This window comes from Methylomonas rosea (assembly GCF_024505055.1).
GTDB lineage: Bacteria > Pseudomonadota > Gammaproteobacteria > Methylococcales > Methylomonadaceae > Methylomonas > Methylomonas rosea.
The window spans coordinates 1-45,600 of sequence record NZ_JANIBL010000039.1; the positions used below are offsets into that span (position 1 = coordinate 1).

42 protein-coding genes are annotated in these 45,600 nt (G+C 50.8%); 17 read left to right on the top strand and 25 right to left on the bottom strand.

Annotation, left to right across the window (positions count from 1 at the left end; all coding sequences use genetic code 11):
• From NP589_RS13035 to NP589_RS21680, 5 genes are all read right to left on the bottom strand, one after another.
• On the bottom strand, positions 1 to 2,032 hold a 2,032-nt coding region (locus tag NP589_RS13035), incomplete at its 3' end, for a PAS domain S-box protein (protein WP_256607387.1).
• 43 nt (positions 2,033 to 2,075) lie between these two features.
• A complete protein-coding gene (locus NP589_RS13040; RefSeq protein WP_256607388.1) occupies positions 2,076 to 4,250 on the bottom strand; it encodes a chemotaxis protein CheA in 2,175 nt (724 codons plus the stop codon).
• Between the two features lie 12 nt (positions 4,251 to 4,262).
• Positions 4,263 to 4,550: an STAS domain-containing protein gene (locus tag NP589_RS13045; RefSeq protein WP_256607389.1), complete on the bottom strand. Its 288-nt coding sequence runs from the start codon at positions 4,548 to 4,550 to the stop codon at positions 4,263 to 4,265.
• A gap of 80 nt (positions 4,551 to 4,630) precedes the next feature.
• A complete protein-coding gene (locus tag NP589_RS13050; RefSeq protein ID WP_036277478.1) occupies positions 4,631 to 4,999 on the bottom strand; it encodes a response regulator in 369 nt (122 codons plus the stop codon).
• Positions 5,000 to 5,010: 11 nt separating this feature from the next.
• Complete coding sequence (locus NP589_RS21680; protein ID WP_305891008.1) at positions 5,011 to 6,093, bottom strand: methyl-accepting chemotaxis protein; 1,083 nt, start codon at positions 6,091 to 6,093, stop codon at positions 5,011 to 5,013.
• 264 nt (positions 6,094 to 6,357) lie between these two features.
• On the opposite strand from NP589_RS21680, the gene NP589_RS13060 reads away from it, so the two are divergent.
• Positions 6,358 to 6,693 (top strand): ASCH domain-containing protein, encoded by a 336-nt coding sequence (locus NP589_RS13060; protein ID WP_256607390.1) that lies wholly within the window; start codon positions 6,358 to 6,360, stop codon positions 6,691 to 6,693.
• Here the strand turns inward: NP589_RS13060 and NP589_RS13065 are convergent.
• The 5 genes from NP589_RS13065 to nth form a co-directional block, all read right to left on the bottom strand.
• Positions 6,671 to 7,429 carry an HvfC family RiPP maturation protein gene (locus tag NP589_RS13065; RefSeq protein WP_256607391.1) on the bottom strand — a complete coding sequence of 253 codons (759 nt, stop codon included), beginning with the start codon at positions 7,427 to 7,429 and terminating at the stop codon, positions 6,671 to 6,673. The genes NP589_RS13060 and NP589_RS13065 overlap by 23 nt on opposite strands.
• Positions 7,429 to 8,280, bottom strand: a complete 852-nt coding sequence (locus tag NP589_RS13070; RefSeq protein WP_256607392.1) for an HvfB family MNIO-type RiPP peptide maturase — start codon at positions 8,278 to 8,280, stop codon at positions 7,429 to 7,431. Before NP589_RS13070 ends, NP589_RS13065 begins: the two co-directional genes overlap by 1 nt.
• Positions 8,281 to 8,283: 3 nt before the next feature.
• Positions 8,284 to 8,865 carry a DedA family protein gene (locus NP589_RS13075; protein WP_064009155.1) on the bottom strand — a complete coding sequence of 194 codons (582 nt, stop codon included), beginning with the start codon at positions 8,863 to 8,865 and terminating at the stop codon, positions 8,284 to 8,286.
• Positions 8,866 to 8,894: 29 nt separating this feature from the next.
• Positions 8,895 to 9,467: a hypothetical protein gene (locus tag NP589_RS13080; RefSeq protein ID WP_256607393.1), complete on the bottom strand. Its 573-nt coding sequence runs from the start codon at positions 9,465 to 9,467 to the stop codon at positions 8,895 to 8,897.
• Positions 9,468 to 9,574: 107 nt separating this feature from the next.
• A complete protein-coding gene (gene nth / locus NP589_RS13085; RefSeq protein ID WP_256607423.1) occupies positions 9,575 to 10,210 on the bottom strand; it encodes an endonuclease III in 636 nt (211 codons plus the stop codon).
• A gap of 203 nt (positions 10,211 to 10,413) precedes the next feature.
• Between nth and smbP the strand changes: the two genes are divergently transcribed.
• A complete protein-coding gene (smbP, locus tag NP589_RS13090; RefSeq protein ID WP_256607394.1) occupies positions 10,414 to 10,749 on the top strand; it encodes a small metal-binding protein SmbP in 336 nt (111 codons plus the stop codon).
• A gap of 54 nt (positions 10,750 to 10,803) precedes the next feature.
• Here the strand turns inward: smbP and NP589_RS13095 are convergent, their stop codons facing one another.
• Positions 10,804 to 11,637, bottom strand: a complete 834-nt coding sequence (locus NP589_RS13095; protein ID WP_256607395.1) for a thymidylate synthase — start codon at positions 11,635 to 11,637, stop codon at positions 10,804 to 10,806.
• 303 nt (positions 11,638 to 11,940) lie between these two features.
• Here NP589_RS13095 and NP589_RS13100 point away from each other — a divergent pair, with 303 nt between their 5' ends.
• From NP589_RS13100 to NP589_RS13110, 3 genes are read left to right on the top strand one after another with little or no spacing between them, the layout of a single operon-like run.
• Positions 11,941 to 12,531 carry a DUF4124 domain-containing protein gene (locus NP589_RS13100; protein WP_256607396.1) on the top strand — a complete coding sequence of 197 codons (591 nt, stop codon included), beginning with the start codon at positions 11,941 to 11,943 and terminating at the stop codon, positions 12,529 to 12,531.
• On the top strand, positions 12,528 to 13,361 hold the full coding sequence (locus NP589_RS13105) for an SDR family oxidoreductase (RefSeq protein ID WP_256607397.1): 834 nt from the start codon (positions 12,528 to 12,530) through the stop codon (positions 13,359 to 13,361). The genes NP589_RS13100 and NP589_RS13105 overlap by 4 nt, the downstream gene beginning before the upstream one ends.
• Positions 13,328 to 13,912 (top strand): hypothetical protein, encoded by a 585-nt coding sequence (locus tag NP589_RS13110; RefSeq protein ID WP_256607398.1) that lies wholly within the window; start codon positions 13,328 to 13,330, stop codon positions 13,910 to 13,912. The genes NP589_RS13105 and NP589_RS13110 overlap by 34 nt, the downstream gene beginning before the upstream one ends.
• 75 nt (positions 13,913 to 13,987) lie before the next feature.
• Here NP589_RS13110 and NP589_RS13115 read toward each other — a convergent pair whose 3' ends face one another.
• Complete coding sequence (locus NP589_RS13115) at positions 13,988 to 14,809, bottom strand: nucleoside phosphorylase-I family protein (protein ID WP_256607399.1); 822 nt, start codon at positions 14,807 to 14,809, stop codon at positions 13,988 to 13,990.
• A gap of 109 nt (positions 14,810 to 14,918) precedes the next feature.
• Here NP589_RS13115 and NP589_RS13120 point away from each other — a divergent pair, with 109 nt between their 5' ends.
• On the top strand, positions 14,919 to 15,356 hold the full coding sequence (locus NP589_RS13120; RefSeq protein WP_256607424.1) for an Rsd/AlgQ family anti-sigma factor: 438 nt from the start codon (positions 14,919 to 14,921) through the stop codon (positions 15,354 to 15,356).
• Positions 15,357 to 15,390: 34 nt separating this feature from the next.
• Here the strand turns inward: NP589_RS13120 and NP589_RS13125 are convergent, their stop codons facing one another.
• Positions 15,391 to 18,027: a UPF0182 family protein gene (locus tag NP589_RS13125; RefSeq protein ID WP_256607400.1), complete on the bottom strand. Its 2,637-nt coding sequence runs from the start codon at positions 18,025 to 18,027 to the stop codon at positions 15,391 to 15,393.
• A 465-nt stretch (positions 18,028 to 18,492) separates the two neighbouring features.
• Entirely contained in the window at positions 18,493 to 20,229 is a 1,737-nt protein-coding gene (locus tag NP589_RS13130) for a multicopper oxidase domain-containing protein (protein ID WP_256607401.1), read from the bottom strand.
• Positions 20,230 to 20,485: 256 nt separating this feature from the next.
• Between NP589_RS13130 and NP589_RS13135 the strand changes: the two genes are divergently transcribed.
• A complete protein-coding gene (locus NP589_RS13135; RefSeq protein WP_256607402.1) occupies positions 20,486 to 22,186 on the top strand; it encodes a glycoside hydrolase family 17 protein in 1,701 nt (566 codons plus the stop codon).
• 238 nt (positions 22,187 to 22,424) lie between these two features.
• Positions 22,425 to 23,111: a hypothetical protein gene (locus NP589_RS13140; RefSeq protein WP_256607403.1), complete on the top strand. Its 687-nt coding sequence runs from the start codon at positions 22,425 to 22,427 to the stop codon at positions 23,109 to 23,111.
• Positions 23,112 to 23,237: 126 nt separating this feature from the next.
• Here NP589_RS13140 and NP589_RS13145 read toward each other — a convergent pair whose 3' ends face one another.
• The 4 genes from NP589_RS13145 to NP589_RS13160 form a co-directional block, all read right to left on the bottom strand.
• Entirely contained in the window at positions 23,238 to 24,548 is a 1,311-nt protein-coding gene (locus NP589_RS13145; protein WP_256607404.1) for a GGDEF domain-containing protein, read from the bottom strand.
• A gap of 15 nt (positions 24,549 to 24,563) precedes the next feature.
• Positions 24,564 to 26,090 (bottom strand): GGDEF domain-containing protein, encoded by a 1,527-nt coding sequence (locus NP589_RS13150; RefSeq protein ID WP_256607405.1) that lies wholly within the window; start codon positions 26,088 to 26,090, stop codon positions 24,564 to 24,566.
• 125 nt (positions 26,091 to 26,215) lie between these two features.
• Positions 26,216 to 26,821, bottom strand: coding sequence for a thiol:disulfide interchange protein DsbA/DsbL (locus tag NP589_RS13155; protein ID WP_256607406.1), 606 nt, complete (start codon positions 26,819 to 26,821; stop codon positions 26,216 to 26,218).
• Between the two features lie 358 nt (positions 26,822 to 27,179).
• Complete coding sequence (locus NP589_RS13160; RefSeq protein ID WP_064009139.1) at positions 27,180 to 27,857, bottom strand: c-type cytochrome; 678 nt, start codon at positions 27,855 to 27,857, stop codon at positions 27,180 to 27,182.
• Positions 27,858 to 27,967: 110 nt separating this feature from the next.
• Here NP589_RS13160 and yihA point away from each other — a divergent pair, with 110 nt between their 5' ends.
• Positions 27,968 to 28,588 (top strand): ribosome biogenesis GTP-binding protein YihA/YsxC, encoded by a 621-nt coding sequence (yihA, locus tag NP589_RS13165; protein ID WP_256607407.1) that lies wholly within the window; start codon positions 27,968 to 27,970, stop codon positions 28,586 to 28,588.
• Between the two features lie 519 nt (positions 28,589 to 29,107).
• Here yihA and NP589_RS13170 read toward each other — a convergent pair.
• The 6 genes from NP589_RS13170 to NP589_RS13195 form a co-directional block, all read right to left on the bottom strand.
• The gene (locus tag NP589_RS13170; protein WP_256607408.1) at positions 29,108 to 30,616 is read right to left on the bottom strand and encodes a YifB family Mg chelatase-like AAA ATPase; all 1,509 of its coding nucleotides are present in this window, start codon (positions 30,614 to 30,616) and stop codon (positions 29,108 to 29,110) included.
• A gap of 6 nt (positions 30,617 to 30,622) precedes the next feature.
• Complete coding sequence (gene ubiK / locus NP589_RS13175; RefSeq protein WP_256607409.1) at positions 30,623 to 30,874, bottom strand: ubiquinone biosynthesis accessory factor UbiK; 252 nt, start codon at positions 30,872 to 30,874, stop codon at positions 30,623 to 30,625.
• A gap of 5 nt (positions 30,875 to 30,879) precedes the next feature.
• Entirely contained in the window at positions 30,880 to 31,464 is a 585-nt protein-coding gene (locus tag NP589_RS13180; protein ID WP_256607410.1) for a MarR family winged helix-turn-helix transcriptional regulator, read from the bottom strand.
• A 65-nt stretch (positions 31,465 to 31,529) separates the two neighbouring features.
• Positions 31,530 to 33,128 (bottom strand): hypothetical protein, encoded by a 1,599-nt coding sequence (locus NP589_RS13185; RefSeq protein ID WP_256607411.1) that lies wholly within the window; start codon positions 33,126 to 33,128, stop codon positions 31,530 to 31,532.
• 11 nt (positions 33,129 to 33,139) lie between these two features.
• A complete protein-coding gene (locus NP589_RS13190; RefSeq protein WP_256607412.1) occupies positions 33,140 to 34,879 on the bottom strand; it encodes an alpha/beta hydrolase family protein in 1,740 nt (579 codons plus the stop codon).
• Positions 34,880 to 34,902: 23 nt separating this feature from the next.
• Positions 34,903 to 36,660: a GMC oxidoreductase gene (locus NP589_RS13195; RefSeq protein WP_256607413.1), complete on the bottom strand. Its 1,758-nt coding sequence runs from the start codon at positions 36,658 to 36,660 to the stop codon at positions 34,903 to 34,905.
• Positions 36,661 to 36,951: 291 nt separating this feature from the next.
• On the opposite strand from NP589_RS13195, the gene NP589_RS13200 reads away from it, so the two are divergent.
• From NP589_RS13200 to NP589_RS13235, 8 genes are all read left to right on the top strand, one after another.
• Positions 36,952 to 38,181 carry an NADP-dependent isocitrate dehydrogenase gene (locus tag NP589_RS13200; protein ID WP_256607414.1) on the top strand — a complete coding sequence of 410 codons (1,230 nt, stop codon included), beginning with the start codon at positions 36,952 to 36,954 and terminating at the stop codon, positions 38,179 to 38,181.
• Positions 38,182 to 38,316: 135 nt separating this feature from the next.
• Positions 38,317 to 38,976, top strand: coding sequence for a response regulator (locus NP589_RS13205; protein WP_064037203.1), 660 nt, complete (start codon positions 38,317 to 38,319; stop codon positions 38,974 to 38,976).
• Positions 38,976 to 40,388: an ATP-binding protein gene (locus NP589_RS13210; RefSeq protein ID WP_256607415.1), complete on the top strand. Its 1,413-nt coding sequence runs from the start codon at positions 38,976 to 38,978 to the stop codon at positions 40,386 to 40,388. Before NP589_RS13205 ends, NP589_RS13210 begins: the two co-directional genes overlap by 1 nt.
• A gap of 272 nt (positions 40,389 to 40,660) precedes the next feature.
• The gene (locus NP589_RS13215; RefSeq protein ID WP_256607416.1) at positions 40,661 to 41,197 is read left to right on the top strand and encodes an HXXEE domain-containing protein; all 537 of its coding nucleotides are present in this window, start codon (positions 40,661 to 40,663) and stop codon (positions 41,195 to 41,197) included.
• A gap of 163 nt (positions 41,198 to 41,360) precedes the next feature.
• Complete coding sequence (locus NP589_RS13220; protein ID WP_256607417.1) at positions 41,361 to 42,584, top strand: sialidase family protein; 1,224 nt, start codon at positions 41,361 to 41,363, stop codon at positions 42,582 to 42,584.
• A gap of 127 nt (positions 42,585 to 42,711) precedes the next feature.
• Positions 42,712 to 43,089: a copper resistance CopC family protein gene (locus NP589_RS13225; protein WP_256607418.1), complete on the top strand. Its 378-nt coding sequence runs from the start codon at positions 42,712 to 42,714 to the stop codon at positions 43,087 to 43,089.
• 27 nt (positions 43,090 to 43,116) lie between these two features.
• Complete coding sequence (locus NP589_RS13230; RefSeq protein WP_256607419.1) at positions 43,117 to 43,785, top strand: hypothetical protein; 669 nt, start codon at positions 43,117 to 43,119, stop codon at positions 43,783 to 43,785.
• Positions 43,785 to 44,909, top strand: a complete 1,125-nt coding sequence (locus tag NP589_RS13235; RefSeq protein WP_256607420.1) for a HupE/UreJ family protein — start codon at positions 43,785 to 43,787, stop codon at positions 44,907 to 44,909. Before NP589_RS13230 ends, NP589_RS13235 begins: the two co-directional genes overlap by 1 nt.
• A gap of 479 nt (positions 44,910 to 45,388) precedes the next feature.
• Here the strand turns inward: NP589_RS13235 and NP589_RS13240 are convergent.
• Positions 45,389 to 45,600: hypothetical protein (locus NP589_RS13240; protein WP_256607421.1), on the bottom strand; the 212-nt coding region annotated here is incomplete at its 5' end.

Sequence of the window (45,600 nt, forward strand, 5' to 3'; positions counted from 1 at the left end):
CGATGTTATCCACGTATTCGGCCGCGACATTCAAAGGTCCGATCACCGCATCCAGGGTGCTGTTGACGCCTTCGACAATTTTACGGAAATCGCCTTGGTGTTTGCTGGCGTCGGCGCGGGTGGCAAGACGCCCTTCAACGGCCGCTGTTGATAAGCTGTTGGCGTCGGCCGCCAGGGCGTTAACCGCATCAATACAGGTGTTCAGGTTGTTTTTTATGACATTGAAATCGCCGTTGTAGTGGTCGGTGATTTTCTCGGGGATGGCACCTTTAGCGATATTGTCCACATACTCGGCGGCCACGTTCAAAGGACCGATGACTGCCTCCAGCGTATCGTTGACACCTACGACGATTTTCCGATAATCACCTTGGTGTTTAGTAGCATCCGCACGGGTAGACAGCTGGCCTTCTACAGCAGCGTGCGACAGCATAACGGCATCGGCAATCAAAGATTGCACGGAGAACACGGCCGCTTTGACACCTTCATTCAGTTGATTGAATTCCAAGCCATAGTTATGACTATCGTTTTGCGGCATTTGACCACGGCCGAACAGGGTCATGGCATGAGTCATCGCATTCACGGGACGGAGTACGCCCATGACGATGTACCAACTCATTGCCAGGAAACCGAATAGCAAAATCGACAACACCAGCAATGTGGTGTTTAGAATCTCATCTAATCGCGTCACACGTGCATCCAAACCGGTGTACAACAGCTTGCTGAATCCGGATGACAGCGCGAAGTTTTGTTGGATGGCTCGAGTAAAGGTACTGAAATATTCATTTACCGAAAACTCGAGCTTCGCGGCTTGCAAAATTTCGGTTTCGACCAATGTCAGAGCTTGTTTGGCATCGGCGCTAGCTTTGAGTAATGCCGAGCGGAATCCGGCATCCATATTGCCGATTTTGGCAGCACTCTCGTCGATAATAGTCAGCGTTTCTTCGGTATTTGCAATAACCTCCCGCAGATAAGCTGCTTCAGCCGGCGTAACCGTTTTTCTGAGCAAAATAGGCGAGCCTATCCCTCTTAGCATACCCAATTGTTCCGATAGGTCGGGAAATAAGCTAATCGCCAACACTTGTGCATAATACGTATCGATTTCAGGGTCCAACGCTAATCCTGAAGCGTCTGTCACCTTGCGGTTGAATGCATGCAATTGCTTGATAAATTCGCCATGCTTGGCAAGGTTAGTCTGAGCATCAAATGTGTTAGCCGAAGCCGCCAACTCCTGCCACTTTTCCCGTAAGGCTTGCCAGGGTAAAGTCAACTTTAATGCCGACAAACGGCCGTCCAATGCGGAGATATTGACAATCTGCTGATTGACTTCGCTGCGTTTAGCCTCCCGGCGACTAGCCTCCTGTGAGTTGCCGGCGATAACCATCGCATTCAAGCCACGGTGCTCCACTACCAACTGCATCAATTTAATGGTTTCGGCGGTGTAATCGACGCCCTGTTTTTCCTTTAACGCAAAGTCTTTATCTACAATTCTGTCTACTACCAAAAAGTAGGTTGGCACCGCGAACATAGCGATTGCCAGAACTATCAGGGCAACAAATTTTTGCCAAAGTTTTATCTTGTTTAGCAGGCTAGAAAATTTTCCTTCTTTGAAAGGCGCTTTAATACGACCTGCTTTGATATCGGCGTATAAAGCGGCTGCCTTTTTAACCTCGTTCCCGTTGGGTTTGAATCGGATAGAACGATAGCCGATAGCTTGTCCTTCGCTATAAATTGGCGAGACGTTGGCTTCCACCCAATAAAAATCGCCATTTTTGGAGCGGTTTTTTACCAAACCGCGCCAAGTACAACCGGACTCGATGGTCCGCCACATCCATTCATAAGCCTCTTCGGGCATATCCGGGTGGCGAACCAGATTATGTGGTTCGCCAATTAACTCCTGTTCGCTAAAACCGCTTAGCTTTACGAAGGCTGGGCTAACACTGGTGATATATCCACGCAAATCTGTGGTGGAAGTAAGAATGTCTTCTTCGGAAAAAGTCAGTTCGACGTCGGTAACAGGTTGATTATTTCTCATGGCTATTGTCCTTAGTTTGCAATTGGCGTTTTACCAATTTGGCTCAAGCCTGAGCCAAGTGCATATTGCCCTGAAGCTTATGTTCAAAGGCACTCACCAGTACTGGTACATCCAAAATTAAAGCGACTTCGCCACTGCCCAGAATAGTCGATCCACCCAGCCCCTCCACGTGACCGAATAACTTGCCGAGCGGTTTGATCACGGTCTGAAACTCGCCGATTAAGCGATCTACAACTAAACCGGTTTTGACACCAGCAGCATGCACCACTACCACGTTCGGTCTGCGCGGCTGATCACCGCGAATATTGAACAGATTGCGCAGGCGGATAAAAGGTAATACCTCGCCGCGCAAATCCATGTAATCTCTATCATTTAAATCGCCGGACAACTCCAGACACTCGACAACTCGGTCAAGAGGAATCACATACGATGACTTACCCACCCCCACCAGGAAGCCATCGATGATGGCTAATGTCAGTGGTAAGCGAATACGGATGGTGGAACCTTGGCCCGGCCTGCTTTCAACTTCGATATCACCGCGTAAGTCGGTAACATTCCGCTTGACCACATCCATACCCACACCGCGCCCGGACAGATTGGAAATCTGGCTGGCGGTGGAAAAGCCGGGTTCGAAAATCAAGCTATAAATTTCTTGATCGCTTAGCTTCGCATCGGGTTGAACCAGACCTTTTTCGATGGCTTTTGCCAAAATACGATCTCGATCAAGGCCACCACCGTCATCGCTGACTTCTATCGCGATACTGCCCGACTCGTGGTAGGCGTTTAATCGCAGTTCGCCGCGGCTGGATTTACCGCGGGCGGCGCGAACTTCGGCAGACTCGATACCATGATCCATAGCGTTGCGGACCAAGTGCATGAGTGGATCGCCGATTTTTTCGACAACCGATTTGTCAACTTCGGTATCGCCGCCGGTAATTACCAAGCTGATATCTTTGCCCAGTTCTTTTCCGACATCGCGCACCACTCTCTGGAACCGGCTGAATGTGGCGCCTATGGCCACCATGCGTAGTTGTAACGCACCGTCGCGTACTTCTTCGACCAAGCGCATCATTTCGCTGGTTGCTTCCAGTAGCGCGGAATCGCTGGTCTGTAAGGCGCGCAGATTGACACCCGCACCGGAAATAACCAGCTCGCCTATCACATCAATTAGCTTGTCCAGACGCTCGGCATCGACGCGTATGGTTTGGTTCTCTCGGGCTTTGTTGTCTTTAATCTGTTGTTGTTTTTCCAGCGCCGCGTTAACCAGCGGCTGTTGCACCACTTGTTGATCAACCAGAATTTCACCGAGACGCGTGTTCGGCTGCGGCACTTGCGCTTGTTGAACATTGAGTCCTTCTTGCAGTTCGCGCTGGGTAATCACACCGCTTTTCAGCAACAGCTCGCCGAGTTGGGAATTGTCTTCACCCAGCGAATTGATCAGTTCCACGTAGTAGGGGATTTTGTCTTCCAGCGGCAAAATATGGATGTAACTGCCATCGCGCACAAAATCGAACACGGCTTCGATAGTGGCTTTGTCGGCATCGCTTTTTAAGACAATTTCAAACCCCAGGTAGCTGCTTTCGGGATCCATGCTCTCGGCATCCGGCATCGCGTGACTGAAAGTAGTCAGCGACATAATTTCACCCAGCGTTGCCAAATAACGGATGAAAGACAACGGATCCATACCGTCGCGTAGACAGTTTTCGCCGAATTGAATAAACAAATGCCAGTTGCCACTGTCGATTACACCGCCACCGCTGGCTTCGAACTGCTCGCCAGCTTGCTGCACGGTAGTCACCACCTGCTTCGGCTCCGGCTTCAAAAAAGACTCTAATCCATCGAGCAACTGTCGTTCAGCGTTCGTCATTGATGGGTTGGTGCTTACATTACCGTCGGCCACAGCTTGAATCAGCTCGATCATATGGTCGCAGCAAGGTAGTAGAATGGCGACCAGTTCCGGTGAAACGCTCAACTTTCCGTCGCGCAAGGTATCGAGCACGCTTTCCACCACATGGGTGAAGGCAACGATGTGATCCAGACCGAACAAGCCCGACGAACCCTTGATAGTATGTGCGGCTCTGAAGATGGCGTTAATTCGTTCGGATGGCTCCGGATCGTCTTCCAGGCCGAGTAAGCCGTCTTCCATGTCTTGCAACAACTCCAGACTTTCAATCACAAAAGTCTTCAGAGCATCCCGCATTTGGTCATCAAAACTCATTTCGCATACTCCTTAATTTTGGGTCAGTACAACCTGATCGCCAAAAGCACCCGTCAGATTCGCTAGTTCCAATACATCCAACACGGCTTTGCTGTGCATCACGAAGCGCAGGCTTTTGCCCAAATGCGCGGATTCCCGTTTGATTAGAATCAACAACTGTAGGCCGGCAGTATCGATTTCGGTGACGTTGGCAAGATTGATTTCCAAATCGTCCCCAGCCGTTAGAAACATCAGCAGATTGGATTTCTGATCTGCCGCGGTATAGATGGTTAACTCGTCTTTAATGGTTAGGCTGGGCATGGACGATCTCGATAGTAATAGACTGAGGTGTTTATATGAATCGGCGGAAACCGTGTGAACGACCGCCCTTCATACTCCGATCAAGGCAAAATTAACTTCGAAACCGCCGCTAACATTTGCGCAGGCTGAAACGGCTTGACGACCCAGGCTTTGGCGCCCGCTGCCTGGCCTTCCTGTTTTTTGCCTTCCTGGGATTCGGTGGTCAGCATAATCACCGGGGTAAACTTATAGGCCGGCAGCTGTTTAAGCTCCTTCACGAAGGTAATGCCATCCATGTTCGGCATATTGACGTCGGATATGATTAGATGAATTTTCTGGCCGTTGAGCTTACTTAGCCCATCCTTGCCGTCACACGCTTCTATCACGTCGTAACCGGCACCTTTCAGCGCAATACCTACTACCTGACGGACCGACGCCGCGTCGTCCACTACCAATATTGTTTTTGCCATATGCTTAAATCCTAGAAAAAAGTAATTTCTTGCGTTTGAGGTTCAACTGCTCGACCGCCATGACCATGGGCTTGATGTTCGGATTCCATGGTGTAGGTACTGGTCAAGCCGTTTAAAATGTGATCCGCATCTATCGGCTGCAAGGCAAATACACCACCGGCATGACTGCGGTTGAGCTGTTTGGGGAAATCGGCAATGCTGTCTTTGACGTGTTCCAGAATTTGGCCGATCCGATCTTGAAATTGAAAATGCACCAAGGATTCGTCTATCTCGCCTTTTATGGCAAGTGCCGAATGGCTTAGGTTGCTTGAATAGCCCTGCAATTTGGCAAACACGTCATGCAGGTTATCCATTACTGTTTGAATATTGCCGTTACAGGTAGATACAGCTTCGGCCTCGTTTTGCGCGCTTTTTTCCACTGCGGACAGCGCAGTCTGAATCGCGGAGCTGACTTGCTCTACTTTGGAACCAATCTGCTTGCCGGTTTCGCCGGACAAGTTGGATAGCTTTCTAACCTCATCCGCTACCACGGCAAAACCGCGGCCGGCTTCGCCCGCTCGAGCGGCTTCGATGGCGGCGTTCAAGGCAATCAGATTGGTTTGTTCAGCAATCCGCGCCACCTCCTTGGCCATCTGTTTAAGTTCATCTATAAATCCGGCCAAGGAGCGGATTTTTTGCAAGACTGCCAAATTTTCTTGCAATGCCGCATCCATGGACTGCACTACTTTTTGTAAATTTGCATTACTGCTTACGAATACCTCTTCGCCATTGCCACTGAGGGTGGAATGGGAAGATCTCAAAGCCGAATCCAAGTTTGAGGTAATCCCGGCGAAGCGTTGAGTCAGTAAACTAATCGCCTGCTCAATTTGTTGCCGAGTCGAATCGATTTGCGCTGCCCATACCGGCGTGACTTGCTCAGCAAACCGATCCAGACCGGAAATATATTTTTCTACTTCGGATACCGATAAGGCAGGGGCCTTGTCAGCCAAGGTGCTTTTGGCGGCGGCAATGCAGCGTCCTTTAGTAATCCAAGCGGCTAGTCCTGCCGAGATCAATGCAACGCAAATCATTGCCGCGAATTGGAATATAGACATGTTGGCGTAATCTCCCTTGTTCTTTATGATTTCGCAGCACACTTACCGCCGGTCATTTCGGTTCAGTGGCCTTGAATTCAACTTGGAAAAAAAGTATAGGCAGGAAAAGTAAGTTTATCTATGAAGCTACCTATAAACTGTAGGAACAATCGCACAACATTTGTGTAATTTGCGAACTTGCTAACGGATGTCGCTTGCAATACGTGTTCAAGGCTTTTAAAGTGCCGAGCTGTTTTATCCAGTATTACAAGGACATCCGCTTTCATGACTCAATACCCCGAAAAATCTTGCAGCATTGATCGATTGGTTCGTCACCCGAAATTGGTGGCGGCAACGTTGGCCGGCGAAAAAAGCCAGCAACGCCGCGACGGTTTATATGCGTACCCCGGCGAAACCTTTGTGTTGGAAGACGTAGTATTTGAAGTAACTAGCGTGGAGCGGCAGAGAATAGGGGATATGAGCGATGCGGATGCCAGGGCGGAAGGTTATCCGAACTTGGCAATATATAAGGATTTAATACTGAAAATGCACAGCGGCATGGAGTGGAACGAGGACGGACTGGTCTGGGTACACAGCTTTAGGCGTCAACAGCTGGAATAAGAATACCTTTCTCGGCCAGTTCCTGCAGCATCGGCGGGCCGTTTACCATTAAGGCTTGGCTATCAAGGTGCGGGAATTCCGTGGCAACCGTTTGTAAACAGTGCTCACCGGTCATCGGCCCTCTATCCTGCAAAATTTGCAGCAAGCGTATGGTCAAACCGGTGGTTTTGAGGAAATGTACACTGTCCAGATTGTCACGGTAAACGATCAAACAAGTGGGTTGCTCCGGCGGCTCTAGCGGTAAAAAGCCAGGGCCTATTGCCTGCACCGGATAGCGGTACAGCAGCGGCCAGGCCAAGGGCGATAACGCCATGCTGCGCGGCAACAAGTTCTCCAGAAAATTGCTGTCGCCCAGTATCGGTGTGTCCTTGGCAATCGACAAGGCCATTTCCACCCATTCGTAATGCGCCAATTCCAGCAGAAACGGATAATCGTTTGGATTGCGACGTTCGTTTTGCAGATACGCTAAAAACTCTTCAGCAATTTCCGAGAAATAGGGCGTTTCGCAGCTATGCCGGGTAAAAAAATCCTGAGTGATTTCCAGCCATTGCTCATCATTCAGAATCGCTCGCAATACCGGAAAATTACTGGCAATAAAACTGTCGATATTATTGAAAAACAACTCCCGATACATCTCCATGCGCCGTGGCTCGACATCTCCCGGCGGAGGATTATTTTCCGGATCGCGAATATAAGCGGCAAATTGGCCTTGGGTAGCCTGAAAATCGGTAGCCATCAGGCCACCTGTTTTTGCCGCTCAGCCGCATAATGCTGCTGAATGGTTTGGATGGTGCCTACTTCTTTGCTTAATTCAAGCAACGAGGGAATGTTGAAGTCCCGCTCCAGCAGGGTAGGAAACACGCCGAAAAGCTCGTAAGCCTTACCCAACAAAGTCCAGACCGGATCGATCACCGGCGCGCCGTGGGTATCGACCAGAAAATCCTCGGCTTCTACATAGTGACCGGCAATGTGTGCGTAAGCGATGCGCTCGGCAGGCATGGCCCGCAGAAAGCTCTCGGCATCGTAGCCGTGATTGACGCTGTTGACGTAGATATTGTTGATGTCGATCAGCACATCGCAGTCGGCTTCCGCCACTACCGCGTTGAAAAAATCGATTTCGGCCATTTCCTGACCCGGCGCGGCGTAATAGGAAATATTTTCGATAGCCATGCGCTGTTCCAGAATGTCCTGCACCCTGCGGATGCGAGCGGCAACATGCTTGACGGCATCTTCGGTAAACGGCATCGGCATCAAGTCGTATAAATGTCCACCGTGACTGCAATAGCTGAGATGTTCGCTATAAAACTTGATACCGTGCTCGCACATGAACGTTTTCAAATCGCGCACGAATTGCTCGTCGAGCGGGTCGCTGCTGCCTATGGACAGAGACAAGCCATGACAGACAAAATTAAAACGTTCGGTCATGGCCCGAAACTGTTTGCCGAACTTGCCGCCTATGGTCATCCAGTTTTCCGGCGCCACTTCGTAGAAACCGACATTGCTGAGCGGCGAATCGACAATCTCGCTCAAAAACGAACGCCGCAAGCCTAAGCCGGCACCGTGAACGAGATTGCGAACGCTGTACATGACTTACTCTTCCGGCGCTTCTGGGGTTTCCGGTTTGTGCGTAGACCGCCAAAACAAGGCTACGCCAATGGCCACCAGTACGCCCAGGATATACATTTCGTATTTTTTGACCTGACCCATGATGGACTCGGCAAATTCGCCGAAGGTGTAACCCAGATAACCGACCGCTATCGCCCAAATGCCGGCACCCAGGAAGTTCAGCAAGAAGAACTTCAAGGGATGAATCTTGCTGGCACCGATCACGAACGGCGTTACGTTACGTACGCCGTAGAGAAAGCGAAATCCCAATATCACCGGTATCTGATGCTTGTGCAGCAAATCGAAAACCTTGTCGGTTTTGCTGTGCCAAAGCGGACGTTTCTCCAGAAAAGCGATACCCTTCCAACGGCCCAGATAGAAAAAGGTCTGGTCGCCGGCAAAGGTACCTAAGAACGCCGTCAGCATCACCCATTCCAGCTGCAAATAGCCGCCATGCGCCAAAAAGCCGGCGATGACCAGAATGGTTTCGCCTTCCAGATACGTACCGATAAACAAGGCTAGATAGCCGTAATCGATAACCAGCTGCTGTAAATCATTAAAATCCATAGTGTCGGTCTATTGGCGATGAGTCGAAATTAATGGCTGGCCGCTTTGTCGGCATCCATTTTGCTTCCGCAACTGCCTTCTTCGCCTTTCATCATGGCACCGCAGCTATGTTCGCCGGCTTTTTTGTCGCCACCCATCATGGCGCCGCAGCTGCCTTCTTCGGCTTTTTTAGACTTGTCGGCACTGTGATCCATACCGCCCATGCTGCCCATACTCATCATGCCGCCACCGGTCATCATACCCATACCGCAAGCGCCTTCTTTACCCTTCATCATCGCGCCGCAAGAGCTTTCCATGCCTTTTTTCATTTTGCCGCCGCTCATCATGCCGCCGCACATGCCTTCGCCGCATGAGCCTTCGGTTTTCTTCGCTTCGGCTTTTTTAGCTTCGCCCTTTTTAACACCGTTGCCGTCCATCGCGTTGGAACCGCAAGCGCCTTGGCTAATTTTGCCGTTGGAATGATTGTCGGCAACTTGCATATAGCCGCTGGACAACTCGGAAACGGCGAAGGGGTTAGTATCGGCCTGCACGTTGACAGCCATACCGGACAAAAGCGCACTACCCATAGCAGCGGCCAGCGGAGATTTATTAAATTTTTTCATGCGTTTATCCTCTCGTGTGATTTTTTAATTATATTGCTCCAGCATACAACTGCCGGGGCTTACGACTGACGCGTAATCTTTATGGCTCTACTCTGATTATTGCATATTCAGTCTAAATTCTTTGCCTTAAATTCGCAGACATCGGCTATGCAGCAAGCAGCGCAACGCGGCTTTCTGGCAACGCAAATATAGCGGCCGTGCAGAATCAACAGATGGTGTGCATCTTTCTTGTATTGCTTGGGCACGGTTTTATCCAGCTTCCGCTCTACTTCCAGTACATTTTTGCCCGGCGCCAGACCGATGCGGTTGGCAACCCGGAAAATATGCGTATCCACGGCGATGGTCGGCTCGCCAAATGCGGTGTTTAAAATCACATTGGCCGTTTTACGGCCCACGCCGGCCAGCGCCTCCAGCGCTTCCCGCTCGCGCGGCACTTCTCCGCCATGCTGTTCCAGCAGAGTCTGGCAAAGTTTTATGACATTTGCCGCCTTGCTGTTGAATAAGCCGATAGTTTTGATGTGCTCCTTCAAACCGTCTTCACCCAAGGCCAGGATCGCCTGCGGCGTATTCGCCACCGGAAACAACTTGGCCGTCGCCTTATTGACGCCCTTGTCGGTCGCTTGCGCCGACAGTACTACGGCCACCAACAATTCGAACGGCGTGGCGAAATTCAGTTCGGTGGTCGGGTTCGGCGTGGCCTCGGCCAAGCGCTGAAATATCAGCAGGCGTTTTTCGTTATTCATGCTCAAAAATCGATTCAAAGCCAAGCTTTCCAGGATTGTCCCGGCTTGCAAGGTAAATATTGGTAGTGTCGTTATTCGCCCGCTAAATAGCGATACGGTAACGAGTAATTTATTTAATTTGGAACCAAACTCCCGCGCATCAGGTCACTAGCTAGCACTCAGAAAGGGTGCGGAAAATCACAACAATTCAATCCGGGGGAATTATGAAAACATTTACAGCCATTACCATTAGTGCATTACTGTTTGCCAGCGGCGGCGTATTCGCCGAAGAACACGCGGCCGCCGCGCTGGAGCACGCGAACCAGGCGGTCACTCACGGCAAAGCCGGCCATAGCCCGATTTTGGTGGAACATGCCGAAGCTGCCTTAACCCATGCCAAAAAAGGCGCCGAAGTCGCGAAGGGCGAATCTAAAACGCATCTCGATGCCGGTGTAAAATCATTGGAAAGCGCGATTGAGCACGGCAAAATGGGCCATGCCGACGTAGCTACTAAAGCGGCAGAAGAAGCCGTCGGCCATATCAAGGCCGGTAATAAATAGATCCATTAGCGATCAAATAGGTAGAGACGTCAATTCAGCGTCTCTACCTACTTCCTAAACGGAAACAGCACCGGCGATATGCCGATGCGCTTGATAGTCCAGCAACTCGAAGTCGGCAAACTCATAGGAAAATAGCGATTCCGGCTGGCGCTTGAATTGCAGTCTCGGCGGAGCCAAGGGTTGCCGGCTGAGTTGTAATTCGACTTGCTCGAAATGGTTGCGATAAATATGCACGTCGCCGAACGACATGATCAGCTCCCCCACGTCCAAATTGCATTGCTGCGCCAGCATATGCGTCAACAAGCCCACACTGGCCTGATTGTAGGGAACACCCAAAAAGCAATCGGCACTACGCTGAGTCATCATGCAGGACAACTTACCGTTCGCTACATAAAATTGATACAACACATGGCAGGGCGGCAGCGCCATTCGCCCGGCAGCGGCATTCTCGCGGGGTCCAACGCTTTCATCCGGCAAAAACGCCACATTCCAGCCGCTGACGATATGCCGACGGGAATCCGGTTTGTTTTTTAAACCGTCCAGCAGAATTTGTATCTGATCGTAACATTCACCGTGCGGCCCCAACCAGTTGCGCCACTGCGCACCATACACCGGCCCCAGTTCACCCTCAGGCGTTGCCCACTCGTCCCAAATGGTTACGCCGTGATCATTTAAATACTTGATATTGGTATCGCCGCGCAAAAACCATAGCAATTCGTAAGCAATAGATTTGAAATGCAACTTCTTGGTGGTCAACAGCGGAAAGCCCTCGGCCAAGTTGTAGCGCATCTGCCGACCGAACAAGGAGCGGGTCCCGGTCCCGGTGCGGTCGCTTTTGTCGATGCCGTTAGTCATGATGTCGGCGAGAAGGTCCAGATAAGGTTGCATAGCGCTCTAAGGTCAAAAATTGGCGGCAGTATAACTTGCCGGCTTGATGAATACGACCATTACAGCCCTGCCCAAACTTGAAGCCCATCTGCCGCAACTGATCAGATTTTTGAGCGGATGGATATTGCCGAAAAGACTGATAAACTTCGCCGTCAAGATCGCGCCCGGAAATTAGTTGTCGGCAAAAAACACGGGTTTTTTTGGCACGATGCGAGACTGACACAGTGCAATAGAAAAAATTTATTTACACTGATCTCAAGCTGAGTAATAGTTTTGCCCCAGCGTTTAATCAACAGGAACACAATGAAAAATCTCTTCTTCGTTTTTGCCCTGTGCCTGTCCGCGGAGAGTTGGGCCGGGGTTTTTAAATGTACCGACGCAACGGGTCACACTAATTATCAATCTTCACCCTGCACGGTGGAGCATAAAGCGGTGCAGATGAATACTAAAACCGGCAGCAGCGTCGATTTAAATGCGTTGGAAAGACAGCAAGCCGCGGAAGCCGAATTGAAAAAGCAACAGTCTGCGCAGGAACAAGCCGAGCAACAGGCCAAACTCGATGCCATCGCCAAAAATAAACAAGACGCCAGAGTTCAGAGCGAAATGACGCAGACTCTAATCAAGCAAAACCCCATGCAGTTTTCCGCATTCGCCATCCCACCTTACGATCCGGAAAAGCTGCCCGCGCAAGTCAAACCCTTTGCAACCCGCCTGCCGGATGTGGAAAAATTCCGGAGGCTGGCAGCACAAAAAGCGCTGGCCAGCGGTGAATGTCAACGCATCGAAACCGACGAACTGACCGCGAAAAGCAAGCTGGATCAACTAAATTTTCTAATCAATTGCAGCAGCGGCAAAACCTTTTTGTTCAACGAAGCGGATCTCGTTCAACCATGAGTGTGGGCAAAACGCTGTTCGTCACCGGCTGCTCTTCCGGCATCGGTTACCACACCGCAGTGTTTTTAAAGCAGCGCGGTCATCGGGTGATTTGCTCCGCGCGTAAGCCCGATGACGTCCAACGCTTGCGCAGTGAAGGCTTCGAATGTCTGCAACTGGATTTGGCCGACTCGCTGAGCATCCAACAAGCCGTTCGCGAGCTGCTAGTGCTGACCGACGGCAAGATCGATGCTCTATTCAATAATGGCGCCTTCGGCCAACCAGGGGCAGTGGAAGATTTGAGCAGGGACGTGCTGCGTAATCAATTCGAAACCAATCTGTTCGGCACTCACGAGCTGACTAATCTCCTGCTGCCGCTGATGCGCAAACAAGGCCATGGCCGGGTGATATATAACAGTTCGGTTTTAGGCATCGTGGCAATGAAGTTTCGCGGTGCGTATAACGCGAGCAAATTCGCCTTGGAGGGCTTGGCGGATACCTTACGCCTGGAATTGCGCGGTACCGGGATTCATATTGTGTTGATCGAACCGGGACCGATAGAAAGCCGTTTCCGGCAAAACGCCTTTGCTTTGTATCAACAGCACATCGACGCCGAGCATAGCTTTCATAAAGATACCTATAAGGCCATGGAAGCCCGGCTGCAAAAACCAGGCCCGGCCGCACCGTTTACATTACCGGCTAGCGCAGTCGCGGAAAAAGTGGCGCATGCTTTGGAGTCGAATCGGCCGAAAATTCGCTACCGGGTGACGGTACCCACGCATTTGTTTGCCTGGCTAAAACGCCTACTGCCCAGCGCATGGCTGGACAAGCTGCTAGTCAGCGTCGAATAAGGCCGCAGCGGCATTTTTTCGCCGCCGAAAAAACCATAAAAACCGCTATAAACAGACTAGCAAACAGAATGAACTGTGCTATCATCCCGGCCCAACATGTAGTGGTTAAAGCGGTTGGGTTAGCAGCTATATGTTCTTATAAAAATAACTGTGAGGTTCAATACATGAAAATTTTAAAAAGTGCTGTTATCGCGTTCTCTTTAGCTGCTGCCATGGGTTCTTTTTCAACTGCTGCTGTTGCTGAATCCGATCCAGGCAGAACTGCCTACAAACCGACCGATGTAATCAATGAAGTTGTAGCGCGTATTACAGCTGCCGAGACAGCAATCAACAATGGTGCTGAAGATGCTGCCGTTGTCGATTTGATCCAAAAAGCGGCTGGTTTTATCAAGGAACTGAACGCAAACGACAAAGTTGCCAGATATGCCGATAAAGCTAGAGGCCATTTGAAATTAGCGATTACTGCAGCTAAAGCCGCTAACTTGCAAGAAGCCAAACAACATTTGGCTGCCGGCAAAGAAGGCGTCGAAGGCTTGAAAAAACTGCTGTAATGCTGTCCCGGGGTGTCTTTCGGGACACCCCGTATTTTTCCTTCCCTCCCAGTTCGTCGCCAGCTCCGGCAATATTTACAAATAAAACCGATTTTTCTCTAGCTGGCTTTCCAGCCAAGCTAATAACTCCCTGGCGTTACCGGCATTAGTGTCAGACAAATGGAACATCCCATCCCGATTTAATACTTGCCAACGATTCAGCAGCGCATGCAATTTAGCGGCATTGGTCGCAGTGAAATGAAACTGTTCAAGTAACTGTTTGTGTAACTCGCTTTCCGGTGTCGGCAACGATTCCCTGAGTCTATTCAGTACGGCGATCATATCTTCGACGTCAGCTATACGCGCCTGCACCCAAACCGCGACGGACTCTTCATTGATTTTCTCCAGTGCCGATTCGGCATTATCCGACACCACTTTTAAACAATGAATCAATTCGCTGGAACTGAATTTAACGGCTATTTCGTAAAACGCCGACGCCTCCATATCGCGCAGATTCTCGTCTCTATAATCGGCATCGGCTCTGGACAAGGTGATTAGCGGTAGAGTCGGGCAAGGAGCGTCGAAAGCCAATTGCGGATAAAAGCGCCTTTGTGTTTCGGCATCGGTGATTTTATCGGCTAAAAAACAACTGCCTAGCGTCTGTTCGCGATGCCCGGCTATACCGAAATTGAGCAGGATAGGTTGGGCGACATCGGGAAATTGCGCCATCGTATAAGCCACCGCGCCAGCCATCGCTATTTTGCCAACGCCGCTAATCACGACAACGATGTCGGCGTTTCGGTATAGCGCAAAGGGTTGCTTTTGCGGTAGTTTTTTTAGCCGCCACGCCTGAATTAACGGCTTGGCCTCACAGTTCAATGCGACAAAGATAAAAGTAGATGGTGCAAAGTCAGTCACAAATTTTACGAAAAATTCCCTTATATTTTAATCAATTGTTGAATATTCATGATAATTCACATAAATTTAAAGCTCGTCAATTTTCAAGGGGAGACGTGCCGTGACTGAAATGAATTCCGTAGCTATCGACACCAGTTCAAATAATTTACATCTGGTGACAGCGTTGCAGGAAGAACGCTCTGCCGTCTGGGCTTTGTATTGTCAACTCGCCGAAATGAAGCCATTCTCCAGCGAGAACGCGATTAGGCCGATGCTGTCGGAGTTTTCGCAACTGCTGATAGATTACATATCGTTCGGCCACTTCAGCATCTACGAACATCTAATAGCCGAAAAGCAGCATCAAACTTCAACGCTGTCTCACGCCGAAAAGATATATCCGGCATTTTCCAGTACTACCGCGTCGGCGGTTACTTTCAGCGACATATACGACGATGGCAGGCGCAAATTTAATACCGAGAATCTGGCCCAGGATTTATCCATGCTCGGCGAAAGACTTGCGGAACGCATGGAGCTGGAAGACCGGCTATGTTCCATGCTGCTGCATTGATCACCTGACGCAGCCGCTTAGGCCGCCGAATGGCCTATTTGCCTTCGGCTGCCGAAATGCCCGAAACAGAGCCGGCAGCGCCCTTAATAAACAAGTCCTTCAAACGACTAAAGGCCGCCTGCAAGGTTTTATCCATCACCACCTGATTGCCTACCGAAACAATCACCCGCGCCAGCTCAGGCATCTTGGTTTTGGTCGCCAGCATGTAAATCGGCTGCACATATAAAATCGAATTACCCATGGTTAATATCACCATTCGGCCTTTTTTAACTTCCGAGCCTTGTTGGTTCCATAGGGTAAATTGCGAGGCAATTTCCGGATTTTGATCTATCAGCGCATTGACTTGCGACGGTCCGTTAACCTGCACGGCCTTCGGGAATTTGAAAATAGTGATACCGGGCTTGTAACTGTGATCACAGCTATTCTCATCGAGTGTACCGGCAATGCCAACCATGCTTAAATTATCTCTATGCACCGGCGTCATCGGATTAATCATTACAAACTCCTCCATATCGTTGCAACGATCAAAGTCCATCGTAATGAAATAGGGTAATACCGGCTGTCCATCCACGGAGGCGAATTGCCAGGTTTCCGCCTGTTCATAAAACAACTCCGGGCTGTTTTGATGATATTTAGCGTAAATTTTCATCTGCATATAATACAAATCGCGTGGATAACGCAGATGCTGCATTAACTCGTCGGGCATTTCCCGCAAATTTTTGAAAACGCCGGGATACGCGCGGTTATACGCATTGATAATCGGATCTTTTGGGTCGGAAATATAGTAATCGACGCTGCCGTCATAGGCATCGACCACAATTTTCACCGAGTTACGGATGTAATTGAACTTATGCTGGCCGTCCAGATAATCGTCCGCTGCCGGCTTGGAGACCGGATAATAATTGGATAAGGTATACGCGTCCTGTATCCAGTAGAAACGTTCTTTGTTAACAACTAAATACGGATCTTTATCAAGATGTAAAAACGGCGTCAGTGCGGTAATCCGCTCGTCGATATTCCGACGCAGCAGTAACTTGCTTTGCGCCGATATATTGGGTGAGAAGAAGATTTTTTCGTCTTTCAGATAAAACGCGAACAACATCTTTCTGAACAGCGACGGGATCGGTATGCCGGAGTTGCCCTGATAATCCAGCGAGTCCCCAGCCGCGGAGCTGGAAATGTCGGTGACAGCCAAATTGTTCGGCACGATTGCGTAGCGATATTTCTCCAAGCCATAATAAATGTCAGGATATTTCACGGAAAATCCGACATCGGAGGTCATGTTCAAATCGCGCAAGTACCAAACGATAGGAATTCCGGCATCTTGAGCGGCTGGAGAGATCACGGCACCGTAGCCATGGGTATAACGCAAATGAGTGTTTTCCCAGTTTTGCGCCTCCTTGGGTAATTTATCGATATTGACTTCACGGGCTGCCAAATTGACCTGTTGATGATGTCCGTTAATGAAATAACGGTCTTCATCGACAGTCGGAAAGCCATAATAAGGCCGAATGCCTTGTAACTGCATGTAGCTGTCGATCAGAAATTCGCGATCCCAGACCGGAATATTTTCGAAATGTTTTTTGGTTGACCAGGCTTCTATATCTTTGGTGGCGTCCAGATTGACCTGAAAGTCGACGGTTTTAATATTGTTTAAATCGAACGCCGCCATGGTGGCATCGATGTTATGCCGAATCGAATCACCTTCGGTGCGGGTAAAATTCGGCTTGACGATAAACTTTTCAATCAACTCAGGTAAGGTATGCGAGCCTTGCAAGCCCCAGACTGCCAAAAAACCCAAGGACGCAACTATGACTGGAGTTTTACTGCGATGTCTCTCCGACAAGGCGTAAAAAACTACCGATATAGCAATCGCCAGAAAGAACAGGACTTCAAGCCAAATCATCGGCAATTTGTAACGCAATTCGACAAAACCGGGGCCAAAAAACACCGGCTCGTTACCAGCCGAATATAACAAGGCGAAGCGCTCCAGCAAGAAGCCCCAAATCACAAATAACACCACAAAGGCAAACAGCACCGTCAAATGGATCTTCGCACCCAGTGGAAATTCCTTGCTTTGATTGGGTACAAACACATGCTCCATCCAATACAGCACACCGGTCGCCAAGAACACAATAACCGCCGTGGTTAGCAACTCCTTCTGAATCAGCATGTAAATCGGATAGGAAAACATGTAGAAACTGACGTCGTTGCCGTATACCGGATCGACGATACCCGATGCGCTGCCGAAGAAAAACAGCAGTGCCTGTTCCCATTGCAAGTAGAACGGCACAGCAATGACCACGGCAAGCAGCAGTGAAATGGGAGTATAGACACGGGCCGAACCGCTCATGAACACATCCGCAAAGCGTTGAAAACGCCGACGCTTGGAATCGTCCATCAATATTTCATCGGGCGGATTCAGGCCCAGGTAGCGAGAGGCAATCCAGAAGTGAAACAGGAAAACGGCAAAGAAAAATGCAGTAACCGCACCGGAAAAAATAAATCGGTAGAGCAGCTTCAACCAAAAGTAAGCTTCGAATTCCAGCGAACGGAACCACCACAAATCCACGAAAAAATCGAGAAACACGAAGTAGAACGCGACGTATAGCACAATAGCAGCCGCCAGGGTAGCTACAGTGATCGCCGGCAACAGTTTCCAGTTACGCATAATTTCCTCTTTACTTAGATATCCGATCGCCTACTTGCAGAACACAGCAGCAAACAATGGCCGACAATGTCCCCTTAACATCAATGGCTGAGCATTCTAACACCCAAATCCGGATTGTGATTGTCCGGCATATTGCCTGATTGTTGACTGGATTGCCGAGTTGTTTGCCTCGGGGAAGAGGGGCGTGTTTAAACCGATACCAAAAAGCTGATTGCTTGAGCCAAATAAGAGAAAGGGAGGCATGGCAAATGACATCAACAGCGGTAGGTCGCCAATTTTTGCCGGATTCTAGGTGGCGTTGCATGATGAACAATTCAGCGTGATCATGACTATAAAGACTTGTTTTGCGTCACCGTCGCAACTTTAGACATTATGCGGCAGAGTTTCCCGTAGGCTGACAGTAAAACGCCGCTGCCGAGACTCTAGCTCGACAGCGGCGTTGGCTTGAAGCGAAGCAGTATGAGATTACTTCTTAAACATCGCCAAGATCCGCTGGCGATTGGCAAAGCCGACGTAACTCAACCCACCCAATATCAAGCCATACAGCAATTGCCCGATAAAAGACGACTGATTTCCGGCTCCGGCTGCTTCAGCTTTCGCCGCAGCATCGCCCGTGTTCAGAGGCGGAGGCGGTGGCGGCACAAAAGCTACTTGTTTTTTATTGCTGATTTCCGGCAAACCTAAGCTTTTCCAGGCATCGTAATCCTGCCAGGCCGGATACTTACCTTGCCAGAATTCTCTGGTGAAGTAAGGTGCCAGGCTCATGCCATGGACTTTCGGGATGCCTTTCTCATCGGAAAAGCCTTTGTAAACGACCAAACTGATGTCGCCGCCCTCGCCGATACCGTTAGTAGTGAAGGATTTCTCTACGTGGTCGTGAAACATCCAAACGCCTTGTCCAAAGCTGTTTAGACCATCGTCAACGCCGCTCAATTCCAAATCGATACGCTGGGCCGGCACCATGCCATGCACGTCGCGCTTGATATAAGAATTGGGACCGTTATCGACACCATCGTAATGCGTAACCATAGGCTTATGGCCGTGAATATGCATCGCAAAGGCTTCCTCGTGACCGTTCAAGATCCGCAGCTTCACCTTTTTATTTTCTTCCATCAGGATCAGCGATTCCCGCAATGTGTAAGGGAACGAGCGGCCGTTGAGCATGAAATAATCTGGCGTAGCATCGGTTATGTCATACTCCTGATTCATCCGCCGGGCGATGATTCGCGGGTCATTGGCGGAACGCACCATTTCATGCAATTCCTTATCAACCGATTGATAGTGCAGATCGAACTCGGCCGCATACTTTTCTTTGACCGCCACCGACGGATGTCGAACCTGGCCGTTACCAACATTGAAAACCTGTACCCAGTTGTTGGGACGATTTTCCTCAACCACGAACATACCTTGCAAACCCATCGGAATATGGGTGTGCGGCTGCACATGGCAGTGGTAATACATGGTGCCGGGTTGGCGCGGCTTGATCACATAAGTTTTGCTCTGACCGGGCAATACATCCATCTGACCGGTTTGACCGACACCATCGTTGCCTTCGCCGCTATGATCCATATAAGGATGATCAACACCATGCAAGTGGATTGAGTGCGGAAAGTAATGGCTGTTTTCCAATACCAGCCAGACGATATCGCCTTGTTCGACCCGTATCGTCGGTGATGGTGCGCGAAGCAGAGGGTTTGCCACCGGCTCGTACAAGCTCAAAGTAGACATGTCGCGTGTTTTAGGGGCGTAGACCCAGAAAGTCGGTTGAATGCCAGGCGCGATGTCAAACGTGGTGGTGGGGTCCTTCATGTCCGGCGAATGGCCGTTCAGTTCAGCAATTTCCAGCTTGATAATATAGTGGTCGGGGTCGCCGTCTCCGTCCATGTCTTCGCCGAGCGTAATGGCATCGGCGGCGAGTTGCGTCTCCATTAAGGTAGACATTGAAATATTATTGGTGCCTTTAACAAAAGCAGCGATTTCGGCAGGATTATCGGGGTTACACATCCGTGATTCTTGTATTTCGACTCCGTCGATCACTTGCGCATCACGCCACTTGGCATCGGTAAATTCGGAACAAACTTCCTCTGCCGCACCCATCTTGACGCTACTGGTCGCAGGTAGTTTGTCTACCGCCGCCATAGCCCATTGCGACGCCGGAAGCAGCATGGCGCCACACAGAATGGGGATAACCTTTTTATGCATACAAAACCTCATAAAACAGACGAATTGACGGAAGCCTCAACAAGGTTTCCGAATATCAGAAAAGCCAGATACTGTAACCAGAACCCATGGGTAAAGTACAGTAATTATTTAATGAACACGACGACAATCCAGACTGATATTACCGGGCCGACAAACGATCTAATTCGGCAAGGCGGCTAATGCCTTATAATTCCACGACGAGCGATTATTACCAGTCAATCCGCGACATTTTTGCAACAGACCTCTCAGCCAGATTATGCCCAGCATCAGAGTATTGCTTTGTTTGATTTTCATTTTTTTAGTTCACGGCAGTTTCGCCTGGTTGAACAATCAGCCGCAAGACGCCGGCACCGACGTGCCGTCCGGCAAATTGATGAGCCTGTCTTTTGCGCCGTTTCGGGAGGGCTTCAGTCCGCTGGAAGAAAAATTCCCTTTGCCGGAGCATATCGACGAAGATTTGCGCCTGCTCGCCGACAAAACGGAAAGTATTCGCACTTACTCCAGCCTTGGCGGCCAGCAACCCACTCCGGAGTTAGCCCGCAAATACAGCCTGAAAATGATCCAGGGCGCCTGGCTAGGCTACGGCTACAAAGACAACAGCAATGAAGTCAATGCCTTGATCAAGTCGGCCAATGAGCATCCCGACGTGGTGAAACGGGTGATCGTCGGCAACGAAGTATTGTTACGCGGCGACATGGATGTCGACCGGCTGATCGGATATATCCGCGAGGTGAAGAAGGCGGTCAAGCAACCCGTGTCTTATGCGGATGTCTGGTCGATGTATATGAAGTACCCCAAGCTGATCAATGAAGTGGATTTCATCACCATCCACATTCTGCCGTACTGGGAAGACGAGCCTATTTCGGTGGAAAATGCCTCGCAACATCTGGAAAAAATCGTCAAACAAGTGGAAGACGAAGCTCGTGGTGTCGCCCCCGGCAAACCCATATTGATAGGCGAATCCGGATGGCCCAGTGCCGGCAGACAGCGCGGCATGGCTATTCCCGGTGTCGTCAACGAGGCCAAGTTCATACGCGGTATGATCCAGGTCGCCAATCGCCACGGCTTTGATTACAACATTGTCGAAGCATTTAACCAACCTTGGAAAAGCGAGCTGGAAGGCGTGGTTGGTGCCAACTGGGGCTTGTTCTCGGCAGACCGCGAACCGGTATTTCCATTGACCGGCCCGGTCAATGAAACGCCCAACTGGGCTATCCGTTTTGCCGTCGCCACGCTGGTCTGGTTGCTGGCAATCGTGAAGTATTCCAAGAATCTGGAACACGTCTCGCTAATCCGCATGTTAGCGTTTTTCACTCTGGCGCAAGTCTTCAGCGTTTGCCTGGTGACATTGGCCGACTTTCTCTGGTATACCAGTTACAGCAATTGGCAACGGCTTTATACCGCAGCGCTGGTGATCGCGAATACAGCTCTCGGCGCGCTGCTGCTTGAACGCGGGAGCGACATTTTGAGTGATAAACCAGGCCGCACTAAGTTAGCCAATAGCTTGAGGACCGGTTACCTACTCTTTATATTACTGGCACTTTATAAAACCTACGGACTCGCTATGAATGGCCGTTATTTGAGTTTCCCGATAGAACAATTCACCATTCCGGCTTTTGGGGTAATTGGGTTGATTGCCTGCTTATGGTTGAGGGAGCACAAATTGAATGCCCAGACTTTGGCGTTTGACAGTTTAATTGGTCGGAGCTTACAAAGCAGCCGTGACCGGTTTGTCGCATTTTTGTTGAGTTTTGGCGCTATCGCGCTGATACTGGGCGAAACTAAAGCCTTTATGGATGGCAGGGATTTCATTCAAGCTCACCCCGGCTTTTCCGAAGGCCTACCCTTTGCACTGAGCTACACCTTGCATAACCAGCAACTCCTTAGTTGGCTGACTTGTTTGATTACCTTGTCCCTTCCGTTCTGGACGAACAGTCGTAGTAAACAGGACGCTTAAGTTTTCCGTGAGCGGGTATTACGCCATAATACCCGTTTTTTTCCGGCCAAATCGCATCCAATATCGAGTGACAGTTTGCCGCGCGTCAATTTGTCACATTTTCAAAACAAGCATTCACTATTAAACTGTATGCAACTCTTATGTATGCGCTCCCTCTCCTAAAGGGTAAAGAGTTTTAATATCCTTCCTCAATGCGGCCTTATAGGCCGCATCTTTTTTCTGGATGAGGTCGCTGTCTATGGAACGAAATTACTACTCAACTACGTCAACTTTCGTGCACCCTAACGAACTGAATTGGCGCACAGCTTTTCATGAAGCCGGACACGCTGCGGCTATTCATCTTGGTAACCGCCAAAAACAATTGCCCCCGGTATTTTTCGAAATACATGTCAAACGGCCAATTAACGCTTACGACGATTTCTTTGCGAAAGTCGTAGACGGCAACTTAATCCAAAACTTACCGATTGCCGTTGTGGAAAGTTTTAACGACTTATCTGACGATAGTCAGCAGCACGCCTGCCAACGCGCTTACGAAGCGGATGTAGTCAACTTATTGGTTGGGCCTTTGGCTGAAGCCAAATATGTCTCTATTCGCGACGACGAAGTGTTTAATATTAATCTAATAAGTTTCAATGCTTTACATAACTATGGCGGCTACAGCGATCTGGAAAAAGCGCTTAGCTACCTGGATCACTTCATCGCGTCAAAAACCCAGCGGGAAGAGAAAATGCAGGAATTGTTGCTCCAGGCTTTTCGCTTTATCGATAATCGCCGCCACTGGAAATGCATCCTTAATTTAGCCCACTATATCCTGGACAGTCAGCAGGAAATCATCTCCTGCGATGAGGCGATTGGCATATTTGACCGCTGCCTGACAGCCAACACACCATTCAGATCCGTTCGTTACCCATTTCTGTTTGGCTGAAAGCAAGCGAACAAATCACTCAGGCGTGACGACTACTTTTGTAGGGGGGGGGCGCTAAAAACTAACATTTCGCGCTAGATAGTCGGCGAGTCTAAACGAACCGCCAAAAGTGGGGACTACTAAAGATTACGGCTCGAACACCGTACAGCGATTGCGCCCGCCTTGTTTGGACTGGTAGAGCGCCTGATCGGCCCGCACGAAGACATCGTCGTGCGTATCGCCCTCTTTAAACTCGCTGATCCCGCAACTTATAGTCAGATTGACATTTTCGCCGTTAGAATTAAATCCGCAGCTCTGAATCATCTTGCGGGTGTTTTCCGCCATTTCCAGTGCCTGAAGCGCACTAGTATTCGGCATCAGCATCACAAACTCTTCGCCGCCGTAACGAGCCACGAAGTCAGTTTCCCGACAGTTATTCAGCAATAATTGCGCAACCAAAGCCAGGGTTTTATCGCCAGACTTGTGCCCATAGGTATCGTTGATGCGCTTGAAAAAATCAATATCCCAAATGATCAACGCTAGCGGCGCTTTGTAACGCTTCCAACGCTTCAATTCCATTTCCGCACGATTGTTGTATGCCAAGCGATTCGGCAAGCCGGTCAAGGAATCGTTTAGGGCTTTGTCGTGCTCTATCTTGAGTTTAACGCGCAGGGTCTCGGTCTCGGTTTCCAACTCCTGCAATTTTTGCGTCATTAACTCAATTTTTTCTTGCGCATCCCGCTGCCTTTCATCTTCTATTTGTTTATGCTCAAGTAATCGCTCCAATAAACGATCAAGATGCTCCGCTGTCTGATCCTTTAACATATCAAGTTCATCGGCAGCCTTTGTCGAGTCCTTTAGGCTGCCCACTTGCCTATGAATTTCTGTATTCATAATCTCGCGATCATCAATCAAAGCTCGATTAGCTTGACCTGCGGTTTCTACGTCTTGCCCGAGTTCGTCCAGCTTCTCGCTCAAATCCCCTAGAAACACATCGATGCCTTTCTGCTCGGATGCACTGTAATCTTTGATATTCAGCAGCAAGGTAATAGCCGAGTCGATGACTTTCTTATACGAATCTTCACTGAGATTAGCCCTGACCCGTTGCTTTAACAGCGATGTCTGTTGCTGAAAACGCAAGGGAACCTCGGCATCGCTGAGCAGTTCATCCAAACGCTCCAGCAAATAGTTGTTTTGCGATACAGGACCATCGTCTTCCCCGGCGCTAACATCCTGTTTGGCTTGCTTGGAAATGTGCAACAAAGTTTTGGATACAGCTTGCAATTCGGACAGTAACTCATGCGAATTCGCGCCGCTCCGCAATTTGGCACCTATCGCGAGCAGATGCGGCTCCAGCAACTTGTGGCTGCCTTGGCAAAAAATCAACAGCTGGATGACCAGCTTGTATAAAAACTTTTCGTTATCGAGCGGAGCGGAGTAAGGGGTAGCAGTCGCCATGTCTATCCGACTTGGTTACACGACAACACAGCGGTTACGGCCGGTTTGTTTGGCACTGTACAAGCCGGAGTCGGCTCGGTTGAAAATCGATTCATTATTGTCGCCGTCGATAAATTGGCTAATTCCGCAGGATAAGGTGATAAATACTTTGTTGCCATTCGCATTGAAGCTACTTTTTTCCAAGGTTTTTCGAAGTTTTTCCGCGATCACTAAGGCGGATTCGGCATCGGCGCCAGGCAATATCATCACAAACTCCTCACCGCCGAAACGCGCTACGAAATCGGTTTCCCGGCAGTGTTTGGACAACAATTCAGCGATAACAATCAGGGCCTTATCCCCGCATTTATGCCCGTAAGTGTCATTGATGTTCTTGAACAAATCCACATCCCAAACCATCAGCGTCATCGGCGATTTATGCCGCCGGCAACGCGCCATTTCATCGGTCAAACGATCCTCGAACGCCAAACGATTCGGCAGATTGGTCAACGGATCGCGAGTTGCGCGATGTTGAGCAAGATCCAGTTTCGAGCGCAATTCGGAAGACTCGGATTCCATTTCCCGGAGCTTTTGCGACAAGATCTGCATTTCGCGCTGGGCCTTATCCCGTTCCTGTTGTTCCTGGAGATTGTGCGCTTGAATTTGCTGCGTGATAGTGGTTAATCGACTGCTGACAATTTGCTTCAGCGGCTCAAGTTGGGTCGCGTTCTCGGATTTTTCCCGCAGCTCCATGATTTGCTCGGATACGGCCTGATCCAGCAGATTACGCTTCTTAACTCTTATTTCGTTAGCCGCATTGACGCCGGTGGCTTTTACACCCAACTCGGTTAATTGCTCGGTCAATTTCGACAAAAATGCCGCCATTTCCTGCTGTTCCGATTCTAGATGCTTTTTTACCGCCAACAACAACGCCACCGTATCGTCAAAAATAGGCCCAAGGGCTTGATCAGCGAACAACCGGCTTTTGATTTTTTCGGCATCCTCGGTAAACAGCAACGGAATTTCCGCATTGTCCAACAAACGGATCAATTGAATATTGATAGCTTTGGCATCCGCTCCGGTCAGCTCCAAGGCCAAATCAATGTTGGTCAGCGGTTTATTTTCCTCGACCAACTCCAACAGGGCCAGGTAAAGGGCCTGATTGTTGCTGAACTGGCGATTTTCGTATTTTCCGCGAATCTCATCGAGCTGATCCAGGTATCGAGGATATTGCTTGCCAAGAAACTCAAACAGCAAGGAAGCGTCCGGGAGGGTGGACTCCGGCGATTCCTCCAACATTATCAGCGCATTGGAAAAAGCCGACAGCTCTTTCTGTAATTGCTGACTTTGCAGGCCGCCTTTCAATAAATTGCGAATACGATTTAAGTGAGGATCGAGTTGTCGGTTCAGGCCTTTAACGGCCAGCGCAAAACGGACTATGGTCTTGCACAACAACTCTTCGTTGGCTTTGTATTGTTTTTCAGTTTGTTCCTGGTCGTCCAACAGCTTGAGGTATTTTTCCTTCCACCTGTCCGGACCCTCATCCTTGTTTTTAAAAAAAACCATGAAACATGCCCTAATTCTGAAATTCTTAGTCGCTTGATTATAGTCTATCGCTGAATTTGTGAAGAATATCCTACAATCAGCATTCGCCCCTCACGTCCTTGTGCGGCAATTCGTTAGTTGGCCGTTTATTTTTTCTGGCTTTCTTGCGCGATCAACTGATTAACTACGGTCAACATATTGGTTTGGGATTTGGCCGACTGCGCGGTGACTTTGTATTTACCATTGACGATCAACGCCGGTACGCCGCTGATACCATAACGCGGACCAGTAGACTCGGCTTGACGCAATTTGGCGTCGACTAAAAACGAGTTAAAAGCACTACGAAACTCCTCGTCCTTGACCCCATGATCGGCAAAAAACTTAGCCAGTTCCTCTTCGCTGACTAATTTTTGCTTTTTGTTCTGAATGGCATCGAACAGATCCGCATGGACATTATCCAAAACACCCAAAGCTTCGGCGGTAAAATAGGCCTTGGCATGCTTGCCCCACAGATCGCTGAATACCGCCGGTTGACGGATAAACTCAACATTGGCGGGCTTGGTTTTCAGCCATTCCACCATGGCCGGCTCCAGGCTATAGCAATGCGGGCAACCGTACCAAAAAAATTCGATCACTTCGATCTTGTCCGGATTTTGTACCGGCTGCGCTGGCGTTACGGCTTCGTAACCCCCCTCAGCATTTACCAGCGAAGAAAAGCTCAACAGTCCCAATAATGCGATTATTTTTAACATCAACGTTCTCCGTAATAATGTATTCCCGATAAAAAACCATGTTCACACTCAAATGTGTAAACAATTTGACAACAAACCGAGCGCAACCATCAAGCCATTCACTTGCCATGTCCGCGCTTCGTCAAGTTCTCATGCGTTCATGCAAACGACAATCCTGCAATCTCTCGTTAATAAGCCCCTGTGAGACTGACCTTACCTGATTTTCTAGGGGAGGCTAGTACGCACCAGCTGTCAGGGATAGAGGTTTTCAGTACGAGGAAGGTAGATTGCGACATGCATGATGAAGAGAGTTTAATCCTTGTGAATTAAGGACTAGATCAAATCCGGCAGAGCAGCGGCTCCGCCGGACAACGAATGCTTATTTCATCGTGGAGATGTAGTAAGCAACCGCTTTAATATCCTCGTCAGTCATTTTAGTGGCGATCATGTGCATCATGTTTTCCCGATTATTGCTGCGCGCGCCGGTTTTGAAATCGGTCAGGCTTTTAATCAGATAATCGGCATGCTGAGAATGCAAGGATGGGAATGAGGCCGGTTTATTGCCTTCCGCGTACGGTCCGTGGCAAGCCACGCATGCCGATACTTCGCGGCTGATATTACCGTTACGGTATAAATCGCTACCTTGGGTAATTAAGGCATCCAGCGCGGCTTTTTCTTGCTCAGGCGTTTTTGCGGGCGCATCGTCGTCGTCACTCGGCGGCAATTTCGGCGCCGGGTTGGTGGAAATTTTGTTGCCGGCATAATAACTGGCAAGTTCCTGAATCGTTTGATCATCAAGACCCGCCGCCAATGGCGCCATCATAGGCGCCAAGCGCGCACCGCTCTTGAATGCCTGTAATTGTTTAACCAAATAAGTCTGGTGCTGTCCCGCCAATTTCGGAAACGCCGGCATCGTGCTGTTACCGTCTTCGCCATGGCAGCCCGCGCAACTGGCGGCTTTGGTTTTTCCGGCGCTGGCATTACCCTGCGCATTTACATGACCGGCGGCGGTTGCCAACAACAAAGTGATGGAAACAGTCAGCAATTTTTTTATCATTATGGGCCCCTGCTCAGGAAGGTTGATCGACATTAAGCAAGCTGATGTCAGCCGCCGGACGTTATAATGCCCGGATTCTAACCGATTTATAAACACTAAGCGAGACTGTGATGAATCCCATCTACCATCAGGCCAAGTTCATCAACAGCGCCCCCAAACTGAAGGACGCACCGCCCGACCAAGGCATGGAAATCGCTTTCGCCGGCCGCTCCAATGCCGGTAAATCCAGCGCGATCAACACGCTGGTGCAACAAAACGCCCTGGCTCGCGTCAGCAAAACCCCAGGCCGCACGCAATTGCTGAATTTTTTTGAAATCGACGCCAAACGCAAACTGGTTGATCTACCCGGTTACGGCTACGCCAAAGTCCCGGAAGCCATCAAAAAAGACTGGCGGCAAATGATGGAAAGCTATTTGCACGACCGCCAAGCCCTGTGCGGCATCGTCCAAGTCATGGACATCCGTCACCCGCTCACCGATTTCGACTGGCAAATGGTCGAGTGGTGCGAACACCGCAAACTGCCCTTGCACATTTTGTTGACAAAGTCCGACAAACTGAAGTTCGGCGCGGCGAAGACCACGCTATTGCAGGTGCAGCGTGATTTGAGTCAGGCGGATATTGTGGTGACTTTGCAGCTGTTTTCTGCTTTGAACAAAACCGGGATTGATGATGTGCATCAGGTTTTGGATGAGTGGTTTGGGTTTAGGAAGATGGTGGTTTCGGGGGATTAAACGGCTGTTTGGAACGAAGCTTGCCTCCCTCTCCAGAGGGAGAGGGCCGGGGTGAGGGGGAATCAAAATATTGTGTCGCTGACGCGACGGCTATGTTGAAGTCTGGTCTCGGCCCGACAGCCGAGTAACTTTTCTTTGTTTGGCCAAAGAAAAGTCACCAAAAGAAATGCCACCCGGATGCCGCTTAGCTCACTCGGCACATCCCTGTGCCTCGCCCTTCGGGTGCGATGCATGCAAATCGGCTATTCTGCCGATTTGTCCGTTCAAAAGCTCCGGTGCTCGGCGCGGCATACGGGAGAAAACCATCCCGTTTTTTTAAAGGCATTTAGCTAAGAAATTACGAAGGGTTGATGGAATATTCGGAGCTTGGGGAAGAGTTGAAATCTTCGGTTTTTCTTGACTATGTGGTACTTCATCCGTGCACTTAATTTTATCCATCCTCGCTTAATAAGCCAAAGGTGTATCAATTGGACATTCCATTTTTTGATGCGTTAGCAAATGGATAACGCTGGGTTAAGCCTAGCGAGTCCTGTCCAGCTTACGATAGCCTATGGCTTCGCTGAGATGAGAGATTTCAATGTTCGGTGAATTAGCCAGATCGGCGATAGTCCGCGCAAGTTTTAATATGCGGTGATAAGCCCGATGTGACAGGCCGAACTTTTCCAGAGCTTGTTCCAGCAACTGGTGACCGGCTTCGGATAATGCGCAGATGGTCTTCACCTCGGCAGCGCTCAACGCGGCATTAGCTTTGCCTTGGCGACGATACGCTATTTCGCGCGCGGCGACGACGCGTTGACGAATAGTTTCGCTGGTTTCTTCGCCGGTCGCCGAGCCTTTGCGCAAGACGTCCAGCGCGACACGCGGCACCTCCATATGCATGTCTATCCTATCCAGCAACGGCCCGGAAACGCGGGCGCGATAGCGGGCCACTTGTTCGGAAGTGCAACGGCAACGCCCGGAGGCGTCGCCCAAATAACCACACGGGCAGGGGTTCATCGCTGCGATCAACTGGAAGCTGGCCGGAAAATCGGCTTGGCGGTTGGCGCGGGAAATGGTGATGTGGCCGGTTTCCAAGGGTTCGCGTAGTACTTCCAGGACTTTTCGATCAAACTCTGGTAGTTCGTCCAAAAATAGCGCGCCGTTGTGCGACAGGGAAATTTCCCCGGGTTTGGGGTTGCTGCCGCCGCCAACCAACGCCGCAGCTGAGGCGGTGTGGTGCGGCGCTCGGTATGGCGGCTGCCGCCAACGACTGACGTCCAGGCCATGATCGCTGATCGAAGCCAGCGCGGCGGTTTCCTGAGCTTGTTGTTCGCTGAGTTCCGGCAAAATAGTAGGCAAGCGAGCCGCCAACATCGATTTGCCGGTGCCCGGAGGCCCGAGCATCAGTAAATTATGTTTCCCCGCGGCGGCAATTTCCATCGCCCGTTTGACGTGAAATTGGCCATGCACATCGGCAAAGTCAACCGTGTAAACCGCTTGTTCGAAACCGAGATTGATGCCGGGCGGCGCGATGGCTTGCCGGCCCGCCAGATGGGCGCAGACTTCCAGCAGCGTTTTAGCCGGCAGTATTTGCGCATCCTTGATTAAGGACGCCTCCGCTGCACAACCAGCTGGCAGGATCAGTTGCCTGAAAGCGTTGCGACAATGGATCGCCACCGGCAGCGCGCCGGGGATAGGTCGTAACTCGCCGCCCAGCGACAGCTCGCCTATGCATTCGTATTCATGTAGCCCATCTTTGGGGATTTGCCCGGAAGCGGCCAGGATGCCCAGTGCTATCGCCAGGTCGAAACGCCCGCCTTCCTTGGGCAGATCGGCAGGCGCCAGATTAATAGTGATGCGCTGAAACGGAAATTCGAAGTGCGAATTAATGATCGCGCCGCGCACCCTGTCTTTGCTTTCTTTAACCGCTGTCTCGGGCAAACCGACGATATTTAGAGCCGGCAAGCCGCTGCTGACATGCACTTCCACCGTCACCTGCGGGGCGTCTATGCCGGAGCGGCCCCGGCTGTAAACGACGGCCAGTGACATGGTGTTTTAGGCTTGCGGAATCCGTTGTTCCAGTTCGGCGACGCGTTTTTCCAGCTCTTCCAAGCGGGCGCGGGTTTTTGCCAATACCGCTTTTTGTACTTCAAATTCTTCGCGGCTGACCAGATCCAATTTGGATAGTCCGCTTTGTAGCAAGGCGTGCACATTTTTTTCGACGTCGTCCTTCAGGCTGGTCAAACCGGGAGGAATGGCACCGGCGATACGCTCGGCAAGGTTGTCTATGGCTTTGGGATCAAACATGGTGGCTACTCTTGGTCTATGAATGAATTGGGAATGGGTAAATGATCGCGACATATTTTATCAGTATCTTCACGATCCAAGGGTTGTTCGGTCAATCCGCATTGATAGTGATGCTGTTCTACCGAAAAATAATGGCAGGAGCGGCATAAACCAAAGCTCTTGGATTCATTGACTTTCTGCAGCACGCCCAGCGTGGTTTGCAGTGCTTGACCTATGGTATCGAATTCCTGGCGGCTGACTTTGGATTCGGCCTGCTTGAAAATATCCAGCGGTTTTAACTCGTCGATCAACTGCTTGCCGGTATCTGTCAGGCTTAGATGCACTACTCTGCCGTCCAATAGATCGGTGGTCTTATCCAGATAGCGCTTACGCTCCAAAATCTGGATAGTCTGCGACACGGTACCCTTGGTCAAGCCCAGATATTCGGCCACCGCGGCATGGGTGTTGCTGTATTTATTGCACTTGGCCAGATATTCCAACACTTGACCATGTACCGGTTGCAAACCGATTGCCGCGTATTTTTTGCGCTCTTCCGAGCGGAGTAAGGCGCTAATCCGCTCGATTAGCTTAAATGTGTCTAATTCCTGCATTGGCCCGATTCTAACACATGCCGCAGCGCCAGGCTTTACCAGGCGTCCGCGGCATTGCGCCAGAACTACAAACGATCCATATTGTCGCTCCAATTCAGATTGTCTCTGACGAAATAGCGATATTCCGGAGGCTGTTGATTTTGCAGATTCAACACGTACAGAGTGCGACCGATACCGCGCCGCCGATAACCGCCCTTCTCTTTGTCGACAATTTGATCACGCCAGGTGCCGAAATTGATGTAGGTAAGGTTGTTATACGAGCCGTTGGGCGGGTAATCCATATCGGCTTCGGTTTCCAGCGGGATATGCGTGTGACCTTCGCCGTGCAGATGAAAACCTTTAGCCAGAAATGCGTCTTGAAAGGTCGGAAAAGCCTGCAGATTCTTAAAACTGGCACCGTCTTCGCTGTACACCGACTCGGGCTGGATTTTTTCCAGCATATCCGCGATCAGCAACACCGCACGTACTAAATGCAACTGGATTCGAACCTTATCAAAGCGGCCTGTCAACATTAGCCATACCCTGGCTATTTTCAGGCCTATCCGGCGCCCGGACGGCGAACTTTCCAGGGTAAAATCGTCACTCAGCCAGAGGCACAAGGCTTTATACAACTCAGACTCGATGATATCGCGTAATTCCTCACTGGCTTTATTACGGGTTTCTTCCAGAATCCTGCTCACCGCCGCGGAGGTAGGCCGATACAAATCCAGTTCTGCCAAAATGCGCTTGATGCGGCTTAAGTCCAGCTGCGGATCGTTCTTGGTTTTTCGGTAGTCTTCCAGCGCCAGTTGACAGCGGTAAATGAAGGTCGATAAGGCACCAGCCGCTACCGTGTCACCGAAACAAGGTTCGGTAAAGGGGCGGTAATTTAACTGTTGCCAAGCGTGCGCGCGCCAGCCGTCTTTAGTCGTCCAGCCCGATTGTCCATTTGCGGCACTAATGCTCAGGCTGTTGTCGCGGTCGCGCCAATGGCCGTGGGTGATGAAGGTCCGTAACTCCGTATCGCCCCAATAAAAGGGCAACCAGGGTACGCTGTCGGGCGCGGCGAAATGTTGCTCGTCATCGAAATACATTTTGCCTATCCAACTGCGATAAGCCGCCGATAGTTCCTGAATCGGCTGCCCCACGCAGTCTTTGTAATACATTTTCAACACATCCGGGTCGGCAAAAATCTCTTTATCGTGATTACCCAACAAGGTCAACACTTCAACGCTGATCTGCTTTTTTTTCAAAACCTTTACTGTTTCCTGCAAACGATAAAAAAATCCGCAAGCGCCATCGGGGTCGCTGGGGTCAGGGGCACGGCAATGTATCTTTATGATGCTGGCCATAATCCGGCGCAAGCAGGGTTTAAATTCCGGATGCTGGCGTTGCCAGGGATAGACCTCGGCCATCGCCCATTCCGCGCTGCGAATCATGTCCACGACGTCACCGTCGAGGATCAAAGTCAATTCGTCGATCTTTTGTTTGGTGCAGACCGTAACGATTTCATCGAAAAAAATCGGCCAGACCGTTTCTTCCGCGCTTTGGCTTCCAACCGTGTCGTCAGTGAAATGCACGTCGCTGATGCAGACGCACAAGCGGTTTAGGCCGGTGCTCGGCGTTGCCCGCTTAGGTTGCAGGGTGGCTAGCGTCAGTTGTAAATCTTCTTGGGTGCTGGTCATCACTGTGCTCCTCAATTGCGGTGTTTTTGTAAAAATTCCACGAAGCGCGGATAGATGTCTTGCGCGGCATTTTTACCCATGATCACATCGGCGTGGCCGTAATCGGGGAATAGATGCAGTTCGTGGCGGCCCGGCACGATTTGTTCCAGACGTTGATGGCAGACGATGTTGGAGTTGCGGAACAATGCATTGTCCTGGCCGGCGACGAACAGACACGGGGTGTCGATCTCGGCAGCATGCTGGAAATAATTGTCCGGCAAGCTCCGGTAACGCGGTTCATTGGGCTGATATTTCACGGCGGTGTTATTAGCGTTGACCATTTTCAACACATGCCGGTAGTAATTGACGCTACAGCCGCCGAACAAATCGCCGCAACGGCGATGCGTCACATCGTGCAGATTTTCGTGTTTGTACAACACCGGAAAACCCCAACCCCACATGAAACTGAGCATATGGCATTCCGGCGAGTCGCATTCTTTATGAAATGCCGAAATCGCCGTCGCCAGCAATTTACCCGCCCCCCAACCCGGTTCGCGCCGCCAATAAGGGTTCAAATAATCCACGCCCAAAATATAATCGGCAGCCAGCGGCCCTAGATACAGCTTGATCTTGGCCGGCAGCGGCACGCACGGCGTCAGCGCCACGCCATTGGCGATCAGGCTGCGCACGCCGGTCACCGCTTTGCCGAACAGGCCCATGGTAAACGCCAAGGCCCCAAAGCAGTGGCTGATGACATGGATGCGTGCGGACGGGCCGACCGCCGCGCGCACGGTCGCGATAGCCGCCGGCATGTCGTACAGCGCCAGATCGTCGACATTGTAATTATGTCGGTGCAGATTATAGGAATAACGGTTGCTGATCCGGCCATCCAAGGTCCAGACATCGCTGAAACCGTGGTCCAGCAGATAGCTGGTCAGATTGTAATGTTCCGGCATGATGAACATATCGCTGGCGGCGGTCAGGCCCGGCACCAAAACCACCACGTCGTCACTGGTCGCGCGCTTGAAGCGCAACAAACTCAGGCCCAGTCGGTCGGCGGTGGTGAACGCATGCGTGCTGATTTCGGCATCCTTGACACCCTCGGTGGTGTATAGCGGAATTTCTCGTTCGAAACTGCCCATTTTTGGCGTCATGGCCGGTTTGTAAACCTCCCATAACGCGCCCAAAAAGAAACCGCCGAAGCGTTCCACCGCATGCAGGCGGTCTTTTAACGTCTCGCCGCTGGCGCGTATCGTCGTCAATTGCTTGGCAAAGTCCATTACCTCGATATACAGCAAGCCGGTGGCGTAGACCTTGGCTTTGGCTTCCTTATCCGCTTCCACATGGCCCTTGAATAAGTTGGTAAACAAGGTGGTGGTGTCGGCCCACAAATCCGGACCGACGTTGTTTTGAATCTGCTTCCGCCCGCTCAGGGTCAGAGCCTGGCCATTGGCATCGGTAAAAAACAAGCGATAGAGCATTTGTTTGCGGTCGGCATCGGCGCTGTCGACGAACAAATTAAACACGCCTTTGTCGACGGTACGGCGGCCGCCGATCAAATCACCTTCCACATAGCCGATGGCCGCCGATTGGTGGGCGTCGGACTCCAGAAAAGTATCCAGGTCGTCGCTTTGGATAGTCAGATGAAACATGAAGTAATGGTTGTCTTCTTTGCCTTGCTTGTAACCGTCTTCAAAAGCGGTTTGGCCCAGGCTGAGATAGCCTTTCATTTCTTCAGTAAATTCGAACGAGGTTTTGTTGGTAGTTGTCATGTCAGTATTCCTGTGAATTGGGTTTAGACGCCCAGGCTGGCATCGGGTTTGATGCCGGTAATGCCTTCGGCAATCCACTCGGCTGTAGCCGAGATGGTCGCCACCGGGTTGGCACCGACTGCACTGGGCAGAATCGAACCATCAGCGACATACAAGCCGTGGTAGCCGAACACTTGGCCGCGCTGTTCGGGGTGGCCGCTGACCACGCCCTTGTCCGGTGAGTCGGCCAGGATACAGCCGCCTAAGGGATGCACGGTCACGTTATGGCGAATCGGCAACTCCCAGGTCGGCAAGGGGAAAAACCAATTGGATTTGACAAATTTTTTAAAGCGCTCACCGGCGGTGAGTATGGCTTGATACAAACTCATGCTGGTATCTTGCGGCCAATCCAAATCGATATGGTCTGATTTATTAAGTGTCAGTGTGCCGTCGCCGTGATCCAGGCCCATACACAACATCACCACGGACTTCGAAGACAAATCGTCCTTTAATATTTCATGCAAAGAAAATCCCAACGAACCGTTCCAGACGCCGTTGCTCAGATATTTTTTCAACCATGTCACCAACGCTTTCAGGGCCCGCACCAATTTGCGCAATGTACTGGTTGGAAACGCGCCTTCGATGTACCAAGCCAGCCAGGCTGGGTAAGAGGCGTCTTCCAATACAAATGCCTGATTGCGGTTGAAACGGTCGAACAAGTTGTAATCGGTGTATTGGGTGATCACCGGTCCGTAGTTTGGGTCGGCGTCTTTTTTACCCTCGATAGCAAACGATAAAAAGTCGCCGTTGCCGGAAAACCAGCGGCCCAATTGTTCGCTAAGTTTGGGCAGGCTGCGATGCACATCGCGACAGCGCAGCAATAGTTCGTTGCTGCCGAAGGTGCCCGCCGAAACCACCACGCGGCGGGTTTTCAGGCTTTGCGACTGTCCCGAGGCAAAATTCTGAAATTCCACCCGATAACCGAATTCGCCGCTGGCCGAGCTGTCGTCGTCGCCGTGTTGGTTGAGTGGGACGATTTTTTCGGCTTGGCAGTCGGTAAACACTTGGCCGCCATGGGTCTGTTGGCCGGCGTGGATGTAGTTGAGGTCGAGGGTATTTTTGGAGTGGGTGTTGCAACCGACATCGCATTCGCCGCAGTAGGTGCAGGAGGTTTGCGTGGCGCCGTAGCGGTTTTTTTCTTGCAAACCAATGGGGGTTGGTGAATCCGAACCCTGGTAGTTGTAATCGTTGCCAAAGAATACGCAAATGTCGGCCAGTTTACTGGTGCGATTTTCGTGGGTGGCAAACTCTTGAAACAATTCGGTGCGGACGATTTTTCGGCGGTCGTCGGTTTGCCAGGATGGCACTGGGCGGGCGCCCAAAACTTGTTTCGCCACTTGGTAATAGGGGGCGAGAGTGGTTTTATCCAAGCCGGTCGGCCAGCCTTGCTCGAAGACCTGTTCGGGCGGTTCGAGGAAGACGTTGGCATAAATCAGTGAGCCGCCGCCCAGGCCCGCCGAAATGACCGCATCCATTTTCTTGTAATTTCGGATGTCGAACAGGCCGCGCAGATTCTTGTTTTGAATATGACGCGGCCGTTCTACCGCGTCGCCTTCCAAGCTCCAAAAGCTGTCGGCAATTTGTTTGGGTGAGCGGGCGAAAGAGCCCATCGGATACTGCCTGCCACGTTCCAGTAGCAAGACCTTGGAACCCCACTTTTGCGCGAGCCGGCAAAAGCTGATGGCGCCGCCGAAGCCGCTACCGATGACTATCGCTTCGTAGTCGAAGATCTGACTAGTCATTTACACCTCCTCAAGAATGATTTTTTATTATTATTGGCTCATTGTCCTGCTATCGGATGTTAAAGAAAAACGGTGTTGCCGGGTAAAGCCTGTTGCTAAAACCCTGTACAGAACAATGTCTTACGGCATCATGCGTCAATGCTGCTTCGGCAGTATAGCCTAGTTTTCGCCGTGATTCGATTATTGCGCGACGCGTTCCGGGCAGAGCCGAGCAAGGCGTTAAACATTCCGTGTTTCAGGGGTATGCAAGCTATACTGAAGGCCATTTTTAGTGAAAGGTGAGGAGCTGTTATGAAGAAAATATCCGTCAAAAATCCGGTGGTGGAGATCGACGGCGATGAAATGACCCGCATCATCTGGCATTTCATTAAAGACAAGTTGATTCTGCCTTACCTGGATCTGCAAATCGATTATTACGACTTAGGCATAGAGCAGCGCGATGCCACCGACGACCAAGTCACCATCGATGCCGCCCACGCTATCCAAAAGCACGGCGTAGGCATCAAATGCGCCACCATCACCCCGGACGAAGCGCGGGTGGAAGAATTTGGCCTGAAAAAAATGTACAAATCGCCGAACGGCACGATACGTAACATCTTGGACGGCACCGTGTTTCGCGAGCCTATTATTTGTAGCAACGTACCGCGCCTGGTACCGAATTGGACTCAGCCAATCTGCATCGGCCGGCACGCATTCGGCGACCAATACCGCGCCACCGATTTCGTCACCAAGGGTAAAGGCAAATTAAAAATCAGCTTTACGCCTGATGACGGTGGCCCTGAACAAAGTTTTGAGGTCTATCATTTCGAAGGCGACGGCGTGGCCTTGGCGATGTACAACACCGACGAATCTATCGCCGGTTTCGCCCGTAGTTGTTTCAATGTGGCGCTGGATAGGGGCTGGCCGCTGTACCTATCCACTAAAAATACCATCCTGAAAAAATACGACGGCCGCTTCAAGGACATCTTCGAAGAAATTTACCAGGCCGAGTACAAACACCTGTACGAAGCCAAAGGCATAGTCTACGAACATAAGCTGATCGACGATATGGTGGCGTCTGCGTTGAAATGGAACGGCGCGTTTGTCTGGGCCTGCAAAAACTACGACGGCGATGTGCAATCCGACACCGTGGCGCAAGGCTTCGGTTCGCTGGGTTTGATGACATCTACATTGGTCACGCCGGACGGAAAAACCATGGAAGCCGAGGCCGCTCACGGCACGGTTACCCGCCATTACCGCATGCATCAGCAGGGCAAAAAAACCTCCACAAATCCGATTGCGTCGATTTTTGCCTGGACTCGCGGTCTGGCGTTTCGTGGCAAATTGGACGGCAACGCCGAGCTAATTAACTTTTGCGAAACCCTGGAAAAAGTCTGCGTCGATACCGTCGAAGCCGGACAAATGACCAAGGATTTAGCCTTGTGTATTTACGGTGACGATTTGAACGACTCGCATTATTTAACGACCGAGGATTTTCTGGAGGCCCTGCGCGTCAATCTCGAGCAAAGCCTTTCCGCTTGATGCGGTTTTTGCAATTCGCTGGGTTTAGTCGTAATCCCAGCGAACTTTTAAGTTGCCTACTCGCTCACAGAACACTACGGAATCATTGCTACAATCCAGGCTAAGTTAATTACTCAGCCCATAGGTATACAAATCATGCGCTTATTACTGGTAGAAGACGATGCCATCCTCGGTGATGGTTTGAAAGCCGGCTTGACTATGGAAGGTTATGCCGTGGATTGGCTAATCGACGGTGCGCAGGCCGACGAAGCGCTGAAACTGAACCATTATGATCTGGTTGTCTTGGACCTGAACCTGCCGCGCATGGACGGCATGAGCGTGTTAAAAAACCTGCGCCGCCGTAAGGACAGTACCCCGGTTTTGGTATTGACAGCTCGCGAAGGCGTTGCCGAACGGGTGGCCGGGCTGGATAATGGCGCCGACGACTTTGTCACCAAACCCTTCGACTTAGCGGAAATTTGCGCACGTTTGCGTGCATTGGCCCGCCGCCATGATGGGCATAGCTTACCCTTGCTGGAGCACAAAGGCGTTACTATTGATCCGGCCGCCCACCAAGTGTATTTCAATGGCAAGCCGGTTGATTTGGCGCAAAAGGAATTTGAAGTACTCAGCTATCTAATGGGACATATCGGCCAGGTCATTTCCCGAGCCCGATTGGAAGAGTCCTTATATGCCTGGGGTTCCGAAGTAGAAAGCAATGCCGTGGAAGTGCATATCCATCATCTGCGGAAAAAACTGGATACCAATCTGATTCGCACCATACGCGGGGTCGGTTACATCATCGACGAGAACTAATGGCCAAACGTTCTTGTCTGGCGCCACGCTCCCTGAAAAAGCAGCTGCTGCTGTCGCTCCTAACTTCGCTGTTGCTGGTTTGGGGCGTTACCGCCTACATCAGTTACAAACAAACCCGCGACGAAGTCACCGAACTATTCAACGCCGAACTAGCGCAGTCGGCTCGCGTGGTGCACGCCTTTGTCGAGAACATGGTCCGGCAGCGGGCGCTGACCAAGCTTTGGGAGCGCGATAAAACCCCTGAGTTGTTCGACACACCTATCCTCGGTCACAAGTACGAACGCAAGATTGCCTTTCAGTTGCGTTCAGTGAAAGAGGGGCTGGTGTTGCGCTCGGAAAGCGCACCGGAATTTGCGCTGTCCTTGACGCGAAACGGCTACAGCGAAACCATGCTGGATGGACAGCTGTGGCATGTATTCAGTTTGAGTACCGAAAACGGTAATTATGTGATTCATGTCGGTCAGCGTGACGACATCCGCCGGGAATTGGTGGAAGGCATTGCCGGCCAGCAAGTGATCGGCTTTTTGATCGCATTGCCGATATTGGGCGTGATGATTTGGTGGATTGTCAGTCGCACCTTGTCGCCGGTCAATCAGGTCAAGGAACAATTGGCCAGCCGTGCCGCCGGCTATCTGCAACCACTGTCGGTTGATAATTTGCCGGACGAAGTATTGCCGGTAGTCACGCAAATCAACAGCTTGTTTGCGATGCTGGAACAGGCTTTTGCTAACGAACGCAACTTTACCTCCGACGCCTCCCACGAACTACGCACCCCGCTGGCCGGTCTGTTGACGCAAATTCAGGTGGCGCAAAAAACCACCGATACGCAGATGCGCGACCAGGCCTTGCAAAAAGCCCAGCAAGCGGTGTCGCGGATGACGCACACGGTGCAGCAATTGCTGACTTTGTCGCGAGTACAGCATCAACAGGCCGGGATTGCCAAGCAGTCTGTTGATGTTAACGAAGCCTTGATCGAAGTGATTTCCGACCTGGACCACGCTGCCCGCGACAAGCGTATCGAAATTGAATTGCAAGGCGAGTCGGGTCTGTTGATAGACGCCAATCCGCAGCTGTTTCAAGTGTTGATACGCAACTTGATCGATAACGCCATCAAATATTCGCCTATTGAAGGGCATATCAAAGTAGCTTGTCGCTGCGAAAATAACCGCTTGCAGTTGACTGTAGACGACAGCGGCCCCGGCGTCGCCGACGACGATTACCAGCGCATCACCCAGCGCTTTTACCGTTGCGTGGAAACCGCCAATAGCGTTGAGGGTAGCGGCTTGGGGTTGTCCATCGTGCAGCGCATTGTGGCCTTGCATGCGGCGGATATTGATTTTGCCAAGTCGGGGTTGGGTGGTTTGCAAGCGCGGTTAGAAATGGATTTGGCGGGCTCTGCGTCGGTAAAGTAGGTTTTCACTCACAGGTCGAATCAATTCGGCCCCACATGCCTTTTTCCCCTGATTATCAAGCTCCAACTTGGAAATCCTAACGCCTGGCGGGCGCATTGCTTCCCTTGGATTTGAGAAGCTGGGGCTTGGAATCTAGGCGAAAAGTGTGGCTATACTGTCTAGGCGTTTTGGACTTTTTCAGCCAACGGCCAGCATTGTGTTTATCCATCACCTCTCCCCGTATCTTAATCATGCTTAATCGAATCATCGTAAACTGGGTTTACGGAGGCTTCATGGCCGGGCTGCTTTTGCTGTTGCTTATGCCCTTGCTGACAGCATCGTGGTCAACAGCGTTAACGGCGACGTTTGTTTTGTTGCCGGTTTATATGCTGCATCAATACGAAGAGCACGACCATGATCGTTTCCGTCTGTTCTTCAATGCAACGATTGGCAAAGGCAAAGAAGTACTCTCGCCAACAGCGGTATTCATCATCAATGTTCCCGGAGTGTGGGGCGTCATCACCTTGTCGTTGTATTTGGCGGCAGCTGGCAATGTCGGCTGGGCGCTAATCGCGGTGTATCTGGTGCTGGTTAATGCTTTAGTCCACGTTATCCATGCCTTCGTCTTCCGCGGCTACAATCCCGGCCTTGGTACTGCGTTGGCGCTGTTCGTACCCTTTGGCGCCTATGCCTTGCGGCAGGTGCAAATCGCCGGCGGAGGAACGCCAATGTTCCATGCGATAGGCCTAGTAGCGGCCATTGCTATCCACGCGGCTATTTTGCTGCATGTGCGGCGCCAGCTGAAATCCAAGCGAGGATACGGAATTTAGGGAAAACGAAATCGTATCGATATTCCACTATTGCACCAATCCTGGCGCGTCTCGGGTTTAAGCGGCAAAACCGCCTGGCAGGTTAAACCGCAATCCCCAGTTCTGCTTTGTGTGGCAATATGGTCTAATCATCGCCCCGTTTTATTTTTAAGTGATCGATCTCATGCCTAATTTCAAGGCTCGCATTTTGGGCGGCTGTTTAGTCGTTGCTTTGGCTTTGTTCGGTTGTAGCGAGCAAGCTTTCGAGCCGTTTTCCACGCCAGTCTTGCGTGCTAATGTCCTCAGTCCTATCGATGCTCAAGCTCTTTCCCTACCGAACCTGGTCAGTTTCGATGTCTATGTCGACCGGCAGACCGTGCATGCAGTCTTCGTCGCGACGCCAACCGGCAGTAAACAACCTTATATAGGCTATATGCATTCCGAAGACGGCGGTTTGCATTGGTCGCAGCCCAGCGCATTAAGCCAGCAATTTTCCCAACCCGTCGAGGCGAAAATCGGCAACGATATACAAATTGCCGCAGCCGGCGACAAATTGCTGGTGGTCTGGCAAACTACCGGCGAATTACCGGGGATGGGGCCGCTGTTGACGGTTTATTCCAATGACGCCGGTAAAACCTGGCAGCAAGGGGCCAAGCTGACCGGCAGCGATGCCGATCAATCGCATCATGAATTATTGGCGGATACTGAAGGCCGCTTTCATGCGGTGTGGCTGGATGACCGAGACGAAAATGGTTATCAGGGCGTGCGCTATGCGCGAAGCAGCGATGCCGGCAAAACCTGGGAGCTGGCGCAAACTATCGATGACTCCAGTTGCTCGTGCTGCTGGAACCGCTTGGCTCTCGGTGCCGATAGTAAATTGAACGTGCTGTATCGGGATATGAAACCGCGCGACATGGCGCTGGCGCAAACTGCCGATGGCGGCGCGAGTTGGCAACGCCTGAGTACGGTTGGTGAGTTCAACTGGGTTTTCGACGGCTGCCCCCATAACGGCGGCGGTTTGACTGTCGCTGGCGACGGCTCCTTGCATAGTCTGGTGTGGACTGGCGCAGAAAATCAGGTCGGGCTGTATCATATGCAATCCACCAACAGCGGCAAAAGCTGGACTACGCCGCAGCGTATTGGCGAAGCCGGCGCATTTCATGCGGACATCGCTTTTGGTGCCGGGCGCTTGGTCGCGGTTTGGGATGCACTGGGGCCGGAGGGTTCTAAAGTGTTTGTCTCGGAATCCGCCGATAATGGCGGACACTGGTCGGCGGGGAAACAGTTATCCTCGGCTAGCGGTTCGGCTACATTTCCGCGCATCGTCGCCACGCCCACTGGCTTGCTGGCGATGTGGTTAGAGCAAACGGCGACCGGCAAGCAATGGTCGGCGGCGGTTTTACAATAGCTTTGGATATATCGTAGGGTCGAATTTATTCGCCCTTTCGGTTAAAAAGCAAAGGTCGAATGAATTTGACCCTACATTTGGATTAGGCGAATAGTTGCCAATGATTTTTATACTTTAAGAGGTGCTCATGCCCAAGTTAGACATAACAAAAATAATAAAACCCGGCTTGTTGGCGATTGCGTTATTCAGCCCGGTGTCGGCATTTGCGCACGCCATTTTGGTGAAATCGCAACCGGCCAAGGACGAGATAGTCACCGAATCGCCCAAGCAAATCGATCTGTGGTTTAACGACGCGGTGCGCAGCGAATACAAAGCCTTGGCCGTCATCGACAGCACCGGTAAACGCGTGGATAACCACGACGTCGCGCAAAGCCTGACCAACGGCGCGAACATATATGCCACGGTGCCAACCTTGGCGCCCGGCTCCTACACTATCCGCTACCGGGTGGTATCGGAGGATACGCATATCGTCACCGGTAAATTCGAATTTACCGTCAAACCCTAGTCAGCATTCTTCCATCGGCTTAAATCTATGACTATTCAGCGACTTCCCGCTCATTTTATAGCAGGGCTTCTGGCCTGCGTCGTTTTACTGAGCGGCTGCGACAAACTCGGCTTCGGTACCAAACAATCCAATGCGCTGGGCAATCGCCCCGACTTGGATTGCATCATCGCCAATGATTTTTATGCGGTGCATTTCAGTGCCTACTTGCAGCCGGATAAGAACGATAAAAATCCCGATCCTAAAGCCGCTTTTGTGCCGTTTTGTCAGAAAATCCCCAGAGCAGGCAAGATGTTTTTTACGGCCGATTTGATCGACCGCGACATTCGCGCCACGCCGATTGGTATTAAGTTAGTGGAAGTGGAAAAAACCGGGCAGAAAGCCCCGGATGATTTGCGCGAGATTCGCACCGTCACTGAAATCCCTTCCAAGCTTTATCCAAAAGGCGCGGTAGAAGCCCAAGCCGATGTGGATAAAAACGGCAATTACGTACTGTATCTAATGATCGGCGAAGCCATGGAAGATGACGATAAATTCCGCATCGCGCTGGAAGTGGGTGTCGATCCCAATGGTGCCGATCTACCTCTGGTGGCGATTGGCGGTGTCGTAGCTTTGGTGTTGCTGGTGCTGGGATTTTTGGTTTACCTACATAAACGTAAGAAAGCCGCGCAAACCAATGGCAATGGGGAACGGCCTTAATGTTCAGCAGATCGAAAATGCACGGCCTGTCGGGCCTGGGGCGCTACCTGTTACTGGCTGCCTTGCTGTTACAATCGGGCTGGGCTTTGGCGCACGCGCCCGGTCTAAGTTCTATCGATGTGGCCGTCAAATCCGACCAAGTCGTGACTAAACTGACTTTTGCCTTGCAAGACATCGAAGCCTTTGCGCCGATGGATAGTGATCTGGATGCGGACGTTAGCGCCGCCGAGCGCGAAGCTGCCAAGCCGGACATCGCCAAAATGTTGGCTGAGCAGTTGCGGGTTAATATAGACGGTGTTGATGTGCAAGCCGTTGGGCCCGGAACAGTCAGCTACGATGAGCAGAACAATGCCCATGTCGAGTTCAAATTCCAGAATGTTCCGCACAAACAGTTGTTATTGCAATCCAAGTTGCTGGCTTGGTTGCAAGATGGGCATCAGCAATACGTCACAGTGCGCGATGCCGCCGGCAAACCGTTGAGCGAAAAAATGCTCAGCAGGGCCGACGACCAGTTGCAATTGGCATTGTCTGCAGTCGATCCGTCCGTTGCGCAAAACGATTCCCGATTTTCCGCTTTTGCGGATTTTTTGAAGTTGGGCATCGAGCATATCCTCACCGGATACGATCACCTGTTGTTCTTGTTTGCCTTGCTGGCGGTTACCCACAGTTTTTGGCCGGCGATCAAGATCGTCACCTTCTTTACCATCGCTCACTCCATCACTTTGGCATGTGCCGGGCTCAATATCATCGAGTTGCCTAGCAGTGTCGTGGAACCGGTGATTGCGGCGACCATCATATACGTGGCGGTTGAAAACATCATTCGCGGCGATCACCCAAAAGGCCGACAGTGGCTGACCTTTGGTTTTGGCTTGATTCACGGCTTTGGCTTTGCCAGCGTCCTGCGAGAAATGGATATTACCAGTGGCGACACCGGCATCCTGTTGCCTCTGCTGTCATTTAACCTAGGCATAGAAACCGGGCAAATCGCGGTGGCGTCGGTGGTGTTGCCTATCATCTGGTGGCTGAATAACAAGCCGGCATTTGCCGAGAAGTTTCTGAAAGGCTGCTCGGCGATGGTGGCGTTGATGGGGGCTTATTGGTTGTTGGAGCGGACGGTTTTATAAACGCGACGCCGGTTGGGTTTTACCCAATGTAGATGCGATTCGTAGAGCCGCAATTGCAGTCATCTACACCCAAGGCTCACAACTAAGATGGGCCGATTACGCTGCTATCTACGGGCTTTGGCTTGGAACGGCCATTATGTGAAGTTTCCTTTTATGTATAGCGGTGCTGCCGCGCGCGAGATGTGATCAGGTGTTGAAGCCTGTATCCCTCTCACGAACTTCACATAATTTCCATGATTTGAAACATGCTTTCAAATTCACCAAAAAGCAGGAATATCAGCGTTTATTCAGGTCGATGTCATCAGGCCTATCGATTTTTCACTTTTTATCGACATGGCGGATAAATTCAGGGTGATTGTTTTCCTGTTGGGAATAAGTTTTAAGTAGAAAACGCTATCTGTTGAGCTGATGACTGTTCCCGAATTGAACAATATAAAATCCACTACTGGAATTTGCAAAAATTATGTCCAGCTTTTTATCTAACTGCCTTCCTCAATCCGCCTGATTCCTGATGTCAACCAGTCGAAACCAAAACACTGTACATAAAAGGAAACTTCATATAATGGCCGTTGTGCAAAGCTTTGCATAACGGCCAATTCCAGCCATTTAAACGAGAACAGGTTAGTTCTGGGGGAAAACGGCTGTTTGTTGAAACTCCGTTCGAAGTTATCGCAGATGATGGAGTATATTT

What these genes read in the sequence shown, in the direction of transcription:
- NP589_RS13040 (WP_256607388.1), bottom strand. Translation starts at nt 4,250, where the DNA reads ATGAGTTTTGATGACCAAATGCGGGATGCTCTGAAGACTTTTGTGATT.
- NP589_RS13045 (WP_256607389.1), bottom strand. Translation starts at nt 4,550, where the DNA reads ATGCCCAGCCTAACCATTAAAGACGAGTTAACCATCTATACCGCGGCA.
- NP589_RS13050 (WP_036277478.1), bottom strand. Translation starts at nt 4,999, where the DNA reads ATGGCAAAAACAATATTGGTAGTGGACGACGCGGCGTCGGTCCGTCAG.
- NP589_RS21680 (WP_305891008.1), bottom strand. Translation starts at nt 6,093, where the DNA reads ATGTCTATATTCCAATTCGCGGCAATGATTTGCGTTGCATTGATCTCG.
- NP589_RS13060 (WP_256607390.1), top strand. Translation starts at nt 6,358, where the DNA reads ATGACTCAATACCCCGAAAAATCTTGCAGCATTGATCGATTGGTTCGT.
- NP589_RS13065 (WP_256607391.1), bottom strand. Translation starts at nt 7,429, where the DNA reads ATGGCTACCGATTTTCAGGCTACCCAAGGCCAATTTGCCGCTTATATT.
- NP589_RS13070 (WP_256607392.1), bottom strand. Translation starts at nt 8,280, where the DNA reads ATGTACAGCGTTCGCAATCTCGTTCACGGTGCCGGCTTAGGCTTGCGG.
- NP589_RS13075 (WP_064009155.1), bottom strand. Translation starts at nt 8,865, where the DNA reads ATGGATTTTAATGATTTACAGCAGCTGGTTATCGATTACGGCTATCTA.
- NP589_RS13080 (WP_256607393.1), bottom strand. Translation starts at nt 9,467, where the DNA reads ATGAAAAAATTTAATAAATCTCCGCTGGCCGCTGCTATGGGTAGTGCG.
- nth (WP_256607423.1), bottom strand. Translation starts at nt 10,210, where the DNA reads ATGAATAACGAAAAACGCCTGCTGATATTTCAGCGCTTGGCCGAGGCC.
- smbP (WP_256607394.1), top strand. Translation starts at nt 10,414, where the DNA reads ATGAAAACATTTACAGCCATTACCATTAGTGCATTACTGTTTGCCAGC.
- NP589_RS13095 (WP_256607395.1), bottom strand. Translation starts at nt 11,637, where the DNA reads ATGCAACCTTATCTGGACCTTCTCGCCGACATCATGACTAACGGCATC.
- NP589_RS13100 (WP_256607396.1), top strand. Translation starts at nt 11,941, where the DNA reads ATGAAAAATCTCTTCTTCGTTTTTGCCCTGTGCCTGTCCGCGGAGAGT.
- NP589_RS13105 (WP_256607397.1), top strand. Translation starts at nt 12,528, where the DNA reads ATGAGTGTGGGCAAAACGCTGTTCGTCACCGGCTGCTCTTCCGGCATC.
- NP589_RS13110 (WP_256607398.1), top strand. Translation starts at nt 13,328, where the DNA reads ATGGCTGGACAAGCTGCTAGTCAGCGTCGAATAAGGCCGCAGCGGCAT.
- NP589_RS13120 (WP_256607424.1), top strand. Translation starts at nt 14,919, where the DNA reads ATGAATTCCGTAGCTATCGACACCAGTTCAAATAATTTACATCTGGTG.
- NP589_RS13125 (WP_256607400.1), bottom strand. Translation starts at nt 18,027, where the DNA reads ATGCGTAACTGGAAACTGTTGCCGGCGATCACTGTAGCTACCCTGGCG.
- NP589_RS13130 (WP_256607401.1), bottom strand. Translation starts at nt 20,229, where the DNA reads ATGCATAAAAAGGTTATCCCCATTCTGTGTGGCGCCATGCTGCTTCCG.
- NP589_RS13135 (WP_256607402.1), top strand. Translation starts at nt 20,486, where the DNA reads ATGCCCAGCATCAGAGTATTGCTTTGTTTGATTTTCATTTTTTTAGTT.
- NP589_RS13140 (WP_256607403.1), top strand. Translation starts at nt 22,425, where the DNA reads ATGGAACGAAATTACTACTCAACTACGTCAACTTTCGTGCACCCTAAC.
- NP589_RS13145 (WP_256607404.1), bottom strand. Translation starts at nt 24,548, where the DNA reads ATGGCGACTGCTACCCCTTACTCCGCTCCGCTCGATAACGAAAAGTTT.
- NP589_RS13150 (WP_256607405.1), bottom strand. Translation starts at nt 26,090, where the DNA reads ATGGTTTTTTTTAAAAACAAGGATGAGGGTCCGGACAGGTGGAAGGAA.
- NP589_RS13155 (WP_256607406.1), bottom strand. Translation starts at nt 26,821, where the DNA reads ATGTTAAAAATAATCGCATTATTGGGACTGTTGAGCTTTTCTTCGCTG.
- NP589_RS13160 (WP_064009139.1), bottom strand. Translation starts at nt 27,857, where the DNA reads ATGATAAAAAAATTGCTGACTGTTTCCATCACTTTGTTGTTGGCAACC.
- yihA (WP_256607407.1), top strand. Translation starts at nt 27,968, where the DNA reads ATGAATCCCATCTACCATCAGGCCAAGTTCATCAACAGCGCCCCCAAA.
- NP589_RS13170 (WP_256607408.1), bottom strand. Translation starts at nt 30,616, where the DNA reads ATGTCACTGGCCGTCGTTTACAGCCGGGGCCGCTCCGGCATAGACGCC.
- ubiK (WP_256607409.1), bottom strand. Translation starts at nt 30,874, where the DNA reads ATGTTTGATCCCAAAGCCATAGACAACCTTGCCGAGCGTATCGCCGGT.
- NP589_RS13180 (WP_256607410.1), bottom strand. Translation starts at nt 31,464, where the DNA reads ATGCAGGAATTAGACACATTTAAGCTAATCGAGCGGATTAGCGCCTTA.
- NP589_RS13185 (WP_256607411.1), bottom strand. Translation starts at nt 33,128, where the DNA reads ATGACCAGCACCCAAGAAGATTTACAACTGACGCTAGCCACCCTGCAA.
- NP589_RS13190 (WP_256607412.1), bottom strand. Translation starts at nt 34,879, where the DNA reads ATGACAACTACCAACAAAACCTCGTTCGAATTTACTGAAGAAATGAAA.
- NP589_RS13195 (WP_256607413.1), bottom strand. Translation starts at nt 36,660, where the DNA reads ATGACTAGTCAGATCTTCGACTACGAAGCGATAGTCATCGGTAGCGGC.
- NP589_RS13200 (WP_256607414.1), top strand. Translation starts at nt 36,952, where the DNA reads ATGAAGAAAATATCCGTCAAAAATCCGGTGGTGGAGATCGACGGCGAT.
- NP589_RS13205 (WP_064037203.1), top strand. Translation starts at nt 38,317, where the DNA reads ATGCGCTTATTACTGGTAGAAGACGATGCCATCCTCGGTGATGGTTTG.
- NP589_RS13210 (WP_256607415.1), top strand. Translation starts at nt 38,976, where the DNA reads ATGGCCAAACGTTCTTGTCTGGCGCCACGCTCCCTGAAAAAGCAGCTG.
- NP589_RS13215 (WP_256607416.1), top strand. Translation starts at nt 40,661, where the DNA reads ATGGCCGGGCTGCTTTTGCTGTTGCTTATGCCCTTGCTGACAGCATCG.
- NP589_RS13220 (WP_256607417.1), top strand. Translation starts at nt 41,361, where the DNA reads ATGCCTAATTTCAAGGCTCGCATTTTGGGCGGCTGTTTAGTCGTTGCT.
- NP589_RS13225 (WP_256607418.1), top strand. Translation starts at nt 42,712, where the DNA reads ATGCCCAAGTTAGACATAACAAAAATAATAAAACCCGGCTTGTTGGCG.
- NP589_RS13230 (WP_256607419.1), top strand. Translation starts at nt 43,117, where the DNA reads ATGACTATTCAGCGACTTCCCGCTCATTTTATAGCAGGGCTTCTGGCC.
- NP589_RS13235 (WP_256607420.1), top strand. Translation starts at nt 43,785, where the DNA reads ATGTTCAGCAGATCGAAAATGCACGGCCTGTCGGGCCTGGGGCGCTAC.